At 62.1% G+C, this 40,459-nt stretch carries 41 protein-coding genes and 1 other RNA gene; 18 read left to right on the top strand and 24 right to left on the bottom strand.

The features are described from left to right. Positions 1-522: cation diffusion facilitator family transporter (locus CMI59_RS13470; RefSeq protein ID WP_293328755.1), on the top strand; the 522-nt coding region annotated here is incomplete at its 5' end. Positions 523-674: 152 nt separating this feature from the next. Further along, positions 675-1,382, top strand: a complete 708-nt coding sequence (locus tag CMI59_RS13465; protein ID WP_293328754.1) for an alpha/beta hydrolase — start codon at positions 675-677, stop codon at positions 1,380-1,382. A 4-nt stretch (positions 1,383-1,386) separates the two neighbouring features. Here the strand turns inward: CMI59_RS13465 and CMI59_RS13460 are convergent, their stop codons facing one another. Both CMI59_RS13460 and CMI59_RS13455 read right to left on the bottom strand, forming a co-directional pair. Then, complete coding sequence (locus CMI59_RS13460) at positions 1,387-2,241, bottom strand: FTR1 family protein (RefSeq protein WP_293328753.1); 855 nt, start codon at positions 2,239-2,241, stop codon at positions 1,387-1,389. 53 nt (positions 2,242-2,294) lie between these two features. After that, positions 2,295-2,660: a cupredoxin domain-containing protein gene (locus CMI59_RS13455; protein WP_293328752.1), complete on the bottom strand. Its 366-nt coding sequence runs from the start codon at positions 2,658-2,660 to the stop codon at positions 2,295-2,297. A 188-nt stretch (positions 2,661-2,848) separates the two neighbouring features. On the opposite strand from CMI59_RS13455, the gene CMI59_RS13450 reads away from it, so the two are divergent. Continuing rightward, positions 2,849-3,286 carry a globin gene (locus CMI59_RS13450; protein ID WP_293328751.1) on the top strand — a complete coding sequence of 146 codons (438 nt, stop codon included), beginning with the start codon at positions 2,849-2,851 and terminating at the stop codon, positions 3,284-3,286. A gap of 6 nt (positions 3,287-3,292) precedes the next feature. Here the strand turns inward: CMI59_RS13450 and CMI59_RS13445 are convergent, their stop codons facing one another. From CMI59_RS13445 to miaA, 5 genes are all read right to left on the bottom strand, one after another. Beyond that, on the bottom strand, positions 3,293-3,976 hold the full coding sequence (locus tag CMI59_RS13445) for an aspartate/glutamate racemase family protein (protein WP_293328750.1): 684 nt from the start codon (positions 3,974-3,976) through the stop codon (positions 3,293-3,295). Positions 3,977-4,070: 94 nt separating this feature from the next. Further along, positions 4,071-5,090, bottom strand: coding sequence for a ketol-acid reductoisomerase (gene ilvC, locus CMI59_RS13440; RefSeq protein ID WP_293328749.1), 1,020 nt, complete (start codon positions 5,088-5,090; stop codon positions 4,071-4,073). A gap of 517 nt (positions 5,091-5,607) precedes the next feature. Then, entirely contained in the window at positions 5,608-6,120 is a 513-nt protein-coding gene (ilvN, locus tag CMI59_RS13435) for an acetolactate synthase small subunit (RefSeq protein WP_293328748.1), read from the bottom strand. A gap of 56 nt (positions 6,121-6,176) precedes the next feature. Beyond that, positions 6,177-7,934 (bottom strand): acetolactate synthase 3 large subunit, encoded by a 1,758-nt coding sequence (locus tag CMI59_RS13430; protein WP_293328747.1) that lies wholly within the window; start codon positions 7,932-7,934, stop codon positions 6,177-6,179. A gap of 159 nt (positions 7,935-8,093) precedes the next feature. After that, positions 8,094-9,059, bottom strand: coding sequence for a tRNA (adenosine(37)-N6)-dimethylallyltransferase MiaA (gene miaA, locus CMI59_RS13425; RefSeq protein ID WP_293328746.1), 966 nt, complete (start codon positions 9,057-9,059; stop codon positions 8,094-8,096). Positions 9,060-9,100: 41 nt separating this feature from the next. Here miaA and serB point away from each other — a divergent pair, with 41 nt between their 5' ends. Beyond that, positions 9,101-9,988 carry a phosphoserine phosphatase SerB gene (gene serB, locus CMI59_RS13420; RefSeq protein WP_293328756.1) on the top strand — a complete coding sequence of 296 codons (888 nt, stop codon included), beginning with the start codon at positions 9,101-9,103 and terminating at the stop codon, positions 9,986-9,988. Between the two features lie 3 nt (positions 9,989-9,991). Here the strand turns inward: serB and CMI59_RS13415 are convergent, their stop codons facing one another. The 4 genes from CMI59_RS13415 to hflK all read right to left on the bottom strand — a co-directional run bounded on the left by CMI59_RS13415 (position 9,992) and on the right by hflK (position 13,973). Continuing rightward, complete coding sequence (locus CMI59_RS13415) at positions 9,992-11,482, bottom strand: Do family serine endopeptidase (protein WP_293328745.1); 1,491 nt, start codon at positions 11,480-11,482, stop codon at positions 9,992-9,994. A gap of 114 nt (positions 11,483-11,596) precedes the next feature. Next, positions 11,597-11,782 carry a DUF2065 domain-containing protein gene (locus CMI59_RS13410; protein WP_293328744.1) on the bottom strand — a complete coding sequence of 62 codons (186 nt, stop codon included), beginning with the start codon at positions 11,780-11,782 and terminating at the stop codon, positions 11,597-11,599. Positions 11,783-11,923: 141 nt separating this feature from the next. Continuing rightward, entirely contained in the window at positions 11,924-12,793 is an 870-nt protein-coding gene (hflC, locus tag CMI59_RS13405; protein ID WP_293328743.1) for a protease modulator HflC, read from the bottom strand. Between the two features lie 13 nt (positions 12,794-12,806). Then, positions 12,807-13,973: an FtsH protease activity modulator HflK gene (gene hflK / locus CMI59_RS13400; RefSeq protein ID WP_293328742.1), complete on the bottom strand. Its 1,167-nt coding sequence runs from the start codon at positions 13,971-13,973 to the stop codon at positions 12,807-12,809. Positions 13,974-14,078: 105 nt separating this feature from the next. Here hflK and CMI59_RS13395 point away from each other — a divergent pair, with 105 nt between their 5' ends. Continuing rightward, complete coding sequence (locus CMI59_RS13395) at positions 14,079-15,245, top strand: Mrp/NBP35 family ATP-binding protein (RefSeq protein WP_293328741.1); 1,167 nt, start codon at positions 14,079-14,081, stop codon at positions 15,243-15,245. Between the two features lie 67 nt (positions 15,246-15,312). Here CMI59_RS13395 and CMI59_RS13390 read toward each other — a convergent pair whose 3' ends face one another. The 10 genes from CMI59_RS13390 to CMI59_RS13345 form a co-directional block, all read right to left on the bottom strand. Beyond that, the gene (locus CMI59_RS13390) at positions 15,313-15,660 is read right to left on the bottom strand and encodes a hypothetical protein (RefSeq protein WP_293328740.1); all 348 of its coding nucleotides are present in this window, start codon (positions 15,658-15,660) and stop codon (positions 15,313-15,315) included. 138 nt (positions 15,661-15,798) lie between these two features. Further along, positions 15,799-16,716, bottom strand: a complete 918-nt coding sequence (locus CMI59_RS13385; RefSeq protein ID WP_293328739.1) for an SMP-30/gluconolactonase/LRE family protein — start codon at positions 16,714-16,716, stop codon at positions 15,799-15,801. 47 nt (positions 16,717-16,763) lie between these two features. Beyond that, complete coding sequence (locus CMI59_RS13380) at positions 16,764-18,062, bottom strand: NAD(P)/FAD-dependent oxidoreductase (protein WP_293328738.1); 1,299 nt, start codon at positions 18,060-18,062, stop codon at positions 16,764-16,766. After that, positions 18,059-18,901, bottom strand: a complete 843-nt coding sequence (fghA, locus tag CMI59_RS13375; protein ID WP_293328737.1) for an S-formylglutathione hydrolase — start codon at positions 18,899-18,901, stop codon at positions 18,059-18,061. Before fghA ends, CMI59_RS13380 begins: the two co-directional genes overlap by 4 nt. Positions 18,902-18,909: 8 nt before the next feature. Next, complete coding sequence (locus CMI59_RS13370) at positions 18,910-20,019, bottom strand: S-(hydroxymethyl)glutathione dehydrogenase/class III alcohol dehydrogenase (protein ID WP_293328736.1); 1,110 nt, start codon at positions 20,017-20,019, stop codon at positions 18,910-18,912. A 76-nt stretch (positions 20,020-20,095) separates the two neighbouring features. Then, a complete protein-coding gene (locus CMI59_RS13365; protein WP_293328735.1) occupies positions 20,096-20,896 on the bottom strand; it encodes a dienelactone hydrolase family protein in 801 nt (266 codons plus the stop codon). A gap of 19 nt (positions 20,897-20,915) precedes the next feature. Then, positions 20,916-21,422 carry a dihydrofolate reductase gene (locus tag CMI59_RS13360; RefSeq protein WP_293328734.1) on the bottom strand — a complete coding sequence of 169 codons (507 nt, stop codon included), beginning with the start codon at positions 21,420-21,422 and terminating at the stop codon, positions 20,916-20,918. Then, complete coding sequence (locus CMI59_RS13355) at positions 21,422-21,595, bottom strand: hypothetical protein (protein ID WP_293328733.1); 174 nt, start codon at positions 21,593-21,595, stop codon at positions 21,422-21,424. Before CMI59_RS13355 ends, CMI59_RS13360 begins: the two co-directional genes overlap by 1 nt. Before the next feature lie 17 nt (positions 21,596-21,612). Next, a complete protein-coding gene (locus tag CMI59_RS13350) occupies positions 21,613-22,407 on the bottom strand; it encodes a thymidylate synthase (RefSeq protein ID WP_293328732.1) in 795 nt (264 codons plus the stop codon). A 67-nt stretch (positions 22,408-22,474) separates the two neighbouring features. Further along, a complete protein-coding gene (locus CMI59_RS13345; protein WP_293328731.1) occupies positions 22,475-23,200 on the bottom strand; it encodes a DUF1287 domain-containing protein in 726 nt (241 codons plus the stop codon). 192 nt (positions 23,201-23,392) lie between these two features. Here CMI59_RS13345 and CMI59_RS13340 point away from each other — a divergent pair, with 192 nt between their 5' ends. The 6 genes from CMI59_RS13340 (at position 23,393) to CMI59_RS13315 (ending at position 28,181) form a co-directional block, all read left to right on the top strand. Next, a complete protein-coding gene (locus CMI59_RS13340) occupies positions 23,393-24,592 on the top strand; it encodes a membrane dipeptidase (protein ID WP_293328730.1) in 1,200 nt (399 codons plus the stop codon). Between the two features lie 12 nt (positions 24,593-24,604). Continuing rightward, positions 24,605-24,982, top strand: a transfer-messenger RNA (tmRNA) gene (gene ssrA, locus CMI59_RS13335). 209 nt (positions 24,983-25,191) lie between these two features. Continuing rightward, positions 25,192-25,707, top strand: coding sequence for a ClpXP protease specificity-enhancing factor SspB (locus tag CMI59_RS13330; protein WP_293328729.1), 516 nt, complete (start codon positions 25,192-25,194; stop codon positions 25,705-25,707). 116 nt (positions 25,708-25,823) lie between these two features. Continuing rightward, the gene (locus CMI59_RS13325) at positions 25,824-26,402 is read left to right on the top strand and encodes a pyridoxamine 5'-phosphate oxidase family protein (protein ID WP_293328728.1); all 579 of its coding nucleotides are present in this window, start codon (positions 25,824-25,826) and stop codon (positions 26,400-26,402) included. A gap of 97 nt (positions 26,403-26,499) precedes the next feature. Further along, positions 26,500-27,891, top strand: a complete 1,392-nt coding sequence (gene fumC / locus CMI59_RS13320; protein WP_293328727.1) for a class II fumarate hydratase — start codon at positions 26,500-26,502, stop codon at positions 27,889-27,891. A gap of 56 nt (positions 27,892-27,947) precedes the next feature. Next, positions 27,948-28,181 (top strand): ribbon-helix-helix domain-containing protein, encoded by a 234-nt coding sequence (locus CMI59_RS13315; protein ID WP_293328726.1) that lies wholly within the window; start codon positions 27,948-27,950, stop codon positions 28,179-28,181. 19 nt (positions 28,182-28,200) lie between these two features. On the opposite strand, the gene CMI59_RS13310 is transcribed toward CMI59_RS13315, so the two are convergent. After that, entirely contained in the window at positions 28,201-31,746 is a 3,546-nt protein-coding gene (locus CMI59_RS13310; RefSeq protein ID WP_293328725.1) for an AsmA family protein, read from the bottom strand. Positions 31,747-31,965: 219 nt separating this feature from the next. On the opposite strand from CMI59_RS13310, the gene CMI59_RS13305 reads away from it, so the two are divergent. The 6 genes from CMI59_RS13305 to CMI59_RS13280 all read left to right on the top strand — a co-directional run bounded on the left by CMI59_RS13305 (position 31,966) and on the right by CMI59_RS13280 (position 36,539). Further along, entirely contained in the window at positions 31,966-32,163 is a 198-nt protein-coding gene (locus tag CMI59_RS13305; RefSeq protein ID WP_293328724.1) for a DUF4169 family protein, read from the top strand. 84 nt (positions 32,164-32,247) lie between these two features. Continuing rightward, positions 32,248-32,898 (top strand): TetR/AcrR family transcriptional regulator, encoded by a 651-nt coding sequence (locus CMI59_RS13300; protein WP_293328723.1) that lies wholly within the window; start codon positions 32,248-32,250, stop codon positions 32,896-32,898. Between the two features lie 3 nt (positions 32,899-32,901). Next, positions 32,902-33,864, top strand: a complete 963-nt coding sequence (locus CMI59_RS13295; protein ID WP_293328722.1) for an HlyD family efflux transporter periplasmic adaptor subunit — start codon at positions 32,902-32,904, stop codon at positions 33,862-33,864. Next, positions 33,857-34,849, top strand: coding sequence for an ABC transporter ATP-binding protein (locus CMI59_RS13290; RefSeq protein WP_293328721.1), 993 nt, complete (start codon positions 33,857-33,859; stop codon positions 34,847-34,849). Before CMI59_RS13295 ends, CMI59_RS13290 begins: the two co-directional genes overlap by 8 nt. After that, on the top strand, positions 34,846-35,985 hold the full coding sequence (locus tag CMI59_RS13285) for an ABC transporter permease (RefSeq protein ID WP_293328720.1): 1,140 nt from the start codon (positions 34,846-34,848) through the stop codon (positions 35,983-35,985). The genes CMI59_RS13290 and CMI59_RS13285 overlap by 4 nt, the downstream gene beginning before the upstream one ends. A 65-nt stretch (positions 35,986-36,050) precedes the next feature. After that, positions 36,051-36,539 (top strand): thioesterase family protein, encoded by a 489-nt coding sequence (locus CMI59_RS13280; protein WP_293328719.1) that lies wholly within the window; start codon positions 36,051-36,053, stop codon positions 36,537-36,539. A gap of 4 nt (positions 36,540-36,543) precedes the next feature. Here the strand turns inward: CMI59_RS13280 and CMI59_RS13275 are convergent, their stop codons facing one another. Both CMI59_RS13275 and CMI59_RS13270 read right to left on the bottom strand, forming a co-directional pair. Continuing rightward, positions 36,544-38,322, bottom strand: coding sequence for a chloride channel protein (locus CMI59_RS13275; protein ID WP_293328718.1), 1,779 nt, complete (start codon positions 38,320-38,322; stop codon positions 36,544-36,546). Positions 38,323-38,505: 183 nt separating this feature from the next. Further along, a complete protein-coding gene (locus CMI59_RS13270) occupies positions 38,506-39,900 on the bottom strand; it encodes a chloride channel protein (RefSeq protein ID WP_293328717.1) in 1,395 nt (464 codons plus the stop codon). A 299-nt stretch (positions 39,901-40,199) separates the two neighbouring features. On the opposite strand from CMI59_RS13270, the gene CMI59_RS13265 reads away from it, so the two are divergent. Then, positions 40,200-40,459: UvrD-helicase domain-containing protein (locus tag CMI59_RS13265; RefSeq protein ID WP_293328716.1), on the top strand; the 260-nt coding region annotated here is incomplete at its 3' end.

Below are 40,459 nucleotides of genomic sequence, written 5' to 3'. Positions count from 1 at the left end.
GCGCAGCAACTCACCCACCATACCACCAGCGGCTGCCCGATGCGCGTGGGCGACCTGCTCGGCTCCGTCGCTGCGATCATGGCCGCGATAATCATCATGTATACGGGCTTCACACCCATCGACCCCATTCTCTCGGTCTTCGTGGCGGTGCTGATCCTGCGCGGCGCGGTTTCCGTCACGCGCGACGCGGCGCATATCCTGATGGAAGGCACCCCGGAGGGGCTCGATACCGGCGCCATGGCCGAAGACCTTGCGGCCGGCATTCCCTCGGTGAGCGATGTGCACCACATCCATGCCTGGTCGCTCGCCTCGGGCCGCATTCTCGTTACGCTGCATGCCGTCCCCGCCCCCGGCGCATCCTCCGCCGACGCCCTGACCGCCATCAAGGAGCGACTCGCCGAGCGCTACGGCGTGACCCATGCGACGGTGCAGATCGAACCGGAAGATTGCCCCGACCATGACGAGAAGCTCACAAAACTGGCCGCAAATCCACGAGCAGATACTAAAGGGATCTGCTCGTAGACCTTGGTTCTTTGACTATTTTCCGGGCGGTTGCTCACCCTCGTCCGGAAAATCGTCAGGGGCCATTCCGCCTGTTGAAAAGTTTCCACTACGGTATTTGCTGCAATGCAGTATAATGCAGGACAAGCCATTTCCGGCGGAGCTTCCCACGCATGTTTCCATCTGCTAGCGATCCGATCTTTTGGCGGGCCTGGAGTGAATTCGGCCTCGTCGCCGAATATGGCGCGCTCGCCGCGTCCTACCCGGCGCTGCTGAAGGCGCCCAGGGGAGACGGTCACGGCGTGCTGGTTCTGCCCGGTATGCTGACAGGTGATGAATCGACCTCCTTCCTCCGCACCTATCTGAAAGAGCTGGGCTACGTCGCCCATGCCTGGAGGCAGGGCCACAATTGGGGCCCGAGCCGCCACATCCATCGCAAGCTGAAAGACCGCGTCAATGAGCTGGCCGACGAGTGCGGCCGCGCAATCAGCATTGTCGGCTGGAGCCTGGGCGGCATCTATGCACGCGAACTGGCGCGGGAGTTTCCCGATCAGGTGCGTCAGGTGATTACGCTGGGAAGCCCCTTCGGCGCGGGCTACCGCGTCAGCGGCGAAGTGGATCCGAAGCTCGCCGAGCGCCTGCGCGTGCCGCCGCCCGTTCCCTCGACATCGATCTATTCCCGCTTCGACGGGCTCGTGCCCTGGGCGGCCTGCCGCGAACAGGAAACGCCGCAGACGGAAAACATCGAGGTGCCCGCGACGCATCTCGGCATGGGCGGCAACCCCCTCGTCTTCTGGGCGGTCGCCGACCGCCTATCGCAGGCCGAAGGCGAGTGGAAGCATTTCGACCGGTCCGGCTTCCACAAATGGTTTTACGTGTAAGGGCTCAGTCGCCCGCTACCGAACCGGCTGCCGCGTTACGCGCCTTGGCCTTGTTCGAGACGCCGTCGCCGACGATCTTCATCAGCCCGCCGATCACCACCAGCGTCGCCACATAGAAAATCGCCTGAATGGGTAGCGGGCGCGCCGTATAGCCGACAAGCGTGTGGAGCGTCTGGCCGATAAGACTGCTTTCCGACAAAAGCCAGGACGTATTCCACATGAACCCGCCCATCGGCGGCAGGAAACCGCCCTGCACGAGGAACTTGGCCCCCTGCGCCGCCATACCCGCCGCCAGCAGCAGGATCATCCAGCCCGTCACGCGGAAAAGCATGTTGAGCGACAGCCGCAACAGGCCGAAATAAAGCGCAAAGCCTAGCGCGCCGCCCGCCGCGATGCCAAGCAGACCGCCCGCCAGCATCGCGGAATTGCCGACGCCGCCGCTGGCAATACCGTTGAGGAAAAGCACGACTTCCGAGCCTTCCCGCATCACGGCTGCGCCGACCACGATCGCCAGCGCATAGAGCGGCTTCGTGCCGACGGTTACGTCGTGCCCGACTTCCTTCATCTCGGTGGCAAGCTGACGGCCATGACTGCCCATCCAGACATTGTGCCACCCCAGCATGATGACGGCGAGAAACAGCACGCTCGCATTGAAGATTTCCTGCCCCGTGCCTTCCAGCGAATTGGAGATGGCGCTTGCAAAGGCGGCAACGAGACTTGCCCCCACAAGCCCGGCCAGGATACCGGCACCCAACCAGCGCCCTCGCCCGGCCACGCCCTTTGTGGCGGCCGCGACGATGCTGACGATCAGTGCCGCTTCCAGCACTTCGCGGAATACGATGATGAGCGTCGCAAGCATGTCTCGAGGGCCTTCCTGAGTAAACGCGTGTCGAAGCCGACCTCGGCCGACATTTATTTGGCGATCAGATCGCCCTGCGCGGTCGCTTCGTTGAACTCGCCGAAGAAGTGATACGTGCCCGCTTCAAGCGGCCCGACATACATGATGCCCTTGCTGCCGCCGGGGATGATCTTTTCGATGAAAAGGTCATGCGACTCGAATTCTTCCGGCGTCGGGTCGTCATTGTGGACCACCAGTTTCATCCGCGTATCGGCAGGCACCTCGAAATTCGCCGGATCGAATTTGTGATCCCTGATGTGGATTTCGAAGGTCGGCATCTCACCCGCCGCCCGGGCAGGCTGAAACGCCGTCGCAGCAAAGCTCAACGCCACAACCCCCATCGCGGTAAGCAGTGTCTTGGCCGAGAGGGAGCGAAGCATGGCGTTTCCTTTCCTTGGGACGAGAGTTTGGTTATTGATATTCATTCTCAACTGAGAGTGCAAGGACCAATCTGCCGCAATCCCGGGCAGGAATGCCGATACCCTCTTCCCCGGGGCGGACCGCCCGACGTGTTTCGGTTAGGCTTGCGACAGGAAAAGAAAAACAATCAGCCGAAAGAGCCGACCTCATGCCCCTGACAGAGCGCGACGCCGACATCATCTCGCAAAGCATCGAGCGCGCCGCCGAGCTGGCCGGCGACCCGACCCCGCTCGTTTATGAAAAGCTTTTTGCGCAACAGCCGGAGATGAAGCCGCTCTTCGTCCTCGATCTCGATGGCAATGCGCGCGGGCACATGCTGAGCGAGGCGCTGAACTGCGTTTTCGACATGCTTGGACCGAAAAGCTATGCGCCCGTGCTGATCCAGTGCGAACTGACCAATCATCAGGGGCTGGGCGTGCCGCCGCGCGTCTTCGCCACCTTCTTCGACGTGGTGGCGGAGACCTTCCGCGAGATTCTGGGCGACGAGTGGTCCGCCGAAACCGAGGCCGCCTGGCAGACCCTGCTGGAGGACCTGCATGAGGTCATCGCCAGCCATGCCGAGAAATACGGCATGGAACTCGCCTGAACCACTCTATTTGAAGCGATTGGCGATCCGCGCCGCCGCCGCGAAACCCGATCGCGGGCTGGACAGGACGGGGACACCGAGGTCCCCCGCCTGCTGCGCCGCGGGCGCCATGGAGGCCTGTGCGAGAACAAGCACGTCGCAATCATCCGATGCGCGCTTCAACCCTTCCGCGATCATCGCGTGATACTCGGCAAGCCGGCCGGCGCGAAACTTTTCCCAGGCATCCTCGAAATGAACGGGCGCGAAATGGCAATCCCTCCCCGCCCTCCCGGCTGAATCCTCCAGCAGACGCAGCGTCGTTTCCATGGCAGGCGCCAGCGCGCCGCAGACGCCGATGCGCTTGCCGCTTCTCACTGCTTCATCCGCCATCGGACGGTCGATCCGGATGATCGGGATATCCGCCTCATCCGCGACATGCTCCGCGACCGGTCCCAGCGTCGAACAGGTACAGACGACGACCTTCGCCCCGCCTGCCGCCAATGCCAGCATCGCCTCGCCCGCTTTCAGCTCGATGGACGCCGTAATGCCGCCTGCTTTTTCCGCCGCCACCAGCAGGTCTTCGCGCACCGTATGGGCGAGTTTCAACCCCGGTGCGCGTTCCGCGCCCAGCGCATTGAAAGTGCCGATGTGAAGCGCCGAACTATGCAGAAAGGCAATGGCGGCTCCGTGGGTGTATTGGGCAGGAGGCATGGGCCCATTCTCCAAAATGGAAATTCCAAAAGAAAAGGCCCGCCGCGATCTTCGCGGCGGGCCCATCAGAAAGGGTGCTGTTCGCGAGATCGCGTCAGTTCTTTTCCTTGTCTACGAGTTTGGAGGCCGTAATCCACGGCATCATCTCGCGCAGACGCCCGCCCACTTCCTCGATCGGATGGGCTGCATTGCGGGCGCGCGTGGCCTTGAAGCTCGTCTGGTTGACCTTGTTTTCGAGCATCCAGTCGCGCGTGAACTTGCCGCTCTGGATGTCGTCCAGCACGCGCTTCATTTCCGCCTTGGTTTCCGGCGTGATGATCCGCGGGCCGGTGACATATTCGCCATACTCGGCCGTGTTGGAGATCGAGTAGTTCATGTTGGCGATACCGCCCTCATAGATGAGGTCGACGATGAGCTTCACTTCGTGCAGGCATTCGAAATAAGCCATCTCCGGCGCGTAGCCCGCTTCCGTGAGCGTTTCGAAACCGGCGCGGATGAGTTCCACGAGACCGCCGCAGAGAACGGCCTGCTCGCCGAAGAGGTCGGTTTCGCATTCTTCGCGGAAGCTCGTCTCGATGATGCCCGCGCGGCCGCCGCCGATGGCGGAGGCATAGGACAGGCCGAGGTCATGCGCATTGCCGCTGGCATCCTGATGGACGGCCAGCAGGCAGGGCACGCCGCCGCCACGCTTGTATTCGGAGCGCACCGTGTGACCCGGGCCCTTCGGCGCGACCATGAGGACATCGATGTCCTTGCGCGGCTCGATCAGGTTGAAATGGACGTTGAGGCCATGCGCGAAGAGGAGCGCGGCGCCCTCCTTCATGTTGTCGGCCAGATCCTGATAATAGATGTCGCCCTGCAGCTCGTCCGGCGTCAGCATCATCAGCGCATCGGCCCATTTGGCGGCTTCGGCAACGGTCATCACCTTCAGGCCTTCGCCTTCGGCTTTCTTCGCGGAAGAAGAGCCGGCGCGCAGCGCCACGGCCACTTCCTTCACGCCGGAATCGCGAAGGTTCAGCGCATGGGCATGGCCCTGGCTGCCGTAACCGATGATGGCGACTTTCTTGCCCTTGATCAGGTTCACGTCCGCATCGCGGTCGTAATAAACGCGCATGACACTTGTCCTTCCTTTAGCTCCCAGCGCTATTCCATGCAATAGCAGCGCCGATGAATCCAATTAGTATATGTAGTCCCGACCAAAGCCAATTCGCTTTTATCCGGGTCAGGAGCATTTTCGAGTGCTCTTGATGTGCAGACCGACGAACTTCCTCGGCATTGTGCACTTCATCCGAGATCATGGAGGAGACAACGATCCGGTATTTCGCCGCTACGTCGGCATGCAAACGGCTCCGTTCATAGTGCTTCGAACTCATCAAGCATCCATAGATATTGGCAACGACTATGAACAAGCCAACAGCAATAGACACTGACGAATGAACAAGAACTGTCGTCCCTGAAGAAGCCAGAAACGCGAGCATTGCCGCAGATATAACAACGACAACGTTGGTCGCCTGTGACCTCATTCTCTCATGGTGACGGACATGCTCTATCTGTCCCTCATAGAACCGAAGCCACCCCTCTAATTTATTCGCCGACGAAGGTGTTTCCATCGTTCACACCCCTCAGCCCTCTCACATCGCTTCCGGGCCGCGGGCGATCGCGACCACGCCGGTCCGCGATACATCCACCAGCCCAAGCGGCCTCATCAGGCCGATAAAGGCATCGATCTTGTCCGGCGCGCCCGTCACCTCGAAAATGAAGGAGGTGTGGGTCGTGTCGATCACGCGGGCACGGAAGGCATCCGCCAGCCGCAGCGATTCCACGCGCTTTTCGCCCGTCGAGGCGACTTTCACAAGCGCCATTTCACGCTCGACCGAGTTCGTCTCCGCCGTCAGGTCCATCACCCGATGAACCGGCACGAGGCGGTCGAGCTGCGCCTTGATCTGCTCGATCACCATGGGCGTGCCCGTTGTGACGATGGTGATGCGGGAGGTGTGTTCCGCCTGGTCCACCTCGGCCACCGTCAGGCTTTCGATATTGTAGCCACGGCCCGAGAACAGCCCGATGACGCGCGCAAGCACACCCGCCTCATTGTCCACAAGCACGGCAATGGCATGCCGTTCGATTTTTTCTTCCTGGCTCATTCCCGAACTCTGATTAGAGGGCGATGGGGCAATCCCGGCTATGACGGCAGTGACGGTCAAACCAGCATCTTGCCCGCTTCGGTGACGGTCGGCGCATCCGCGTCGTCCGCCAGGATCATCTGGTTATGCGCCGCGCCCGACGGAATCATCGGATAGCAGTTCTCGTACTTGTCCACGATGCAGTCGAAAATGACCGGTCCCGGCGTATCGAGCATCTCCTGGATCTTCGCATCGAGCTCGTCCGGCGTTTCCGCGCGAACGCCCTTGGCGCCATAGGCCTCGGCGAGCTTCACGAAATCGGGCAGCGATTCCGAATAGCTGTGCGAGTAGCGACCGCCATGCAGCAGTTCCTGCCACTGGCGCACCATGCCCATATATTCGTTGTTCAGGATGAAGATCTTCACCGGCAGCATGAACTGAACCGCCGTCGAAATCTCCTGCATGTTCATCAGGATCGAGGCTTCGCCCGCAATGTCGACGACGAGCGCATCGGGATGCGCGATCTGTGTGCCCACGGCTGCCGGCAGGCCATAGCCCATCGTGCCGAGGCCTCCGCTCGTCATCCAGCGGTTCGGCTCCTCGAAATGATAGTGCTGCGCGGCCCACATCTGATGCTGTCCCACTTCCGTGGTGACATAGGTCTCGCGATCCTTGGTCAGCTCGTAAAGGCGCTGAACGGCATATTGCGGCTTGATGGTGTCGCCATTCTGCTTGAAGGAGAGCGACTTGCGCTCCCGCCAGACGTCGATCTGCTTCCACCACTCGCCGAGCGCAGCCTTGTCGGGCTGGCGCGCCCTCGCCTTCCAGATACGCAGCATGTCTTCCAGGACATGCGCGCAGTCGCCGACGATGCCGACATCGACACGGACATTCTTGTTGATCGACGAGGCGTCGATATCGACATGGATCTTCTTCGAGTTCGGCGCGAAGGCATCGAGGCGGCCCGTCACGCGGTCGTCGAAACGCGCCCCGATATTGATCATGACGTCGCAATCATGCATCGCATTATTGGCTTCGTAAGTGCCATGCATGCCGACCATGCCGAGCCACTGCTTGTCGCTCGCCGGGAAGGCGCCGAGGCCCATCAGCGTCGAGGTGATCGGATAGCCGGTCAGCTTGACGAATTCGCGCAAAAGCTGGCTCGCAACCGGGCCGGAATTGATGATGCCGCCGCCCGTATAGAAGACAGGCTTCTTGGCATTCGCGATGAGATCGATCGCTTCCTTGATCGCCTCGACATCGCCCTTCACCGTCGGGCGATAGGTGCGATGCGCAACGTTTTTCGGGCCGACATATTCCGCCGACTGGAACTGAACGTCCTTCGGAATGTCGACGACGACCGGACCCGGTCGGCCGTTCGTCGCAACATAGAAGGCCTCATGCATGACGCGCGTCAGCTCCTCCGGCGACTTCACCAGCCAGTTATGCTTGGTGCAATGGCGCGTAATGCCGACCGTATCCGCTTCCTGGAAAGCGTCCGAGCCGATGAGATGCGTCGCGACCTGCCCCGTCAGGCAGACGATCGGAATGGAATCCATCAGCGCATCGGTCAGCCCCGTCACGGCATTGGTCGCGCCGGGACCCGACGTCACCAGAACGACGCCCGGCTTGCCCGTGGAGCGCGCATAGCCTTCCGCCGCATGGACGGCGCCCTGCTCGTGCCGGACGAGGATGTGACGGATCTTGTTCTGCTGGAAAAGCGCGTCATAGATCGGAAGCACCGCGCCCCCGGGGTAGCCGAAAATCGTGTCAACGCCCTGATCGACCAGCGATTTGATGACGATCTCTGCGCCAGTCATCTCGTTTTCGGCCATGGGTCGGGTCCTTACGTCCTGAAGGTTATCAATCGCAGTAAACAACAACGCGGCCTCGCGCCCGGCCCGTTCTCAAAGCCCCGTTCAGTCCTGAAAAGAGCGAAAAACCGGCCACCGGCACGCAATGCCGCGTGAAAGCGGGCGCAAACTAGCCCCGCCTCATGCCCCGGTCAAGCCAAAATCGTCAATTAATGAAAAGAAACTCGCTTCAAGGCTTTCCAAATCTTGCGCGATGAGCCTATTCCACGAAATCATTTGCGTCCGGAACCATGTTTCCTGCCGTTTTGCGTAGCGGCGGGACTCTGCCTGGCCGAGCAGAACGGCTTCCTCCAACGAAATTTCGCCACGCAGATGGGCCATAAGCGGCCGCAGCCCCAGCGCCTTCATCAGCGGCAGCGAAGGATCGAGATCGAGCGCCATCAGCGCCTCGACCTCATCGAGCGCCCCCTCCCGGACCATGTGCCGGAAACGGAAATCGATCCGCCGGTAAAGAAAATCCCGCGAGGGCACGAGCACCGCCTTCAGGAAATCCCCCGCAACCAGCGGCTCAGGCGGCAGGGCCTGCCACGCGCTCAGGGGCTTGCCCGTCGCCCGTTTCACCTCGATGCCCCGCGCAATGCGCTGCTTGTCCGACGGAGCGATCGCTTCGGCAAGTTTCGGATCGGCGGCCTGCAGCAGCTTGTGCGCCCCGGGGCCCGCCTGTGCCACCTCCGCCCGGACCGCGGCGGTGATCTCCGCCGGGACATCGGGAATGGGCGACAACCCATCCACCAGCGCGCGGAAATAGAGCCCTGTTCCCCCCACAAGGATGGGAACGCGGCCCCTCGCCTCGATTTCCTGCATGGCGCGCGCGGCATGGGCGGCCCATATCCCCGCCGAACAGGCCTCTGCCGCGCTCATGAAGCCGTAAAGGTGATGCGGCACGCGCACCTCATCCGCCTCGCCCGGCCGCGCGGTGAGAACACGCAGCTCCCGATAGACCTGCATGGAATCGGCATTGACGATCTCGCCGCCCACCTGCTCGGCCAGTTTCATGGCGAGCGCGGACTTGCCGCTGGCGGTTGGCCCTGCAATAAGGACGGCGGTTTTTAGCTTCACCGGCTCTTTCACGGTGTCCTCTGACACGGCACTCTGCACGAAGATTTCTGGAGAACTCTGGTTTGGCGATGAAATACGTCCTGACGCTCATTGGCAACTCGCAAACGCCGCTCGACAAGACCCATGTCGACGCAGCCGCGGCGGCCCTGCCGGGCCAATCGCAGGCGGACTGGCTGAAAGACACCCATGCCTGCGACCTCCCCTTTGACGCAGACGACATGGCCCATGCCGAGGCCGAGGTCCGCAAGGCGCTTCAGGGCATCGCCATCGACATCATTGCACAACCCGCCGAAGGCCGGCGCAAGAAGCTGCTGGTCGCCGATATGGATTCCACCATCATCGAGCAGGAATGCATCGACGAGCTGGCCGCCGAACTCGGTATCAAGGACCGGATTGCCGAAATCACCGAGCGCGCCATGCGCGGCGAGATCGATTTCGAACCCGCCCTGCGCGAGCGCGTCTCGCTGCTGAAAGGCCTGAAAGCGGCCTCCCTTGAATCGGTCTTCGACAAGCGCATTACCGAAACCCCCGGCGGCCGCCTGCTGACGGCGACCATGCGCGCCCATGGCGCCACCTGCGCACTTGTTTCCGGCGGTTTCACCTTCTTCACCCACCGCGTCGCAAAGGCTGTGGGCTTCGATCACAATCAGGCAAACGAGCTCATTTTCGAAAACGACCTGCTGACCGGCGAGGTGGGCGAACCCATTCTGGGCCGACAGGCCAAGATCGACGCGCTGGTACATTTCCGCTCACAGCTCGGCCTCGCCCGGCACGAAACCATGGCGGTCGGCGATGGCGCCAACGATCTCGGCATGATCGGGGAAGCAGGCCTCGGCGTCGCCTTCCATGCAAAGCCCGTTGTGGCGGAAGCCGCCGATGCACGCATCGACCATGGCGACCTGTCGGCGCTGCTTTTCATCCAGGGTTATCGGGAAAGCGAACTCGCCGGCGCCTAGGCTCTAGCTGGGGCTGACGTCTATCGCGAAAAAGCGCGTTCGTCCGTTGGAGTAAATGCGCAGCAGCACTTTGCCTCCGTCAGCGCGACGCCGAGCCTCGCGCACCGCGCGCCTCACATCGTCCGGTTCATCCACCGCCTCGCGATTGACCTCGACGATTACGTCGCCCGCACGAATGCCTTTGCCGTCCGCAGCTCCGCCGTTCGCCACCGCCGCGACCACGACGCCGTTCACCTGCAACGGCACATGGTGAGCGGAGCGCACTTCCGGCGTTAGAGAAACCAGATCGAGCCCGAGCATCTCGTCCGGTACGACCGGCTTCCGCTTCGTCTTCTTCTCCGGTGCCGCGCCGTCCGTTTCGTCCTTGCCGGCCTCGTCGCGTTGCAACTCGCCGACCGTCAGCCGGACAGAGATGGGCTTTCCGCCGCGCAGGATTCCGACTTCAACCCGCTTGCGCGCACGCGTTTCAGCGATACGGCGCAGCAAATCGCGCACCTCGCCAACAGGCATGCCGTCATAGCTGGTAACGACATCGCCCACCCGCAGCCCGCCTTCCTGTGCGGGACCATGCACCATGACATTGGCAATCGCGACGCCCGCATCGGGCGGTGCCTGAAGCGCATGCGCCAGGTCGCGCGTCAGCGGCAAGACCCGCACACCCAGCCAGCCGCGATGAACCTCACCGAAATGTATGAGATCGTCCACCACCGCCTTCGCGGTGGAAGACGGCAGCGCAAAACCGATACCCACCGTGTCGCCCGAGGGTGAAATAATCGCGGTGTTGATGCCGATGACATGGCCCTGCATATCGAACAGCGGCCCGCCGGAATTGCCCTTGTTGATCGCCGCATCCGTTTGGATGAAATCGGTATAGCCGCGCGTATAGATCGCGCGGTGAAGCGCGGACACGATCCCCGAGGTCACGCTACCGCCAAGTCCGAACGGATTTCCGATCGCCACGACCCAGTCGCCGACGCGCAGATCGTCGGAATTGCCGAAATGCACCGACGGCAGCGGATGAGAACTGTCGACTTTCAACACGGCGAGATCTGTATTCTCGTCATGCCCCAGCAAGGTCGCATCCAGCGTCTCGCCGTCCGCAAAGACGACGGATATCTCGTCGGCGCCGTCGATCACATGATTGTTGGTAACGATGACGCCCGACGGATCGATGACAAAGCCCGATCCGAGCGCGCTGGTCATCGCGCGCCCCTCGCCTTCTTCGTCGTCGAAGAACTCCCGCAGCGGAGAATCCTCCGGAAGGCTCCTGAACTTCTCGGGCAATGATTGCTTCTGCCTGATGGTGATATTCACCACGGCAGGCGAAAGGCGGTGCACAAGATTGCCGAAGCCGTCCGCGGCACGCGCCGGCCCCGCTCCGCCGAAAAAGACCAGCAGGGAAAGCGCGACGACGACAAGGCCCGCCCCCCGGAGCGATGAAAGATCGTTCCGGCTTGCCTGAACCTGTCGCGTCGTCTCACCGATCGAAAACATATAAAGCGCCAATTCCCCGGCCTAGCCGCCACCCCTGACGGCCATTCAAGCGGAAAATAATGGCCCGCGCACTATCGTCGTGGAATTTCGGCTCAAAACGAGGGCCCGGCGCGCCTATCCACGTACCAGCCAGACCAGCAGCACGCCCACTGCAAGGGCGACAAGGCCGCCAAAGCGGATCTGGCCCTCCGGCTGCACCGCCACCACGGCCAGCGCCCGCTTCATCGGCCCCGGGAACGCCGCGTAAAGCGCGCCTTCCAGAGCGAGAACCAGTCCAAGCGCGGCCAGGAGATCGGTCAATTTTCGCCTTCAACATCTAACGTCCGGAGACCGAACATCTTCGAGTGCTGTCATGCGGCTTCGGATTTGAAGTTCGCTTCCGCGGCAAATGGCGGACAAGCCCGCGAACTCCAAATCCAAATCACGCAATCGGTGCCCGGCTCACTTGCCGGAATCGCTCCGGAAGTACCGGAAGAACTCCGAGTCGGGCGAAATCACCATGGTGGTGTTGTCACCCTTCAGGGCCTTTTTGTAGGCCTGCATCGACCGGTAGAAGTCGAAGAATTCCGGATCCTTCTGGAAGGCGTTGGCGAAAATACCGTTTCGCTTGGCATCGCCCTCGCCTCGGGTGATTTCCGCATCGCGCTGCGCATCGGCAACGATAACGGTGCGGTCGCGATCGGCACGACTGCGAATACGCTGGGCCTCTTCCTGACCTTGCGCGCGGATCTCGGCCGCTTCGCGTTCACGCTCGGTCTGCATACGACGGAAAATCGCCTGGCTGTTTGCTTCCGGCAGGTCGGCGCGGCGGATACGTACATCCACCACTTCGATGCCGAAGCTTTTCGCGGTCTGGTTGAACGCCTTCTCGATCTGCTGCATCAGGCCGGAACGATCGTCCCGCACCACAGCTTCGAGCGTGTGATCGCCCAGCACGTTGCGCAGCGACGATGCGAAGTTCGGCTGCAGCCTGTTTTCGGTCAGACGCGGGTCGCCCACCGCCTGATAGAACTTCAGCGCATCGACGATCTTGTAACGGGCGAACGCATCCACCACCAACCGCTTGCGGTCGGAGGCGATGATTTCTTCCGTCGGCGCATCGAGATTGAGAATGCGCTTGTCGATGAAGATCACGTTCTGAACGAAGGGCAGCTTGAAATGCAGCCCCGGCTCCGTGACGAGCTGTTTGGGATCGCCGAACTGCAGCACGATCGCCTGCTGCGTCATGCTGACGATGAATGTGGAGGAATAGGCAATGAAAGCGACAAGTCCCGCAACGATGCCAAGACCGAGTCCGATGGATTTATTCATGACTTCGGCCTCCTCAATTCGAGCTCGACGAGCCGGCGCTCGACGAGTTGTTGCTGGACGATGACGAAGGACGCTTCGCAGACGGCTTGAGCTGATCCATCGGCAGATAAGGCAGAACGCCCGACTGATCCGTGGTCACAACCTTGTTCGTGTTGCCCAGAACGTCCTGCATCGTCTCGAGATACATGCGCTTGCGCGTCACTTCCTTTGCGTTCCGGTACTGGTCGTAGATCGAGATGAAGCGCTGCGCCTCACCCTGCGCTTCCGCGACCGTCTGCTCGCGATAGGCTTCGGCGGCCTGGGTAATCTTGGCGGCCTCGCCTCGCGCCTTGGGCACGACCGTATTGGCGTAGGACTGGGCTTCGTTACGCAGACGCTCCTGGTCGGCGCGCGCCGCCTGAACGTCGCGGAACGCATCGATCACCTGCGACGGCGGATCGACCTTCTGGAGCTTCACTTCCGTGATCTCCACACCCGCGCCATAGGTATCGAGCGCGGTCTGCATATAGCCGCGCACCTGCTTCTGGATGTCGTTTCGACCGGTCGTCTGCAGGAACTCGATCTTGGACTGGCCCACCGCCTCGCGCATGGCGCTTTCGGCGACCTGCTTCACGGCAAGGTCCGGACGCTCCACATTGAAGAGATAGTTCTCCGCGCTGTTGATGCGCCAGAAGACCGAAAAGTTGATGTCGACGATATTCTCGTCGCCCGTCAGCATCAGGCTTTCTTCCGGCACCGCAATCGGCTTGCCGCCGCCCGTATCGCGCATACCCACATCGACGCGATTGATGCGCGTCACCGTCGGCGTATAGACGACCTCGATGGGATACGGCAGCTTCACATGCAGGCCCGGAGGCACTTCGCGCGAGAACTTGCCGAAGCGCAGCACCACGCCCTGTTCGTCCGTATTGACCCGATAGACCGAGCTGTAGGCGAGGAGCGCCACGACGGCCACGATGAGGATCAGGATGATGCCGCGGCCATTGCCGCCGGCGCCCTGCCCCTGACCTCCGGGGAAGATCTTCTTGAACTTGTCCTGGCCCTTGCGCAGCAATTCATCGAGGTCGGGGGGCTGGTTACCACCGCCACCGCCGCCTCCTGAAGGTCCCTGCCCCCAGGGGCCGCGGTTACCGCCACCTCCCTGCCAGCCGCCGCCACCATTCTCATTGCTCCAGGGCATCAAAAATCCTTTTGATTTCGTGATGATAGATCGGTTGGAAACACACTTGCCGGAGGTTATATGACACCCACCAAGCCCGTGCAATGAAACCCGGACAGGCCACCCATGACGTCTTCGACCCAAAAGCCGACACCGACAAAAGAAGACATTCTCTCCGCGCTCTCCCGCGTCACCGATAAAGACTTGGGAAAAGATGTGGTCTCGGCAGGCATAATCCAAGGGGTCGTGCTCCGCGAAGGGCATGTGGGCTTCTCGATAGAGGTCGATCCGGCCAAGGGAGCGGAAAAGGAACCGCTCCGGAAGGCCTGCGAAGAGGCCGTGCGGGCCATTCCCGGCATTTTGAGCGTCACCGCGGTACTGACGGCCCATAGCGACACGCCCTCCGCGCCGCAGCAGGGCGCGCATGCCGGACATTCACACGGCCGGCCGGGAGGCGCGCAGGGTGAGCAGCAGGCGGGCCGGCTCGAAATTCCGGGCGTGAAAGCCATTATCGCCGTCGCCTCCGGCAAGGGCGGCGTGGGCAAATCCACCGTGGCGGTCAATTTGGCGCTGGCGCTCTCCCATCTCGGCCGCAAGGTGGGGCTGCTGGACGCCGACATCTACGGCCCCTCCATCCCCCGCATGATGGGGCTCAAGGGCAAGCCGGAAAGCAACGGCAAGAAAATCCAGCCGAAAGAGAATTACGGCATCAAGACCATGTCGATCGGCTACATGGTCGAAGAGGACACGCCCATGATCTGGCGCGGCCCCATGGTGCAGAGCGCGCTCATGCAGATGATGAGCGACGTGAACTGGGGCGAACTCGACGTGCTGGTGATAGACATGCCGCCCGGCACCGGCGATGCGCAGTTGACCATCGCCCAGCGCATACCGCTGACGGGATCCGTGATCGTCTCAACGCCGCAGGAAATCGCCCTGATCGACGCGCGCAAGGGCGTTGCCATGTTCGAAAAGACCCATGTGCCCGTCTTCGGCATCGTGGAGAACATGGCCTATTTCGTGAGCCCGGACTCAGGCGAGCGCTCCTATATCTTCGGTCAGGGCGGCGCACGAAAGATGGCGGAGACGCTGGGCTGCGACTTCCTCGGCGAAATCCCGCTTCACATGACCATTCGCGAAACCTCCGATGGCGGCGCCCCGGTTACGGCCACCGCGCCCGAGAGCGAGGAAGCCCGACCGTTCATCGACATTGCGCAAAAGGTTGCCGGTCATATCGACCAGGCCCTTGGCGGCGGCGCGCGCCAGGCGCCGCGCATCTCGATCGAAACCTGACAAACGCGAAAAGCAAAGGCCGGCCCGAAAACGGGCCGGCCCAATTCATGCGTCGGGAAACCCTGGATCAGTTGCCGGCAACCAGCGCTGCCTGCTCCTTCGTGCCGTCCGGCGCGGTGATCTCCCAGCTTTCGCCCACGTCACGAGCCTCGGCCGGTGTGCAATACGGCTCGGCGTCGCTGCCGTCCTGCTTGAAACAGGCATTGCCGTCTTCATTCGTCCAGGTGCCTGAAACCGTGGTTCCGTCAGCCATGGTGTTGGTGTAGGTGCCGTCCTCGTTGATGACCACGGCCCGGTCGCCCGCCGGGCTCGTGATCTTGACGGTATTCCCGTAGAAATTCGCGAATGCGTCGGCGGCATAGGCCCCGCCTGTCAGCATGAGCAACGCAATGGCCGCACTAAAAATAAGGCGCATGTTTCTCCTCCCTGAAATGTTGAATGCCCGCCCCGCTTTCGGGGTGTACCCCTCCTCGGGCGCGGGCATCCTGACATGGTTAACGGGAGGCCGGAACAAATGTTCCGTACCCGAAACAGCTAGCTCACACAGGCCAACTCACTTGTTGAGGAAGTTGAGCGCGAGACCCGGCCGTTCCCACTCCGTCGACACGAGGCGCCCCGTCGTGGACAGCGTGATGTACGCCGTTTTCAGATCCTCGCCGCCGAAGCAGATATTGGTGGTGATGAGATCGTCGGTCGGAAAATGGCGGATGCTCGATCCGTCCGGCGCGAAAATGGTGATGCCGGAATTGAAGATCGTCGCCACGCAGACATTGCCGTCGGCATCCACCGCCAACGAGTCGAAATAGTTGAGGCCGGCAGGCGATCCGACGAAGCGGCCATTGAGCGGCCCTTCGCTCGGCGCGACCTCGCCCTCGCCCGTGATGTCGAAGGCCCAGAGACGGCCGGGAATCGTATCGGCCACGAAAACCGTCTTCTCGTCCGGCGACAGACCGACGCCATTGGGGCTGGTGATCGGGAACACGGCTTCCTTCACCATCGATCCGTCGATTTTCGCATAGTAGAGCCCGCCGCGATCCTGCACGCGGCCACGGCCCTTGCCGAGATCGGTGAACCAGAACCCGCCCGACTTGTCGAACACGATGTCGTTCGGCCCTTTCAGCGGCTCACCATTTACTTCCGTATAAAGAACATCGACCTTGCCGGTCTCGAGGTCGATCCGCTCGATGCGCCCGCCCGAATAATCCGTCGCGATGTCGCCCGGGATCAGCAAACCGTCCTGATCGTGCCAGTCGAACCCGCCATTGTTACAGACATAGCATTTGCCGTCCGGACCGATGGCCGCGCCGTTCGGCCCGCCGCCGGGCTCCGCGATCGTCTCTTTCTTGCCATCCGGCGTAATGCGCGTGAGGCGGCCCGCCGCAATTTCCACCAGCACGATGCTGCCGTCGGGCATGGCGATCGGCCCTTCCGGAAATTTCAGGCCGTCCGCGATCAGTTTCATCTCTGCCATTTGATCCTCCCATGGCGATTTATTGATTTTTGATGGGAGGTATCTTCTCAGGCTGATGCCTCTCCTGCAACGCCTCGCCCAAGATAATGCGCGGCTTTTTGCGTAGCGGACATGCCGCTCACATACGCGCCATGCACGGTGGAATACCAATCGAGCGGCACCGCTTCTCCTGCGAAAAACAGGCGGTCGCCGACAGGCTCCGACAACCGCTCCCGCATGTCGCTCTTGCCGGGCTTTCCATAAGAATAGGCGCCGAGCGTATGCGGATCCGTCGTCCAGGCGGTCGATTCAACGCCGCTCATTTCCTTGAAGATGTCGGTCCCGAACATGTCGCCCAACATGCCGCGCGCATGCGCAATCATGACGTCGCGGCCCGCCCGTTCGAGATCGGCAGCTTCCGACCCGCCGAAATAGGCGATGGCCATATTGTGCCCGAACGGCCGGATCTGGAAGGAAAGCGCAGGCCGCGCCGGCTTCTTCTCGTCTATCGCCAGCGGATGAGACATCTCCGGCAGGCCGAACACCTCGCGCTTGAAGGCAAAAGCGACCTTGTTCGCATGACCGGTCGGCACGCCTTCCAGCGCCTCCTGCGTTCGGGCCGGCAGTTGCGGCAAGAAGCGGATGGCCCCTGAGGAGAGCACATTGGTCGAAACGGTGACGATGACGGACTTCGCCTCCACCGTTCCCTCTTCCGTTGCGACTTTCACATTGGCGCCCGTCATGTCGATACGATGCACAGGACAGGAAAGCGTCACGGGAATGTCGGCAAAATAAGCGGCGATCAGTGCGCCATAACCGCGTTCCAGCGGCCAGTTCTTTTCCGTGTCGGCATAGCGCGCGAAATCGACTGCGGACAGATCCTCCGGATCGCCTCCGCAGATCGCCTGAAAGAGATGCCGCGTGATGCGATAGAAGCGTGCGGAAGGATCCAGCGTTTCGGACACCGGAATATCCTCACCCGCCTCGCCCTGCACATGCGCGATGTCATAGGCGGCCTCGAACTCTTCGCGATAGGCCGTATAGGCCTCCTCATCGGCCCAGACGGGACGGCCCGCCTTCTGACCGAGAAAGAGATGGCGATAGAACGAGCCTTCGTCGTGCCGGTGATAGGGATGGCCGAGCTCGTCGGCAATCTTCGTCAGCGGATTAACGTCGGCCGAATGAAGCCAGTGTGCGCCCCGGTCCCATGTCATGCCGAGGCTGGCCGTATCGGTGAAGGTGCGCCCGCCAATGCGATCCTTCGCCTCGAACACTTTGAAGCTGAGGCCCATCTCACGCGCCTGCCGCGCGGCGGAGAGCCCTGCGGCCCCCGCCCCGACGATGACGACATCGAAAATGTCACTCATCGCTTCAGCCTGTCTGCATGAAAGGTCAGATGATCGGCCATGAAAGACTGGATGAAATAATAGGAATGATCGTGACCGGGCTGCCGCCGAAGCGTGAGCCCCTGCCCGACCTTGCCGCAGGCCTCTTCCAGCAGCTCCGGTTTCAATTCCTTTTCGAGGAAATTATCGCCGAGCCCCTGATCGACGAGGATCTCGTCGAAATGCCCCTTCGCCGCACCGCCTTCGATGAGCAGGCAGGCATCATGCGCCTTCCATGCCTCGCGGTCGGAACCGAGATAGGCCGTGAACGCCTTTTCGCCCCAGGGACAGCGCGTCGGCGAGACGATAGGCGCGAAGGCGGAAACGGAGCGGTAAAGATCGGGCCGCTTCAACGCGAGCGTCAACGCGCCATGACCGCCCATGGAGTGGCCGGAAATGCCGTGACGCGACATATCCGCCGGGAAGTTCGCCGCAATGACGGCATGCAGATCTTCCGTGATGTAGCTTTGCATCTTGAAATGCGGCGCCCAGGGCTTTTCCGTCGCATCGATATAAAAGCCTGCGCCCTGCCCGAGGTCGTAAGCCTCGTCATTGGCGACGCCCTCACCGCGCGGGCTCGTATCCGGCGCGATGACGATGAGCTTCAGCGCACTGGCCGTGCCATAGGCGCCGGCCTTGGTGGTGAAGTTTTCTTCCGTGCAGGTGAGCCCGGAGAGCCAGGTGACGACGGGAAAAGGCCCGTCGCCATCCGGCACATAAGCGGAAAACCGCATATCGGTGCCCGTCGCCTGAGACGCATGGCGGCAGACCTTCAGCACGCCGTCGAAACAGCGATGCTCTTCCAGAATTTCGATACTCATTTACGACCTCAATAGACGACGACGGAGCGGATCGATTTCCCCTCATGCATCAGATCGAACGCCTTGTTGATGTCTTCAAGCGGCATTTTGTGGGTGATGAGGCTGTCGATATCGATCTTGCCGTCCATGTACCAGTCCACGATCTTCGGCACGTCGGTACGCCCGCGCGCGCCGCCAAAGGCGGTGCCTTTCCACACTCGACCCGTCACGAGCTGGAAGGGACGCGTGGAAATCTCCTGCCCCGCGCCCGCCACGCCGATGATGATGCTCTCGCCCCAACCGCGATGGCAGCATTCAAGCGCCTGGCGCATCACATCCACATTGCCGATGCATTCGAAGCTGTAATCCGCGCCGCCATCGGTGAGTTCCACGAGATGCGCAACGACGTCGCCGTCCACCTCCTTGGGATTGACGAAATGCGTCATGCCGAATTTGCGCGCCATCTCTTCGCGCGCCGGATTGAGATCGACGCCGATGATCTTGTCCGCGCCCGCAATGCGCGCGCCCTGAATGACATTGAGGCCGATACCGCCGAGACCGAACACCACGACATTGGCGCCGGGCTCTACTTTCGCGGTGAAGACAACCGCCCCCACGCCCGTCGTCACGCCGCAGCCGATGTAGCAGATCTTGTCGAAGGGGGCGTCCTCACGGACCTTGGCGAGTGCGATCTCGGGCAGCACCGTGTAATTGGCGAAGGTGGAACAGCCCATGTAATGCAGAACGGGTTTGCCCTTGTAGGAAAAGCGGCTGGTGCCGTCCGGCATCACGCCCTTGCCCTGCGTCGCGCGGATGGAGGTGCAGAGGTTCGTCTTGTGGCTCGTGCAGCTTTTGCACTCACGGCATTCCGGCGTGTAGAGCGGAATGACATGATCGCCCTTCTTGAGCGACTTCACGCCCGGACCGACATCGACCACCACGCCCGCGCCTTCATGACCGAGAATGGCAGGGAACTGGCCTTCCGGGTCCGCGCCGGAAAGCGTGAAGGCGTCCGTGTGACAGATGCCCGTCGCCTTGATCTCGACCAGCACCTCGCCCTCTTTCGGGCCTTCAAGCTGCACCGTTTCGATTTCAAGGGGTTTGCCGGCTTCGAAAGCCACCGCCGCTTTTACATCCATCACATCACCTCGGTTTTGGGGAGGCCGCATTCTGACAACAGGAACATCGGCACTCAAGCGCCGAACGGCCCAAAACTCACAAAGCGCCCGAAAAGAAATCGACGGCCAGTTTGTGCGCGGTCTCCATGGCCTCTTCATTGAAAATCATATGCACCTCGCCGCCCGCGCCGCGATGAGAGACCGGATCGGCCACCACCACATTCGCCCCCGGCATGTCGAAGCAATGATGCGCGCCCTTCATCACATGCACTTTGATTTTCGCCGCATCCTCCGGTTTCAGCGATGCGACAAGTTTCGGCCCGGCTTCCGGGTCGTCGTCATACTCGTCGAGTTCGCCCGTCACCATCATGACCGGCGCATCCACGAGATCGCCGAACTCGAAACCGGGCACGCGGTTATAGGCGGAGGCGACCGGATAGACCGGCATCATGGCCTTGAAATGCTCGTCCTTGAGAAAGCGGTCGTTCTGAGCATGGGTGGCAACCAGCATGGAAGCCACACCGCCGAAGGAAAAGCCCATGACACCGATGCGGGTTCCATCGACTTCCGGATGAGCCGCTAGAAAGGCGCGCGCACCGTAAACATCGGGCAGCGTCTCGATCACCGTTTTGGGGCGCCCTTCCGACCCGCCGCCGATCCCGCGCGCCGACCAGAGATCGGGCTCTAGCGTCACGATCCCCACAGCATTGAGCGCATCGGCATAGCCGGTCTCCCGCGCAGACGGCCCCGCCGAGCCATGCAGGATGATGACAGCGGGTTTCTTCCCTTCTTTCGCCGGCACGGACACACGTGCCGCAATGGCGAGCGGCTCGTCGTGCAGCGACGGAAACGTCACATATTGCAGCGACGTGGCCATCTCCATGTCACTTGAAGTCATTTTCTTCTTCCCTGCCTTCTTATCTTTCGAGCGTCACGAAGGAATAGGCGGCACTATCCTTCTCGCCCGCTTCATGCCGCTCGCGCGAGACCTCTCGCCATGCGCTCCGGTCGAAATCCGGAAAATGCGTATCGCCGTCCGGCGTCGCATGGACTTCGGTGATGTAGAGCCGGTCGCAGGCATCGATGGTTTCAGCATAGATCTGCGCCCCGCCGATCACCGCAACTTCCGCCGCGCCGCTCTCCCTGGCGAGGTCGATCCCGTGGGCGACCGCTTCCGCCACATCGGTGAAGACTTCCGCGCCTTCCGCCTTGTAGCTCTCATCCCGCGTCACGACGATATTGGGCCGCCCCGGCAGCGGTTTCCTCGGCAGCGACTCCCATGTCTTGCGGCCCATCACGACCGGCTTGCCCATGGTAACGCGCTTGAAAAAGGCCATGTCACCGGACAGCCGCCAGGGCATGCCATTGTCGCGCCCGATCACGCCGTTCTCGGCTATGGCGACGACGAGTGCGAGTTTGGTCATCAGGCAAGGTCTTTCGTGTCAGCTATCGGCAGCGCCGAATACACCCGGTCGCGGAACTTCTCCGGATGCAGCGGGCGCGTGTTCTCCAGAATGACGAACAAGGCGAAAGCAGCGAGCGCGAGCGTCACGACGAGCAACAGGATCAGCGCCAGCTTGCGCGCCCACCCCACCATTGGTCATGTCACCCGGCTCATACCGCGACCGGCGCGGAGATATGCGGATGCGGGTCGTAGCCGACCAGTTCGAAATCGTCATAGGTGAAGTCGAAAAGGCTCGTCACATCCGGATTGAGCTTCATCTGCGGCAGCGGGCGCGGATCGCGCGCGAGCTGACGCTCGGCCTGCTCCATATGATTGAGATAGAGATGGGCATCGCCGAAAGTATGCACGAAATCGCCCGCCTCGAGCCCCGTCACCTGCGCGACCATCATGGTGAGAAGCGCATAGGACGCGATGTTGAACGGCACGCCGAGAAAGATGTCCGCCGAGCGCTGATAGAGCTGGCAGGAGAGCTTGCCGTCGGCGACGTAGAACTGAAACAGGCAGTGACAGGGCGGCAGCGCCATGTTGTCCACATCGGCCACGTTCCAGGCGGACACGATAAGGCGCCGCGAATCCGGATTGTTTTCGATCTGGTCCAGCAGGTTGCGGAGCTGGTCGATCTTGCCGCCATCAGGTGTCGGCCATGAACGCCACTGGTGGCCGTAAACGGGGCCGAGATCGCCATTCTCGTCCGCCCATTCATCCCAGATCGAAACCCCGTTCTTCTTCAGATACTCGATATTGGTATCGCCCGCGATGAACCAGAGCAGCTCATGCACGATGGATTTCAGATGCAGCTTCTTGGTCGTGACCAGCGGAAAGCCCTTCGACAGATCGAAGCGCATCTGATGACCGAAGACGCTTTTCGTCCCCGTCCCCGTCCGGTCGGTCTTGGTGACGCCCTGCTCTTTCACAAGGCGCATCAGGTCCAGATATTGCTGCATGGCGGTATCCTCGGTTTCAGCCGAGTTTAGCCGCAAAGGAGAGATTCGGGCGAGTCGTTCGGAAAAATCAGACCCGGGCGCGACGCAGATAGGATTTGAGCCCCGCGACCGGCATATCGGCCGCTTCCGGCGGCGGCAGAAAGCGGAAATGCCCGTTGATCGGATAGGCGAACAGCATGTCGTTCACCTGCGTCCCCCGGGAGACATTATGGACAAGCTCATAGCGCTTGCCGCTCCAGCAAAGCTTGTCGGTGACGATCGCCACATGGTTGAAGGTCTTGCCGTCCGACTGGGTGATGATATCGCCGGGCCGATAGACCATCGGACGGGACGAAATCGGCAGCCTCTGCGCGTAGCGCTGGAAGAAGGTCCGCATATTCAGCACGCGGCGATGGTCGATATTGGGATCGGGCGCGCTGAGCCCCCATTTCGGCAGGTTCGGATAGGCCTCGAAATGGGCGACCATATCCTCATGAATGAGGCGCTGGAGATCGAGCCCGAAGGCCGCGCGATAGGCCCGGACGATCACATCGGTACAGACGCCGATATTCTCCGGCACGTCGCCGCCCGGAAAACCGATTTTCCGATAGGCACCGTCATAAGTCGTGGTCACGCCGACCTGCGCTTCCGCCGCGCGGATGAGCCGCCGGGCGCGCACCGTTTCAGGGTCGATCCACTGGACACTGGATTTGGGCGCGGATGCACAACCGGCAGCGGCACTGGCCAGCAGCCCCGTCAGAAAAACCCGTCTCGTGCTATGAAACCGGTTGTCGCCGGCCCTTTCACGCGCCATCTGTGCCCCCCGCCCGTCCGGTCGCGGACCCCGGTCCGGACCACTTGACGAAGCGTATCGATATCAGCCAATCGATGTAGGGAAATTGTAGCGTGACACTCATTCACACGCCAGCGTGCACAGCTTAATCGAAGCAGCGAAAAGTCCAATGATTTCAAGGGACACCGCTTACCCTGAGGAACAAAATACGTCATGAAACTGAAACGCTTCTTCCTTGGCGGCCTCGCGGCACTGGTCGTTCTGCTCGTCGGCGGCTTCTTCCTCCTGCCCTATATGCTGGACGGAACGATCAATCGCGTCGCCGATCACGAGCCTTATGACATTCCGCAGGAAATCACGCGGCTGCATCAGGGGCTAGTCGTCGCCGACCTCCACGCCGACACGCTGCTCTGGATACGCGATCCGCTGGACCGCGCCGATGACGGCCATGTGGACCTGCCCCGCTTGATCGACGGCAATGTCGCGCTCCAGGTTTTCTCCGTCGTGACCAAGGTCCCGATGGGCCAGAACTACGAAGAAAACGATGCGGGCTCGGATGTCGTTTCTCCCCTGTCGGTTGCGCAGCGCTGGCCCGCCCGCACATGGACAAGTCTCTATGAGCGCGCGATCTACCAGGCCGGAAAACTCGACGATGCCGAACGCCGCTCGGAGGGCCGGCTGGCAATCGTCCGCTGGCGCGAGGACCTCGAAGCCGTTCTCGCCGCCCGCGCGCAAGGCCGCGATGTGGTGGGCGGTCTTCTCGCCATGGAAGGCGGGCACCCGCTGGAAGGCGATATCGCCCATGTCGAGGATTTCTACCGCTCGGGCTATCGCATGATCGGCCTGCATCACTTCTTCGACAATGAGCTGGGCGGCTCGCTTCATGGCAAGAGCGACGGCGGGCTGACCGAATTCGGGCGCGATGTCCTGCGGGCGATGGAAGACCGCCGCATGATCGTCGACCTTGCCCCCTCCTCCCCCGCCATCGTGACCGACGTGCTGGCGTCCGCAACCCGCCCGGTGGTGATCTCCCATACCGGCATCAAGGGCGCCTGCGACAGCCCGCGCAATATCTCGGATACGCTGATGCAGCAGGTCGCCGCGGCGGGCGGCCTTGTCGGGGTCGGCTATTGGAAAGGCGCCGTCTGCGATGCAAGCCCCGCAGGCGTCGTGAAGGCGATCCGTTATGCGATCGACCTTCTGGGCGAAGACCATGTGGCGCTCGGCTCCGACTTCGACGGCGCGGTCGGCACGACTTTCGATGTCTCCGAGCTCGCCGTCCTCACACGCGAAATGATGGAAGCCGGTTTCACCCAAAACGAGATCGCCAAGGTGATGGGCGGCAACATCGTCCGCTTCATGCAGGAAAACCTCCCGTCGAAACCCGCGGAACCCCTGAAGGACGGTGCATGACCGCCTGTCATATCTCTTTAAAAGCGCGGCCTTTGACCCTATATTCCCCTTGTCGGACTTGTTCCGACTATGGCGGTAAACTGGTTGTGTAATAAACCCATCGGACCCGGGGGCAGTACCCGGCGCCTCCACCAGATTCCCTGCGAGTGCAGGAGCGTGTTGCCGGTCAGCCGGCACCATTCTGGGGGCGAAACAGGATCGACGAGGGCGTAAAGACTTCTCTTCTGCTCGGCATGGTTCCGCCGTTATCGGGCCGATTCAATAGTTGCCAACGACAACTATGCTGAGGCACGTCTCGCTGCGTAATGCAGTGCGACAACCTCTTTTAAGTCCTTGCCTGTAGCAGGGTAAGGCGGGGTTCGGAGGCACCTGGCAACAGAAGCCTCCACTTTCATTCTGGCGCGAACGCTCATTTTCGATGCCGTTGCGGAACGAGACACTGTTCGTTACGACACACCGATTACGCGTTCTGCGGCGCCTGCCCGCCAATAACCCCTGCATCGGCTGGACGTTGTGCGATAAGGCTGCTTGAATCGCTGGAACATTTCTGTCGCGCACCGAGTCGGCTGCGCCCGAAAAGCAAACTCAGGGGAAATGACTTGTCCGAAGATCAGATGCGATACGATCTGCTGGCTCAGGAAGCACTGCGCGGGGTGATCCGCAAGGCGCTCAGGATCGCGCGCGACGAAGGCCTGCCGGGCGAGCATCACTTCTACATTTCCTTCCGCACAGGCGCGCCGGGCGTCGAAATCTCCGAGCGGCTGCGCAGCCAGTACCCGGAAGAAATCACGATCGTGCTCCAGCACCAGTTCTGGAACCTCGAAGTGCTGGACGATTATTTCTCCGTCGACCTCACCTTCAACAAGGTGCCCGAACGTCTGGTCGTGCCCTATGCCGCCGTACAGGGTTTTTTCGACCCCAGCGTACAGTTCGGCCTCCAGTTCAACGTGGAAGGCGCACCCGGCAGCGAGGCCGCGCCGGAGACGGGCGACCAGCCCGCCGCCACGGAGGCGTCCCGCAGCATGGAAGAGCCGCTGGTAAAGGAAGAAAATGCCGAGCCCGAGGAAGAAGCCACGGGCGAAGTGGTGAGCCTCGACGCGTTCCGGAAGAAATAACGGCGCCATTGGCGCCCTCCAATCCCCCCATTTGACGCCCGTTGACGCAAAACGCGTTGCGCAGACGGGCGGCGATCCCGCTGGAAGCCCCTGCCCCACGGCGCTAGGCTTTCTCCATGGCAAAGCAATTTTCTCATATCGAGCCCGACCACCGGGACTTCATCGAACGGCAGCACATCTTCTTCACGGCTTCCGCGACGGGAGACTCGCGCGTCAATCTCTCGCCCAAGGGCCTCGACGGACTGCGCGTGCTGGATGAAACCCATGTCTGCTACATGGACCGGACGGGCAGCGGCAACGAAACCTCCGCCCATCTGAAAGCTGACGGGCGGCTGACCGTCATGTTCTGCGCCTTCGAGGGCCCGCCCCTGATCCTGCGCCTCTATGGCAAGGGCAAGGTGCTGCATCGCGGATCGCCGGAATATGCCGATCTGCTGGCCTCAGCCTTCAATGGCGACGAGCCGCCCGGCGCGCGCCAGATCGTCGTGCTCGATATCGACCTCGTCCAGACCTCCTGCGGCTACGGCGTCCCCCTTCACGACTACAAGGGAGAGCGGCCCTCGCTCACAAACTGGGCGGTCAACCAGGGCGAGGACGGCATCGAGGCCTATTGGCGGAAGAAGAACCTGACCAGCATGGACGGCCTGCCGACCGGGCTGCCCGTCGCCGAGGATACGGACGCAGCGTCCGAATAGCGCTCGCGGCCCTTCCCGCTCCCCTCTCTTGGCCCCCTCCTCCCCGCGTGATAAATCACCCGCCATCCCTTATCCGTGAGCGCGAGGACCCGAGCCAATGACCAAGACCCGCACCGAAACCGATACTTTCGGCCCGATTGAAGTCGACGACAGCAAATATTGGGGGGCTCAGGCCCAGCGCTCGCTCGGCAATTTCAAGATCGGCTGGGAAAAGCAGCCTCTTTCAGTCGTCCGCGCCCTCGGCATCGTGAAGCGCGCCTGCGCCGAAGCGAATATGGAGCTTGGCCGCCTCGACCCCGAACTCGGCAAGACCATCGTCGCCGCAGCCCAGGAAGTGATCGACGGCAAGCTCAACGAGCATTTCCCGCTGGTCGTCTGGCAGACCGGCTCCGGCACCCAGTCCAACATGAACTCGAACGAGGTGATCTCCAACCGCGCCATCGAGATGCTGGGCGGCGAGAAGGGCTCCAAGAAGCCCGTGCATCCGAACGACCATGTGAACATGTCGCAGTCGTCCAACGACACCTATCCGACGGCCATGCATATCGCCTGCGCCGAGGAAGTGACGCATTCCCTGCTGCCCGCGCTCGAGCATCTGGCAAAAGCGCTGGAGGCCAAGCAGAAGGAATTCGACCACATCATCAAGATCGGCCGCACCCACACGCAGGACGCGACCCCGCTCACGCTCGGCCAGGAATTCTCCGGCTACACCGAACAGGTGAAATCGGCGATCGCCCGCATCAAGCTGACGCTGTCCGGTCTCTGCCAGCTCGCCCAGGGCGGCACCGCCGTCGGCACCGGCCTCAACGCGCCTGTGGGCTTTGCCGAAAAAGTGGCCGAAAAGGTCTCCGGCATCACCGGCCTGCCCTTCGTCACCGCGCCCAACAAGTTCGAAGTGCTGGCCGCGCATGACGCCATGGTCTTCGCACATGGCGCGATCACGTCGGCCGCGATGGCCTGCTTCAAGATCGCCAACGACATCCGCTATCTCGGCTCCGGTCCGCGCGCGGGCCTCGGCGAACTGTCCCTGCCGGAAAACGAACCCGGCTCCTCCATCATGCCGGGCAAGGTGAACCCGACCCAGTGCGAGGCGATGACGCAGGTCTGCGCCCATGTACATGGCAACAATGCCGCGCTTTCCTTTGCCGGCAGCCAGGGCCAGTTCGAGTTGAACGTCTACAATCCGATGATGGCCTACAACTTCCTGCAATCGGTGAAGCTTCTCTCCGACGCCGCGATCTCCTTCACCGACAATTGCGTCGTCGGCATCGAGGCCCGCGAGGAAAACATCAAGCAGGGGCTGGAACGCTCGCTCATGCTGGTCACCGCGCTGGCGCCGAAGATCGGCTATGACAACGCGGCCAAGATCGCCAAGACTGCGCACAAGAACGGCACCACGCTGCGCGAGGAAGCAGTCGGCGGCGGCTATGTGACGAATGAGGAATTCGACGAATATGTCCGTCCGGAGAAGATGATTTCTCCGAACTGATCCCCTTCCCGCGCCGGGGCGTCATCCGGCGAACCGGCGCGGCACAGGAGACGCCCATGCAAGGCGAGATCAAACGGTCGGTCACCATTGCGGGCCACCGCACCAGCATCTCCATCGAGCCGCCCTTCTGGGACGGATTGAAGGAACTCGCCTGCTCGCAGAAAATCTCCGTCAACGAACTGGTACGCCGTATCGACGCCGAACGCGGTGGAGAGGGAAACCTCTCCAGCGCCGTGCGCATCTATGTGTTCGAGAATTTCCGCAATCGCGACAGCTGCCCGACGGACTGACTTACAGGCTGACCGGCGATCAGTTCGAGGGCCGCACCACCGGCACAGGTGCCGTAGCCGCGCCGGTCTCATTGTCGTTCGCAGGCTCTTTTGGGTCCGTCGGGGATTTCGACGACGGCGGCGTTATCATGTTCCGGATGTCGGCGGGCAGATCGACGCCGAGCTTTTCCGCCTGCCCCGCCAGAATGAGCGACGACACATGGCTTTCAAGCCGGGCCGTGTCCGTGGAAACGGCGATCCCGCCATGCGGCCCCGCCGCATTCACCGAATAGGCCGGGCTCCCTGCGGGCTGGTCGCCGGTCACCGTCAGTTCGGCATCCGCGCCAAGCCGTGACAGATCGTAGAACGCAGCGAGTTTCCCTTTACCGCCCTGCAGCGCCACTTCGTCATCCTTGAAGGAGGCGACACCGTCCTTGAGCGTGAACGGACCGGCAATATCCCCGGTCGAAGTGTCCCCTGCGAGCAGCACGTTCTTCACCACGCCGTCGAACGCCTCGATATCTTCGAGCCGTCCAAGCGCTTTGCCGAAGCCGTCCACATCCAGCGGATGCAGCACGGTATCCTCCAGCCGGATCTGACCCTCGCCGCTTGCCGACCCGACAAGCGAAAGCCAGCTCAATCCTTTCGCTGCAATATGCAGATTGACGGTGGCGCGTCCTTCGCCCGGCGACGCCCCGAATGCCTGTTCGGAAAGCCGGGCAAGATCGGCCCCCTCGACGAGGCCGGTGAATTCGACCTGTTTTTCCAGCGCACCCGGTTCATCACCGCCGGCATGGAAACGCACATTCATCGAGGCCCGCCCGCCGGCAAGGTCACCGACAAGCGGCGAGACGTTCATCACGCCATCCGCCATGCCAATCGTACCTTCCGCATCCTTCATCGCCAGTGGTCCAAGCGTAAGCAGACCGGATTTGAATTCGATATTGCCCTTCAGAGCACGGAGCATATGCCAGTCGATGGCGTCTGCCGACCAGACGCTTCCCGTCGCAGCATCCGCTCGCGCCGCCAGCCCTGCCAGCGGCGTGACATTGAGCCGGTTGGTTTCGATGTCGCCTGAAATATCGGCAGGTTCGCCATCGGCAGGCGCGGTGTAGATCATTTTGCCCGACAGGCGGAAATTGCCCGCCACCGTTTCGAGGTCGGTAAGGGAGAGATGCGCCTTATCCCAGTCCAGGTCGGCCGACCCGACGAAACCGGCACCCTGCATCTGGGCAAGCATCCAGTCCGACAGCGTGCCTGTCGCGCCGAAGGCCGCCGTCACCGTATCGGCACGCCCGGCAGAAAGGTTCACCTTGCCCTCGAACCGCAGCTTGCTGAACGGATCTGTCGCCTCCCCCTCCGCGGTGAAGGAGGCATCGCCGATATGGGCGCGGAAGGAAGTCTTGTAGTTCCCGCCTATTCCATCCATCCGGATCGACGCGGTTCCGCTGCCCTCCAGCGTATCGGCGGGATCGAGACCGAACTGCCGCAGCAATTCGCGCCCTTCCGGATGCGCGGCATTGGCGATGATCTCGAGTTCGTCCAGCTTGCCGCCATCGCCATGATGTCGCTTTATAAGGGCGTCCACGCGCGCCCCGCTCACCATGCCGCGCATGGTAAGCGTATCCACGCGGCGGTCGCTGTCATCGGCCTCGCCGGTCGTCCCGTCGAATGTCATATCGACATTGCCCGGGAAGCGGTGCACATCGTATCCGGCCATATCGAGAAGCGCACCGAAGCGCGCCGCCTTGACGCTGCCGGAAAAGGTTCCGCGAATAGTCTCGCGCTCGCCCGTGGTCACACCGTCGAGACGGCCGGAGAAACCGATCGCAGCGCCCTTCAGATCCCCGATGGACAGGCCGTTGACGATCAGGCGCCGGTTTTCGAGCGCGCCATCTGCAGAGATGTTGCTTGCCGTTTGGCCGGCCACGGTCAGCTCGTCCGCCGTGAATTTCAGCGTCACGTCATGCGTCCGGAAAAAGGGAAGCGCCTTTTCCCGGTCAGTCGGCAGCATGGCGAGCAACGGGTCCAGATCGAAGGCCGATGCCTCCAGTTCCGCCGAAAGCCGGGGCCGCGAAGCCGCTTCATATGAAATATCGCCGATCACCGCCGGCTGCGCCGCATCTGCCGAATAGCCGGCCCGGAGATCTTCGACAGTCAGGCTCGACGGCGTCACCGCGAGTTTGCCGGTCGCGGTAAAGGATATGCGCGGCGACGGGCTTTTCGGCGCAGGAGTAGCCTCCGTCGTCTCACCCGCGTCCGGCGGCACGTCCATGCCCGCACGACGAAGCCATTCCGCAAAACCTTCCAGGTCGCGGCTGGCCAGCGAGAATTGGCCGTCGAAAGCGGAAACCCCGCCCGCCTCTTCCGGCGCCGTCAGCGTGCCGCCGACACTGACTTTCGTCAGCCCCGGTGCCTCCGCGGACAATTGACCGATTTTCCACATTCCATGGTCGAGCGCGAGATCGGCTTTTGCGTCGGCGAAGACGGAATCGCCCAGCAGCAATTCCCCCGCTGAAAGATCGAGAGTGCCGTCGATCCCCGCCGGATGCGGCAATCGGTTCAGCAAGGCGAAAGGCGCATCTTCCGCAGCACTGTCAGCGCCGCTATCGGCAATCAGGATCGCCGCGAGACGATCGGCCCGGAAACCGGCACCGCCAAGCGTTGCCTCGAATACGGGACGCTCTCCGGTCAGGTCGAGTTGTCCCCGTCCCTTCAGGGAGGTCCCGCCGCTCGACAGCACCATATCGCGCAGCGTGACGGAGCTGGTGCGTGCGACCATTCCCGCCTGCAGGCTGACCGGGCTCGCCTCCCCGTCCTGCGCCGCACCGAGAAGCAATGATGCCTTGCCGTCGAGACGGGCCGCGGCGGAAAACTCCGTCGCGATACCACTGAACTTGAACGCAGCCTGCGACGCCGGAAACCCAAGCTCCAGCGTGACGGGGAAAGCCTTCGAGCCGCCGAAATTGCCCAGCACGACACTTGCCGACATCGGTATGTCGTGCGACGTGAAGGTCACATCGGCCCGCATCGGCCCGACCAGGGCCTGCGCGCTGACCGTGCCGCTGACGTCTGTCGCCTGCCATGTCCGGCCATTGGTGCGATTGACATAGGTCACCGAGCCGTCGCTGAAACTCGCGCCCTTCAGACTGGTCGATGCGAGAGAGAACGCGCCTTCCTCCGACGCCGCTGCGCCTTCCACGAAGTCTTTCCAGTTGGCAACGCCATCGGACGCCACTTCGAGGTTTACCCGCGGCTTCACGATATTGATGCGCGTGACTTCGATATCGCCCGAAAGGAGCGGCGCCAGTGCAAGTTCGCCGTCCATCTGCTCCATGCGCATAAGCGCCGGCGCTTCGGCACCCGGTGCGTTGGCAATGGTGACACGCCCGAGCGACAGCCGGGGCGCAGGCAGGATGCGGAACCGGATGTCCCCCTCGATGGTGACATCATGCCCGGTGATGCGCGACGCCTGTCGTTCGAACTCCGCCCGGAAGTCCTTCCAGTCCACGAGGCTGGGACCGACAAGCAGCGCAATCAGCAACACGACAAGCGCGCCGGCAATATAAGTGAGTATCTGGTTCAAGGACGCGCTCCAGCCCCCGCGGAATCGCTCGCAACGCACGCACTGCGACGCTTTTCATTCTCACCTGCCGGCCACCCCGGCCGACTGAACTTTCGCAACTCCCCGTCCAAGCTTAAGCTTGGCCCCGTAACGAGGATGGATGCATGTTCCACGGGTTATATCGGGAAAACCATGTCTGAAAAGCACCCAAACGTAGTTAATTTTTCGTCAGCCCGAAAATTGGCCCGCGCAGCCAAGCAGCGTGACGAAAGAAAGACCCGAAAGGAACAGGCTGAGGCCAATCGCATACGCTTCGGGCGGACCGGCGCGGAGAAGAAAGCGGAACGCGAAAAACTGAAAAAGGCGGAGCGCGCACTCGACGAGAAGAAGCTCGACCATCCCGCGCCCCTGCCCGATTCTTCCGACAAACCCGACTGACGCTCACCCTTTGCAGGGGGGGATTGACGGAATTTCCGCCAAATCATATATAACTGAACAGTCAGTTATATATGGATCGAAACGATGAGTGCCGACCCCACCTCCCTCTCCGCCGATGAACCGCGCTGGCAGCGGCGTTCCGAAGAACGCCCCGGCGAAATCATGCGGGCCGGCCTCGAGCTGTTCGCCCGCAAGGGCTTCGCCGCCACCAGGCTGGAGGACATCGCCGACGCCGCCGGGGTGAGCAAGGCAACCATCTATCTCTACTTCAAGAACAAGCAGGACCTTTTCGTCGCCACCGTGCGCGAATTCGCCGAGGCCCGCGTCGACCGCATCGAGGCATTTCTCGACAATTACGAAGGCGGATATTCGGAGCTTCTCGACCTCGTGCTGCGCCAGCTCTACGAGGTCGTACAAACGCCCGAGCTGCGCGCCATCGTAAAGACGCTGATCGCCGAGGCGGGAAACTTCGAAGAGATACGTAACTATCACCGCGACCACGTCGTTCTGAAAGGTCTGGGCATGATGACACGCATCGTCGAAGCGGGGATTAAGACCGGTGAGTTCAGACCCTGCGACGCCAGTGCGACGGTACAGAGCATTGTCTTCCCCTTCCTGATGAACAGCCTCGGCCGCCAGACATTCGGCGAATTACCGCAGTTCGATCCGGAAGCCCTCTTCGCGTCGCATCTGGAATTCGTAAAGCGCGGCCTTGCAGCGGACAGGGAGTCGTAAATCATGCGCCTCCTCCCCCTCCTCTCCGTCTGCCTGGCCGCGCTGCCTCTCCTCGCCTGCGACAACCAAAACGCTGACACATGGCAAGGCTATGCCGAAGGCGAATATGTGCGCGTCGCACCGCTTGAAGGCGGCATCGTGAAAAGCGTCGACGTCGCCCGTGGCGATGAAGTCACCACAGGCGAGCTGCTCTTCACCCTGGAGAACACGCAACAGAAAGCCGCCCGCGACCAGGCCGAAGCGAAACTCCAACAGGCGAAGGCCAATCTTGAAGACCTGCTGAAGGGCCTGCGCCCTTCCGAACTCGACCAGCTTTACGCGGAACGGAGCCGCGCCCTCGCCGCGCTGCGCAACGCCCAGCTGGACTTCACCCGCAAGACGAAGCTGCGTGCAAACGGCAATGTCTCACAAGCCGTAGTGGATGCCGCCCGCGCGACACGCGATGAAGCCGCCGCCACGCTGAAGAATGTCTCCGCGCAGATCGCAACAGGTACGCAAGGCGCCCGCCCCGACCGGATCGATCAGGCCCGTGCCAATGTGCAAGCTGCAAAGGCTGCACTCGAGGAAGCCGATTACCGCCTCTCCCGGCGCGAGGGTCGCGCGCCCGCCAATGCGCGCGTGGAAGACACCATGTTCCGCCCCGGCGAATTCGCGGCGACGAGCCAGCCCGTGGTGAGCCTCCTGCCGCCGGAAAACATCAAGGTCCGCTTCTTCATTCCCGAGCCGGAACTGGGCGCCGTGCATGTCGGCGACAAGGTGCGCTTCAGCTGCGACAGTTGTTCCGACGACATGAAAGGCACAATCCGCTTCATCGCCGACCGCTCCGAATTCACGCCGCCGGTCATCTATTCCAACGAATCCCGCGGCAAGCTCGTCTATATGGCGGAAGCCTGGCCCGACAAGCCGGGCACGAAACTCCATCCCGGCCAGCCGGTGGATGTGACGCTGGAGCAGGGGCATGAATGAGCCCCACCACGCACCACCGCACGGCGACGACCCGCCCCTCGTCATCGACGTCCACGGCCTGACCAAATCCTTTGGCGATACGGTGGTGGTGGATCATGTCGACATGCAGGTGCATGAAGGCGAAATCTACGGCTTTCTCGGCCCGAACGGATCCGGCAAGACGACGACCATCCGAATGCTGTGCGGCTTGCTCACCCCGGATGAAGGCCAAGGCACCTGCCTGGGCTATGACATCCTCACCCAGAGCGAAGAGATCAGGCTGCAGGTCGGCTACATGACCCAGCGCTTCAGTTTCTATGAGGATCTGTCGATCCGGGAAAATCTCGACTTCGTCGCCGCGATCTTCGGATTGCCGGACCGGCGCGAGAAGGTCGACAGGACGCTCGAAAAACTCAACCTCGCCAATCGGCAGAACCAGCTGGCCGGGACGTTGTCGGGCGGCTGGAAACAGCGCCTTGCCCTGGCGGCCTGCGTGATGCACGAACCGAAACTTCTGCTGCTCGACGAACCGACGGCGGGCGTCGACCCCAAGGCGCGGCGCGACTTCTGGGATGAAATCCATGGCCTCGCACAGGACGGCCTCACCGTGCTCGTCAGCACGCATTACATGGATGAAGCGGAACGCTGCCACAAGATTTGTTACCTCGCCTATGGCCAATTGCTGACCAAGGGCACGGTGAACGAGGTCGTGGAGCATTCCGGGCTTTGCACATGGCATGTCACCGGACAGAACCAGCGGCAAATTCTTCGGCTGGCGCATGAGCTGGAAGGCCGCAACGGCGTGGAAATGGTTGCCCCCTTCGGCATCACCCTTCATGTCAGCGGATCCAGCGAAGGTGCGCTCGACCGGGCGGTGGAGCCCTATCGGGGCCAGGAAGGGTTGAGCTGGAAAAAGGGCGAGCCCTCGCTTGAAGACGTTTTCATCCACATGATGCAGAGCGCCAGCGACAATTTCCCGGGGCAGGCGCAAGAGGCCCTGCCATGAAACCGGGCCGCATTTCGCCAAGCCGTATCGGCGCGATGATCCGCAAGGAATTCATTCAGATGCGCCGCGACAGGCTGACCTTTGCGATGATGCTTGCCATTCCCGTGATGCAGCTCCTGCTTTTCGGCTATGCGATCAACTCCGACCCCAAGGACCTGCCGACCGCGCTTTACGTGCAGGATCATTCGGTCTTCACACGCGACATCGCCGCCGCGCTGACCAATACCGGCTATTTCAGGATCGTCAGCCATCCGGAAACGGAGCAGGAGGCCAACGACCTCATAAGGCGCGGAAAAGTGCAGTTCCTCATCCAGGTGCCGCCGGACTTTTCGCGCAAACTGCAACGCGGCGAACGCCCTGCGCTTCTGCTCGATGCCGACGCCACCGACCCCGCCGCCACGGGCAATGCGATTGCCGCGCTTCAGCAACTCGGCACGCAAGCCCTGACACACGACCTCAAGGGCCCCCTCGCCTCCCTGTCGCCGACACCACCCCCCTTCAATGTCGTCATCCACCGGCGCTACAACCCCGAAGGCATCACGCAATACAATATCGTGCCCGGTTTGCTGGGCGTGATCCTGACCATGACCATGGTGATCTTCACCGCGCTCGCGGTAACGCGCGAAACCGAACGCGGCACGATGGAAAACCTGCTCACCATGCCGGTTCGTCCGCTGGAGGTGATGGCCGGCAAGATCATTCCCTACATCATGGTCGGATACATTCAGACCGCCTTCGTGCTCGCTGCGGCCTGGGCGCTCTTCAACGTACCGATGGTCGGCAGTCTTTTTCTGCTTTCAACCGTATTGCTGGTCTTCGTCGCCGCGAACCTTGCCGTCGGCTTCACCTTTTCCACGCTGGCCCGCAATCAGTTGCAGGCCATGCAGATGGCGTTCTTCTTCTTCCTGCCGTCGATCCTGCTGTCGGGTTTCATGTTTCCTTTTCGCGGCATGCCCGTCTGGGCGCAATGGATCGGCGAAGCGCTGCCCCTCACCCATTTCCTGAGAATCGTGCGCGGCATTCTGTTGAAGGGAAACGGCATCGCGGACATCGCGATGGATACGGGCGCGATCCTTCTCTTTCTCGTCGTCATCTCGACAATCGCGCTGAACCGCTACCGCCAGACACTGGATTGATGCCGATTGGCAGCGCGGCGCCGCCCCGTTAGCATGCCGTCCAAACAATATGGGACGGAAAACGCATGACGGACTTCCCCGCCGAACCGATCGAATGCCCGCCACGCAAGGTGGAGAGCGAGTGGATCGACCTCAATGGCCATATGAACATGGCCTATTACCATCTGCTCTTCGACGAAGCGCTCGACAGGCTCTTCACCGATCTGGGCTTCGGCTGGGAATATACGCAAGCCGGAGAAGGCACAGGCTTCACCGCCGAAGTCCATGTCTGCTATCTCGCCGAACTGAATGAAGGCGACCCGGTTCGCATCACCTATCAGCTGCTCGACGCGGACGAAAAACGCATCCATGTCTTTGGGCGCATGTATCACGGCACGGAAGGCTATCTGGCCGCCACATCCGAACAGATGTGCATCCATGTAAGCCTGAAGACGCGCCGGGTGACGCCGTTCCCGCCGGACATTCAGGCCCGCATTGCAAAGCTGATGGACGCACATCGCGCCCTGCCCCGCCCCGAACAGGCGGGCCGCGTCATCGGCATTCGGAAAAAATAGCGGGCTAGCCCATCTGCGAGGCAAGTACGGCATCGGCAAGCTGCGGTTTGCCGATAACCCCCTTCACATGTTCCGCACGCGGCACGCCCGGCTGATCCGGAATGATAAGGGCGATCTGCGTCTTGCGCTTGTGCAGTCGCCGGATCACCTCTTCCAGCGTGCTGTTCTCCCGTCCGATCGTGAAATCGGTCAGGGCAATATCGAGAAGCGTCTCGGGATGGTCCTGCCGGGACGGTATGGCGATACGTGAATCCAGGGGGACAACGCCCGCAATCCGCTCACCGTCGCGCAGGACGATGAAGCGCACTCCGCCGCCCTGCGACAGATAGGTCAGCGCTTCCTCGATAGGGGTGTCGACAGCCATCACCGTCACGCTCGTATCCATCACTTCATGGCAGGCGCGAACCAGATAGGCGTTGGAGTAGCGGTCCTTGGGTATCCGCCGCCCGCGCCGCACCAGCTTCATGGTGTAGATGTTCTCGCTCAGCAGCGCGCGGCGAACGCCCACCGCGACGGCCACCGCCATGATGAGCGGGATGATGATGTTGTAGTCGCGGGTCATCTCGAAGACCATGGTGATCGCCGTCATCGAGGCGCCCGTCGCTCCGCCGACCACCGCAGCCATGCCGACCATCGCATATTCCGCGACCGTCGCGCCGTGCCCCGGCCAGACGATGAGCATGAGCGCACCGAATGCACCGCCCAGCGTCGACCCGATGAAAAGCGAAGGCGCGAAAACGCCGCCCGACGCCCCTGACCCGAGCGAAATGGAGGTCGCCAGAAGCTTGGCCACGCACAGAAAGCCCAGAAGCAGAATACTTTCGAGATGGCCCTGGAGAATGTTCTGAATGGTACCGTAGCCCACGCCGGTCACGAAATAATGACCGCCCCACAGCACGAACAGATAGCCCATCACGCCGACCATCGACATGCCGACGATGTTGCGGATGTATTCGTTCTCGAACCGCTTGGGGAACTGCTCCTCGCAAAATACGAGCGTGCGGATGAAGCCCCAGGCGGCTATCCCGCAAAGAATGCCAAGCACCACGAAGGCACCCAGGTTCACGAGATCAACGGCCTGCTCGCTCGGGATGGGCGCCAGCGCTACGAGAAAGGCCGGCTGCAAACCGAAGAAAAGGCGACCCACATAGGCCGCCGAGCCCGTCGCGATCACGACCGGCAGAAAGGTACGCGGGCTGATCTCCGGCAGCATCAATTCGATCGTGAAAAGCACCCCGCCCAGGGGCGTGTTGAAGGTGGCGGCGATACCGGCGCCCGCACCGGCCGCGAGAAGCGTGATGCGCTGCCAGCTCGGCAGATTGGTCAGCTGCGCAAAGGAAGACCCGAGTGCCGCCCCGATCTGCACGATGGGCCCTTCGCGGCCCACCGATGCGCCGGAGCCGATGGAAAGCGCCGAGGCGAGCGACTTGATCACCGCCACGATGGGACGAACCCGGCCTTCCTTGTGATAGATCGCATCCATCACTTCCGGCACGCCATGCCCTCTGGCTTCCGGCGCGTAATTCTTCACCAGATAGACGACGCCGAGCCCGCCAATGACGGGCGCAAGTATGAAGAACGCGCCCCACGGCCCCGGCTCGGTGAGCTGGTTGGAGTCGTAGCTGAAGCTGAACTCCCCCAGAAAGAAGATGTTGTGAACCAGGCTGACCAGAGCCCGGAAGGCCACCGCGCCAAGACCGGTGAAAAGACCGACGGCGAGAGCGAGCAGAGACAGCCCGGCCAGGTTCACCCTGCGATAGCCATCCTCGTCCTTCTCAAGCATCTCGCCCCTTTCCGCCTGGCCGGTCCGATGGCGGCTGGCGTCATCGCCGCGCTCGGATCAACCGATCTCCGGGTTTCACCGCCTTTTGGCATGTCGAAAGCCCGCGGAAACGGGCTCATCCTGTGTAGCACAGGCCCGTTTTCGCCCTCAAGTCGGCAGAAATTTCGTCTGAATGGAAGAAAATCAGGAGGCGGATGAAGACGGCCCGTCCCGCTTTTCGTCGGGGCCGGCTTCCGCGCCGTCATCTAGCTTTTTGTCGTCCCTGCTCCCGCGCAAGGGGGCATCGGGACCGGCCTCGGCGAGGAATTTATGCGACAGCGCGTGATAGACCCCTTCCTTGCAGACAAGGCGGGAGGTCGACCGCGCGATCAGCGCAGCCAGCATGAGAGGCACCAGCATGCCGTGATTGTCGGTCATTTCGGCGACGATCACGAAGGCGGTGATGGGCGCCTGAACCACGCCGGCGAAATAGGCGACCATCCCGAGCAGCACAAGCGCGCCGATCGGCGTGTCGGGGAAGAAGTAGCTGAGATTGGACCCGATACCCGCGCCCACCGACAGCGACGGCGCGAAGAAGCCGCCCGGCAGCCCGCTGATGGAGGAAAGCGCCGTCGCAAGCAGCTTCAGCGGCGCGAAATACCAGGACAGCGTTTCACGGCTGTGCAGCACTTCCCGGGCCTGCTCATAGCCCGTTCCGTAAACGCTGCCATGGGTAAGAACACCGCACAGTGCCACCAGCAGGCCGCAGGCCGCGGCGAAGAGAACGGGCCGCGACTTGATAATCTGCCCGAACCGCCCCCGGAACCCGGCCCCGAACAGGACAAGGACACGGCTGAAAATGCCGCCCATGAGGCCCCCCACCACACCGCAGATACCGACGGCCACCCAGTCCACCAGATGGGGCAGATGGGCCGAGCTGGATCCGAAATAGGTGTAGTTGCCGAACAGGGCGAGCGAGGTCATGCCGGCGGCCACGATGGCACCGATGATGAGACCGCTGGTGCGCGACTCGAAGCTTCGGCTCATCTCCTCGATGCCGAACACGATCCCGGCCATCGGCGTGTTGAACGCCGCCGCGATGCCCGCGCAGGAGCCTGCCAGAATGAGACCCGGCTGGCGGCGCGGGGAATAACCGCCGATCGCGGCCATGATGGATGCGCCGACCTGAACAGTAGGTCCCTCGCGGCCGATCGAGGCCCCGCAAAGCAGCCCTGCGATGGTCAGAATGCTTTTGCCGATGGCAATTCTGATCGAAACGAGCTTTCGCCTGTCGCGGGGCGCACGCAAGGCCCGCGCGGCAATCGCCTGCGGGATACCGCTGCCTTGCGAATTCGGGAAATAGGTGTTCGTCGCATAGACGATGGCCGCAAAGCCCAGCGGCGTCAGCAGCAGCACGCCATAGGGAAACTCTGTCTGGAAGCTATGAAAGAGCGCCTGCGCCTGGTCCGCCGCGAGCGCAAGCCCGACGGCCGCGGCCCCCACGACAAGGCCGCCTATGACGAAGATAACGCGGCGCTGAAGCCGCTGCGAATGGAGGCGCAGCAACCGCCTGCGGCGGTGGCGCTTCGGGATCAGCATCTGTCTGCTACCGGATCAGGACGAGGCGGTTACGCCTCGGAAATCGTCATCGGACACCCGCATTCGGAAGGCGAAAGCTACGCCGGAACGCACATTAAAGCGCGTCCACCCGTCTTGCCGGGGTTAATGACGCCCCTTATCTATCGGGGTTGTCGGCAGAATCCAAGACACTTGCGGAAAGTTTCTGGCCCCCGCCCCATTACCGTTCCGTCATGCTAGGGTCGGACAAGCTGAATCGGGGGCCATCGCGATTTCCGGACCCTCTGGCGGCAAATTCACTCGAAACCAATCCGAAGTATATGACGAACGATCCCTTCGATCTTGGATCCATTCCCGAAGAACAGACGGCACGCTCCACCAGCGCCGCCGCGCGATCCGCCATGCAGGCGAGCGCGCCCTATCTCGACGGATTGAATGCCGAGCAGCGCGAAGCCGTGGAAAGCCAGGACGGACCCGTCCTCGTACTGGCAGGCGCCGGCACGGGGAAAACCCGCGTTTTGACCACCCGCCTCGCCCATCTGCTGGCCACGCGAAAGGCCTGGCCGAGCCAGATCCTCGC

Origin of the sequence: Parvibaculum sp., assembly GCF_002684405.1 — a bacterium.
Lineage (GTDB): Bacteria > Pseudomonadota > Alphaproteobacteria > Parvibaculales > Parvibaculaceae > Parvibaculum.
The sequence above is the reverse complement of the archived record's forward strand: the minus strand, read 5'-3'. Positions and strand labels throughout refer to the sequence as shown.

Excerpts from the sequence above, each read along its gene's own strand:
- ilvC (WP_293328749.1), bottom strand. The coding sequence starts at position 5,090 with ATGCGCGTTTATTACGACCGCGATGCGGACGTGAACCTGATCAAGGGC.
- CMI59_RS13315 (WP_293328726.1), top strand. The coding sequence starts at position 27,948 with ATGCAAGGCGAGATCAAACGGTCGGTCACCATTGCGGGCCACCGCACC.
- CMI59_RS13415 (WP_293328745.1), bottom strand. The coding sequence starts at position 11,482 with ATGTTTTCGATCGGTGAGACGACGCGACAGGTTCAGGCAAGCCGGAAC.
- CMI59_RS13350 (WP_293328732.1), bottom strand. The coding sequence starts at position 22,407 with ATGCAGCAATATCTGGACCTGATGCGCCTTGTGAAAGAGCAGGGCGTC.
- CMI59_RS13465 (WP_293328754.1), top strand. The coding sequence starts at position 675 with ATGTTTCCATCTGCTAGCGATCCGATCTTTTGGCGGGCCTGGAGTGAA.
- fghA (WP_293328737.1), bottom strand. The coding sequence starts at position 18,901 with ATGAGTATCGAAATTCTGGAAGAGCATCGCTGTTTCGACGGCGTGCTG.
- CMI59_RS13430 (WP_293328747.1), bottom strand. The coding sequence starts at position 7,934 with ATGGCCGAAAACGAGATGACTGGCGCAGAGATCGTCATCAAATCGCTG.
- serB (WP_293328756.1), top strand. The coding sequence starts at position 9,101 with ATGAAATACGTCCTGACGCTCATTGGCAACTCGCAAACGCCGCTCGAC.
- CMI59_RS13300 (WP_293328723.1), top strand. The coding sequence starts at position 32,248 with ATGAGTGCCGACCCCACCTCCCTCTCCGCCGATGAACCGCGCTGGCAG.
- CMI59_RS13360 (WP_293328734.1), bottom strand. The coding sequence starts at position 21,422 with ATGACCAAACTCGCACTCGTCGTCGCCATAGCCGAGAACGGCGTGATC.
- CMI59_RS13340 (WP_293328730.1), top strand. The coding sequence starts at position 23,393 with ATGAAACTGAAACGCTTCTTCCTTGGCGGCCTCGCGGCACTGGTCGTT.
- CMI59_RS13285 (WP_293328720.1), top strand. The coding sequence starts at position 34,846 with ATGAAACCGGGCCGCATTTCGCCAAGCCGTATCGGCGCGATGATCCGC.
- CMI59_RS13460 (WP_293328753.1), bottom strand. The coding sequence starts at position 2,241 with ATGCTTGCGACGCTCATCATCGTATTCCGCGAAGTGCTGGAAGCGGCA.
- CMI59_RS13390 (WP_293328740.1), bottom strand. The coding sequence starts at position 15,660 with ATGCGCCTTATTTTTAGTGCGGCCATTGCGTTGCTCATGCTGACAGGC.
- CMI59_RS13395 (WP_293328741.1), top strand. The coding sequence starts at position 14,079 with ATGACGTCTTCGACCCAAAAGCCGACACCGACAAAAGAAGACATTCTC.
- hflK (WP_293328742.1), bottom strand. The coding sequence starts at position 13,973 with ATGCCCTGGAGCAATGAGAATGGTGGCGGCGGCTGGCAGGGAGGTGGC.
- fumC (WP_293328727.1), top strand. The coding sequence starts at position 26,500 with ATGACCAAGACCCGCACCGAAACCGATACTTTCGGCCCGATTGAAGTC.
- CMI59_RS13355 (WP_293328733.1), bottom strand. The coding sequence starts at position 21,595 with ATGGTGGGGTGGGCGCGCAAGCTGGCGCTGATCCTGTTGCTCGTCGTG.
- CMI59_RS13325 (WP_293328728.1), top strand. The coding sequence starts at position 25,824 with ATGGCAAAGCAATTTTCTCATATCGAGCCCGACCACCGGGACTTCATC.
- CMI59_RS13445 (WP_293328750.1), bottom strand. The coding sequence starts at position 3,976 with ATGCCTCCTGCCCAATACACCCACGGAGCCGCCATTGCCTTTCTGCAT.
- CMI59_RS13270 (WP_293328717.1), bottom strand. The coding sequence starts at position 39,900 with ATGCTGATCCCGAAGCGCCACCGCCGCAGGCGGTTGCTGCGCCTCCAT.
- CMI59_RS13380 (WP_293328738.1), bottom strand. The coding sequence starts at position 18,062 with ATGAGTGACATTTTCGATGTCGTCATCGTCGGGGCGGGGGCCGCAGGG.
- CMI59_RS13275 (WP_293328718.1), bottom strand. The coding sequence starts at position 38,322 with ATGCTTGAGAAGGACGAGGATGGCTATCGCAGGGTGAACCTGGCCGGG.
- CMI59_RS13385 (WP_293328739.1), bottom strand. The coding sequence starts at position 16,716 with ATGGCAGAGATGAAACTGATCGCGGACGGCCTGAAATTTCCGGAAGGG.
- CMI59_RS13290 (WP_293328721.1), top strand. The coding sequence starts at position 33,857 with ATGAATGAGCCCCACCACGCACCACCGCACGGCGACGACCCGCCCCTC.
- CMI59_RS13295 (WP_293328722.1), top strand. The coding sequence starts at position 32,902 with ATGCGCCTCCTCCCCCTCCTCTCCGTCTGCCTGGCCGCGCTGCCTCTC.
- CMI59_RS13345 (WP_293328731.1), bottom strand. The coding sequence starts at position 23,200 with ATGGCGCGTGAAAGGGCCGGCGACAACCGGTTTCATAGCACGAGACGG.
- CMI59_RS13455 (WP_293328752.1), bottom strand. The coding sequence starts at position 2,660 with ATGCTTCGCTCCCTCTCGGCCAAGACACTGCTTACCGCGATGGGGGTT.
- CMI59_RS13370 (WP_293328736.1), bottom strand. The coding sequence starts at position 20,019 with ATGGATGTAAAAGCGGCGGTGGCTTTCGAAGCCGGCAAACCCCTTGAA.
- ilvN (WP_293328748.1), bottom strand. The coding sequence starts at position 6,120 with ATGAGCCAGGAAGAAAAAATCGAACGGCATGCCATTGCCGTGCTTGTG.
- CMI59_RS13450 (WP_293328751.1), top strand. The coding sequence starts at position 2,849 with ATGCCCCTGACAGAGCGCGACGCCGACATCATCTCGCAAAGCATCGAG.
- CMI59_RS13365 (WP_293328735.1), bottom strand. The coding sequence starts at position 20,896 with ATGACTTCAAGTGACATGGAGATGGCCACGTCGCTGCAATATGTGACG.
- hflC (WP_293328743.1), bottom strand. The coding sequence starts at position 12,793 with ATGAATAAATCCATCGGACTCGGTCTTGGCATCGTTGCGGGACTTGTC.
- CMI59_RS13280 (WP_293328719.1), top strand. The coding sequence starts at position 36,051 with ATGACGGACTTCCCCGCCGAACCGATCGAATGCCCGCCACGCAAGGTG.